Here is a 57,671-nt window from a genome sequence, read left to right on the forward strand (position 1 = left end):
AGGGTCGGCACCAAATGTTTGATCATGTGGTTGTCTTACCAGAAAATAATTATCTGGCATCACTAATTGTTCAAACAAACACGCTATTGGATTCTCAAACCACAAACACACACCCATCACCGAACCACACAAACACGCGGCACGTTCACTGGGGGTATCAGCTTCTTGTTGCCCTGCTGGGAAACCAACCAAACATCTGAGTGTTTGTCCTGGTCACACCCTGTGTACAACGTTTCGTTTCGAACCGTTATCGCCGGGGCAACGAGATATAACTCTAGACCAGTTCGGGATGTGCGTGCAACTCGAAACCGGATTCTTGCTTGTGACAACGGTCACCTGCGCGCTGTCAGATCTGTCATGGACGACTCCTAGACTGGCCCGATGACTCAGAGACAGCAACGCAGACGACTCGGCGGCAACGACTTCGATATGGAAGATGCCCTCGTCGATGAGGCCGCCACCACCGTGACCGAGGGAGCCAAACGACTCAACCGCAAGTGGCCGGAACTCGTCATCACCGGCTTGTTCGGTGGCGTTGACATCGGGCTGGGCATTCTTGCGATGATTCTCGTCAAACAGGCCACGGATTCCGACATCCTCGCCGGCATGGCATTCGGCATCGGACTTCTCGCGCTCAAGCTCGCGCATTCGGAGCTCTTCACCGAAGAGTTCCTCCTGCCGATCAACGCTGTCATCGCCGGGCAGGCCAGTTGGTTTCAGGTGGTCCGTCTGTGGCTGGTCACCTTGGTCACCAACCTCTTGGGCGGCCTGGCCTTCGCCTGGCTGATCGTGCTCGGCCTTCCCGACTACCATTCGACTCTGGCCGATATGGCGATCGGCTACACCGACCAGTCCTCACCGATCGTCATGATCGCCCTCGCGCTGCTGGCCGGGGCCACCATCACACTGGCGACCCGGATGCAGCAGGGAACCACGAACGACGTCGTCAAGGCTATCGTGTGCATAAGCACCGGCCTGCTGGTCATCGGGGTCGGGATGCTTCACGGTGCGATCAACGCGATCGTCATCTTCGCTGCCATGCTGGCGGGTGCCGACATTTCGATTCCCGAATTTCTGCAGTGGTTCTGGATCGTCATCGTCTTCAACATCCTCGGCGGCCTCATCGTCATCACCTTGCCCCGGGTGATTCGTACGCACCGCGTACTGACTGCAGTGAGGCGAGGAGAGATCTCACTCGAAGAGCTCCAAGAGCAGATCGCGTAGAACCCAGCATCATCTCCCAGCCCCGACTGCGCCTCGGACCCTGCGGTAGCCGGGCGTCAGCCGGTTGCTGAGCGTCAGACTCGGACTCGCTATGCGGCCAGGGGCGAACACGCCATTGGCGCAATGCAAACCATTAACCGACCAGAGTTGAAGAGCGGCGCCGCTTAGCCCACCACTAGTTCTCGGGTGAGAAAGTTGCTTTAGGGCCCGCAGTCTCCCTGACGAAGCGGATGAGTGTAACGAAGGTGACGGCCGCGGCCAGCATGAGATAGAAGCTCGGGGCCTGCTTGTAACCGGTGGTCACTGTCAACCAAGCGGCAATATACGGCGCCGTTCCCCCGAGGAGGCTGACGGCAACGTTGTAGGGAATCGCCATCGCTCCAGTACGGATTCGAGCGGGGAACATCTCCGCCATGATTGCGTTGATCGCACCATCATAGGCGGCCACCGGCAAAGCGAGGAGCACCATCGCTGCGATCGCCAATGGCGCATTCTCCAGTGTCATCAGCGTGATTGCCGGCCAAGCCAAAACGAAGAGTCCGACTGCTCCAGCCCCGAGCACTGGCTTTCGACCGATCTTGTCGGAGATGATGCCGGAGAGCGGAATAAGCACCATCACGACAGCCATGGCGATCGTCGAAGCAAGGAAAGACTCCGTCATAGTGAACCCAAGGGTGTCTTCCATATAGGAGACCATGAACGTCTGAAGGGTCCAATGTGCTACTCCCTTGAGCACCACGAGTCCTGCCAGCACCAGCATCGCTACACGCGCCTTCTGGAAGGTCTCACGGAGCGGGGACACCGAGAGTTCCTCATCTGACTGCATCTGGCGGAACACCGGGCTGTCATCCAGCTGGGACCGAAGATAGAGCGCAATCAAGCCCAGCGGAAGCGCAACTAAGAATGGGATTCGCCAAGCCCATTCACTGACTGCTTCATCGCCGAGGCCCAATGTCAGACCCAGCGCGAGACCCGCAGAAGCGACGAATGCCACAAACCCCGTGGCAGCGCTGAGACTTGTATAGAAGCCACGCTTATCACGCGGCGCATACTCATAGAGGAGACCGACCGCACTCGACGTCTCACCACCCGCACCAAATCCCTGCAACAGTCGAATGGCAATGAGCAGAAGAGGTGCAAGCACACCGATTGTCTCGTAGCTCGGGAGGATGCCGATCGCAGCCGTTGACAGTGAGGTTAGCGCAACCGTGATGACCAGTACACGGTTGCGTCCGATCCGGTCCGCCATGGGGCCGAAAACAAGACCACCGACGGGTCGAATGACGAAGCCGACGGCAAAGACCGCGAAGGTCGATAGCAGTGCAGACACTGGGTCTGTTGAATCGAAGAGGTGTTTCGACAGACTCGCCGACATCGTGCCGTATACGCCGATATCGAACCACTCGACAAAGTTTCCAACCGTGGCCGCCATAACCACGCGGCGGGCCGGTGTCTGCTCGGATCTATTTGATGTAACGGTGTTCTGCATTCTCATTTCACTCCATTGTGATGGGGGGGACTTGCGGTGTTCAGCGATGTTGCGGCTGCGGACTGAGATAACCCGAGGCAACGCTGATCGTGTCTGCAGCTTCAATGATGATTCGCGCCAGTTCAGCCTCCCTCTCAGTGAGGTTGATTGCCGACAAGGCTCCCGAAAGGGAGATGGCTGCCACGACTTGTCCGGTGAAGTCCCGAATCGGCGCTGCAATGCACGCCCTGCCGAGCGCAAGTTCATTGATCTCGGTACAGTAGCCCCGTTCGGAAGACCGCTGAAGCTCGACCTCGAGATCGGAGTGGCTGACGATCGTATTGGTCGTGTAGGCAGGTAGATCTTCAGATCCAAGAAGTGCCTCACGCTCGCTGGCGGAGAGATCAAGCATCAGCGCCTTGCCCATACCTGTCGCGTGCAAAGGATTTGTCTGACCGAGGAGGGTGTATGACTTCGGGGCCATTGGCCCTTCGACATTCTGCAAATAGCGAAGAACGGTTCCCTGACGCACGGCAACGTTCGCGCCCAAGCCGAGTTCCCACGCCAGCCGCTGAGTCACCGCTCGCGAATTGCGATAGATCGGCTCATTGTTCAACGCCACCCCGCCCAACGAGATGATCTGCTGACCAAGTTCGTAACGCTGAGATTTGGAATCCTTACGGAGGAACCCCGATTCCTCCAGGGTAGCCAGCAAACGCGAGGCGGTCGACACTCCGAGGCCGAGGCCTGAGGCGACGTCCGAGACACGCAGTGACGGGCTATTGCTGGTGAACAAGGTGAGGACCGAGAGCGCTCTATCGACGCTCTGGTTAGTTGATCGTTCGGCATTCATATAGCCATTATGGAATCTATTTGCATATTATGCAAGTGCACTGCAGTATTGAAGCATGACTTCCACAGAAAGCATCGATAATGCGTATTGAGCACATCGAGACCTACGTCCTCAAGCTTCCTTCACCGCGGGCTTATCTTGGCGTCCACGATGACGGATGGGATCCTCGTGGCTCGGCGGAGTACACGGTGAGACCCCCTTGGCGTAGCCTCTATTCCGGAAAATTTGAAACCACGCTGGTCTCGGTTCACACCGACGATGGCATCGTTGGTTGGGGCGAGGCATTAGCCCCTGTAGCGCCAGAAGTGCCAGCCGCCATCATCGACAGGCTTCTCGCGCCGCAGCTCATCGGCCAAGATCCCACTGCCGTGAGACCGCTATGGGAAAAGTTGCGTGGTCTGATGCGTGAACGTGGACACCTCGTCGGGCATCAAGCGGATGCACTGGCTGCGCTCGATACTGCTCTGTGGGATACTGCGGGCCAGGCGCTCGGAAGCTCAGTCAGCGATTTGCTCGGGGGCCGACACCGCGACACCGTCCCTGCCTATATCTCAGGGCTACCGGTCCCCACCGATCACGAGCGGGCGCAGCTGGCAGAGCAGTGGGTCGATCGCGGTGCCACACGAATCAAGCTTGCTCTGGGTAAGGGCGTGGATGCGGACCTTGCCACTTTCGACGCTGTAGCCGAGGCCGCTCCAACGGTCGGATTGGCAATCGATGCGCACTGGGCTTATTCGCTCCCAGATGCCCTTCGACTAGGTGCAGAACTAGATGCCCGCGGCGCGCTATTTCTGGAGGCGCCGCTCGCGCCGGAAGATATAGATGGTCACGCCGAATTGGTTCGTCGAGTAAGAACCCCGATCGCAGTCGGCGAAGCCATGCGCAATCGATACGAGTTCTCCGAATGGGCAGTGCGACGTTCGCTGGGCCTTGCACAGCCAGACGTCGCACGAACCGGAATCACGGAAGCCATCGACATCGCGACCGTTTTAAGCGCTCACCATATTCCGACAGCGTGCCACCATTCGGTTGGACTCGGAGTCGCGTTGGCTGCCGGAATCCATGTCAGCGCCGCACTGCCTCACAGCCCGTTCTTTGAGTACCAGCCAGACACCGTCGGCGTCGCGCAGTCTCTCTTACGCACACCCATGGCAATCGGACCCGCCGGCTTTCAAGTGCCGACAGGCCCCGGTCTGGGAATCGACATCGATATTGACACTGTTCGCCATCTTGCTCAGGAGGCATAAACATGAAGCTTCACGGTCTGCTTCCAATTCTCGCCACCCCCTTCTCTCCCAACGAAGAGGTGGATCTGGATTCGCTTCGTCGCCTTATCGACTTCCAAGTCACATCGGGAGCTGATGGGTTCGCCGTTTTCGGAATGGCCAGCGAGGGCTTCGCACTGACGACCCAAGAGCGCGAGAGCATTCTCCGCACCGCTCGCAAGGAGGTCGGCGATGGCTTCACCATCATCGCTGGCATCAACGCGACAAGCACGACAACCGCCATCGAAGCTGGGCTCCAAGCACGCGAATGGGGAGCGGACGCGCTTATGGTGCTCCCCCCATATCTCGCAAAGCCCGCCGAGGATCAGCTTGTCGAGTTCTTCGTCGACGTCGCGCAGAACACTGAGACCCCGATCATGGTGCAGGACGCGCCGGGACCATCTTCGGTGACGATTCCAGCCGATCGAATCGCAGAGATGTCCGAATGCTCAGGGATATCCGCGGTCAAGGTTGAGGCCCCGCCGACAGCAGAGAAGGTCAAGGTTGTCGTCTCCAAAGTCGCTCAGGGCTTCCCTGTGCTCGGTGGGCTCAACGCAAGAGAGCTCATCTCAGAGTTCCGAAACGGTGCCTGCGGGACAATGCCAGCCTGCGAAATCACTGACCTGTTCAGACCAATCGTATCGGCGTTGCTCGGCGCTGATACCACCGTCGATGTGAACGAAGAGGTCCGCCGCATTCAACCCCTCCTTGACATCGGAGTCACACCAGGCGACGCGTGGGCGATTCACAAGCAGGTCCTCGTGAGGAGAGGTCTCATCGATCACGACACTGTTCGATTCCCTGCACGTAAGCCTTCCGCCTCGACACTCGTTCGGCTCGATTCGGCATTGTCCGGGCTTGGCTGGTAAGAATCGCCTTGGGCCGGCAGACGGATCAATCACAAGTGCGTCGATCAATGCCCTAGTCGAATTCGACGACCAGATTCTCGCTGACCAGGAACCGCGCTCCCATTGTCTCACCCAGCACCATCGTGCCGACCAAACGTTTGCCCGGCCCCGCGGTAGCCGGGCATCAGCTGGTTGCTGTCGACGATCGTCTTGCCCAGCGGCATGAGGGAGACGGGGATCAGTTTGATGTTCGCCCAGCCCAAGGGGATTCCGATGATGGAGACGAAGAGCGGGATCGAGGTGACCACGTGTCCGATGGCCAGCCAGATGCCGGCGACGATCACCCAGATGATGTTGCCCAGGGTCGTGGCGACTCCTGCGGGCCTGGCCTCGATGACCTCCCGGCCGAAGGGCCAGAGTGCATAGTTGCCGATCCGGAAGGAGGCGATGCCCCACGGAATGGTGACGATGAGGATGCAGCAGATGATGCCGGCCAGGTAGTAGCCGAGCGCGAGCCACAGGCCGCTGAAGATGAACCAGATGATGTTGAGCAGTGTTCGCATAGTCTCCTCGTTTCGACAGGTCTCTGGATTCAGTCTGTGCCATCACGCTCGCCCGCGCCATGAAGATAGCCGGATACTTCTCGATGGCCATCCACCAGATACAAGCGAAACCCTTGTCATCCGCGATGACAAGGGTTTTGCTTGTAGGGCCGAGCCGCTGCTCGGGACCAGACTCAGCCGACGATGTCGACGGCTCCCAGGGTCTTCTTACCCCGGCGCAGGAGGATCACTCCCCCGGCTTCGGTGGGGAGCACCTCGGCGGGGGTGATGGTCTGATCCTCAGCACCGACCTTGACGTTATTGACGTACGCTCCGCCGTCCTTGATGGCACGGCGGGCCTCGCCCTTGGACTTGACGATGCCCGAGGTCACGAAGGCATCGGCCACGGGCAGGCCTTCGGAGAGCTGGGCGGCGCTGATCTCTCCACGCGGCAGCTCCGAGGTCGCCGCACCCAAGGTGGAGGCGTCGAGCGCTGCCAGCTCTCCCCCGCCGAACAGCGCGGAGGCCGCGGCAATGGCCTGCTCGTAGGCATTGCGGCCGTGGACGAGGGTGGTGACATCCTCGGCGAGGGCCTTCTGGGCGATGCGGGTGTGCGGGGCCGCGGTGAACTCGGCCTCGATCGCGTCGATCTCCTCGAGCGAGCGCAGCGAGAAGACCTTGAGGTACTTGACCACGTCACGGTCATCGGCGTTGAGCCAAAACTGGCTGAAGGCGTACGGGCTGGTCATCGACGAGTCGAGCCAGACCGTGCCGGACTCGGTCTTGCCGAACTTCGTGCCGTCGGCCTTCGTGATCAGCGGTGTGGCCAGGGCATGGACGCTGTGCTGCTCGACGCGGCGGATGAGATCGACGCCCGAGGTGAGGTTGCCCCACTGGTCGGAGCCGCCGGTCTGCAGGGAGCAGCCGTAGCGGCGATGCAGCTCGAGGTAGTCGTTGCCCTGGAGCACCTGGTAGGAGAACTCGGTGAAGGAGATTCCGGCCTCGCTGTTCAGGCGGGCGGACACGGACTCCTTGGCGAGCATCCGGTTGACCGGGAAGTGCTTGCCGACGTCGCGGAGGAAATCGATGGCCGACATCTGGGACGTCCAGTCGAGGTTGTTGACGATCTGCGCGGCGTGGGGGCCGTCGAAGTCGAGGAACTTCTCGACCTGGATGCGGATCTTGTTCACCCATTCCTCGACGACCTCGCGGGGGTTGAGCGTCCGCTCCCCCGACATCCGCGGGTCACCGATGAGACCGGTCGCGCCGCCGACAAGGGCCAGCGGGTTGTGCCCGGCCTGCTGGAGTCGGGCGGCGGTGAGCAGCTGGACGAGGTTGCCCATGTGCAGGCTCGGCGCGGTGGGATCGAAACCGACGTAATAGGTCAGCGACTCCTCGGCCAGGGCTTTCTGCAGGGCAGCCTCGTCGGTCGAAACCGCTACGAGGCCGCGGGCCTTGAGTTCACTGAAGATGTCGGTCACTTCGGTCCTTTCGAATCTGTGTGGTGCCGGTGCGGCACCGACGGGGTCAATTCTACGGGGTGCGAGGAAGCGGTAGGCCCATGACCCGGAACATCTGAAAATATCCGGGATCCACTACGCGCAACAAGTGCAACACTGGATTAGCAAGTGTTGCAGGCGTTACAATTGGAATGCCAAGGAGGTTGCCATGACCGCACAAGCGCACGAGCCGACAGCGTCACCAGAGTTGGAGTTGCACGGCTTGACTCAAGCACAGGCGCAGGAAGCTATCAACGCCTACGCCAAGCACACCAAGCTCCGCATTGAAACGCGCACACAGTTGCGAGACACGGTGGACCACGCATATATCGACGATATCCCGCTGATTTCAGAGGCAACTCAGAAGCAGGCCAAGCGAACCGCCAAGGCACGTGTCCGCCTGATCCAGGATGAAGGCGCTGCGAGCTACAAAGACCTCGCCGGTATGCGCAGAACCAGCGAGGGAGGCGCACGATCCTGGGTCAATCGCCTCCGCCGGGACAATCTGATATTCAGCGTCGACGCCACCGGCCGATCCCTAGTCCCTCTAGTTCAATTGTCTCCCGATGGGCAGCTCGATCGGCTCATCAGCGAGCATCTGGTCAAACCACTCCTGTCGGCCGGGATGGAACCCTGGTCTCTATGGTCGTGGCTCACCAGTCCCGCTGGACTCCTCAGCGGCGAAATTCCCGCCGAGGCGGTACACACTGATCTGGAACGAGTGCGCCGCGCCGTCGAGCGTCGTGCAGCCGACCTGGCTTTCCCCGCTGGCGCATGAGTGCGAGAATCGGCCCCGAAGACCTCGACTGCCCCGCTCCCGCCAAGTGCCCTGTTGCCAAAGAACTCTTAGTCGAGAGCGCCCTCTCCGGAGTGCTGCCGACGCACACGGTCACGGTGGGCACCTCCTGGCATCGGGTATACAGCTCGAGATTCGGGCATACAGAACCCAATCCCGGATATGGTGATGCGCGCTTCTCCCCATTCGACGCCGCCGCCTCAGACTCTCGAGTGCCTACCTTCTATTTGGCGGAGACACCGCATGCAGTTCTCCTCGAAACAGTTTTGCGCGATGTCGGCGATTGGGACGTCCGTGAGGTGTCAGAAGACCAGTTCTACGGCCAGCTCCATTGCGAACTTGTCACGACCGAGGCCATTCGAGTTGTGGACTTGCGCGACCCACAGCTGAAGACGTTGGGTATCGCCCGATCTGCAATCGCATCGTCTCAACAAGAGCATTACCCTTGCACGCGGGCAGTGGCGAAGGCGATCCACACATCAGCACTGAACCTCGCCGGGATCGTATGGAACTCACGCCAGGCAGAGATGACCGGAGATCCGAACGCCGAGGCCATGGTTCTGTTCGCCGATCGACTGATCCACGGTCGTGATGCTTTGACCCTTTCTCAGAAACTGACTGCGGCCGGCGCCATTGGTGAAGGCGCCGGCCGAGTCGAGTTGGATCAGTTGCTCGAAGAGCTCTCTATCGCTGTGATCTCGCCGCTGAATTGAGCCCGCAGATTTGAGGGGCAATCTTCACACACTCCGCGGGTAGCTGCACCTACGCACCTGAGAGCTCATAGGGCACGCGGAAGCGCACATTGTTGCGAGCCACTCAGCGGTATCGGCAGCCAGAGCGATTCCTTGCGGGGCCGATAGGAAATACTTCGTGAAAAACTCCCGAGCGACGTCGAAATCGGCGTCTCGGCTCCGATGTCACACTGGAAGGGCCGAGAGGCGGTCCTCGACGAAAGGCAGAACAATGAAGTACGTCATTCTCATTCACTCGAACCCGCAGCCTTGGGGTCATCCCACTGGCGACTATGTAGCAGAAGTCCAAGAACTGCCGAAGGAGCAGAAGGACAAGATGAACTCCGACTTCGAAAACCTCCTCGGTGAGCTCCAAGAGAACGGCGAGCTGCTGGGCGGAGAAGCCCTCGGCGACCCGGCCACGTCGATGCTCTACCGCTGGAGTGCGGGCGAACCGACCTCGAGCGATGGCCCGTACGCGGAGACGAAGGAACACCTCGCGGGGTTCTTCTCGATCGATGTCGAGTCGCAGGAGCGGGCCGAAGCGATCGCCGCCCGATTCTCCGGCCCGGGAGAGACAGTGGAACTGCGGCCGATCATGGTGTTCGGAGATGACGGCAACGTATGACAGATCCCACCAGCGAGGACGTGTTGCGGCTAGAGACGCCGCACGTCCTCGCTGCCTTGGTGCGCCGATTCGGTGACTTCGCCTCCTGCGAAGACGCCGTGCAGGAGGCACTGCTTGATGCCTCTCAGCAATGGCCTATGGATGGAATCCCCGACAGGCCAAGGGGTTGGCTGCTGCGGGTGGCGTCGCGCCGCCTCGTTGACTCATGGCGGCAGGATGGGTCCCGGCGTGAACGTGAACATCGCTTCGTCGAGGAAACCGCCCGGTCCGGAGTCGCCGAGGTTCCCAATTCAGCACTCGTAGACCAGGATGCCTCATTGGAGGTCCTCGCTCTGTGCTGCCATCCGGCTCTCACCACCGAATCACAGGTGACCTTGGCTCTGCGGGCGGTATTGGGCCTGAGCACGAAGCAGATCGCCGCTGTCTTCCTCATCCCCGACGCTACCGCCGGGCAGAGGATCAGCCGGGCGAAGGCGACGATCGACGAACACCACCGACGCTTTCCCTCCCCAGCATCGATGGCCGACAGGCTGCCCGCCATTCTGCACGCGCTCTACCTGCTGTTCACGACCGGGCACAGTCTTCCCGAAGGCGACGACGTATCCGACAGCGCGATCTCGAGCGAAGCTCTGCGCCTTGCGCATCTGCTCCATGACGAGCTTCCGGCGGAGGGCGAGGTTGCAGGCCTGCTCGCGCTCCTTTTGCTCAGCAATGCCCGTCGACCGGCGAGGACTTCATCCGGCGGCGACCTGGTGCGACTCAAGGACCAGGACCGCAGGCTGTGGGATCACGCGGCGGTCGCGGAGGGCATCGCACTGCTTGAGCGTGCCCTGCCGGTCGGTCCGGTCGGCGCGTACCAGCTGCAAGCGGCCATTTCGGCAGTCCACGCCGAGGCGGACACGTGGGAGGAGACCGACTGGCCGCAGATCGCAGAGCTCTATTCCATGCTCTCGCGGGTCTCACCCTCACCGACAGTGACGATGAACTACGCCGTGGCTCTCAACGAGGTCGACGGGCCGAAGGTTGCCCTGCGCATGCTCGAGCCGCTCCTCGACGACAAGCGCATGAGCCGAAGCCATCGGCTGCACGCGGCCCGGGCCCCGATGCTCGAGAAGCTCGGCAACCGTGAAAAGGCGCTGGAGGCATACCGAACCGCGAGCAGGTTGTGCACCAACATTCCCGAGCAGCGCTATCTCAACGCTCAGATCGTGCGGCTGGGCAACGGGATCGCCCCGGACGATCGCTGACCGACGGCCCTCAGTCACACACTCCGGGCAGACCCCGCGAACTCCCGCAGTCGCGTCACTTCGGCTTTCGCGTTGGCGATCTGCGCCTCGACGGCCGACCGGGCTGTGCCGCCCTTGGCTGATCGGGAGTCGATCGATCCGAGGGTCGTGAGCACCTCGCGTACCTCGGGCGTGAGGTGCGAAGAGATCCCGGCGAAGTCCTCGTCGGTCAGATCCCACAGCTCGACGTCGCGGGACTCGGCCAGCTGCACGCATGCGCCAGAGAGCTCATGGGCGACCCGGAACGGCACGCCTTCGCGCACGAGCCATTCGGCGATGTCCGTGGCCAGCGCGAATCCGCGCGGAGCCAGATACGCCATCCGTTCGGTGTTGAACGTCAGCGTTGCGATCATCCCGGTGAACGCCGGCAGCAGCAGCTCGAGCGTGTCCGTGGCGTCGAAGACCGGCTCCTTGTCCTCCTGCAGGTCCCGGTTGTACGCCAGCGGCAGCGCCTTGAGCATCGAGAGCAGACCGGTGAGATCACCGATGAGGCGACCTGATTTGCCACGCGTGAGCTCGGCGATGTCGGGGTTCTTCTTCTGCGGCATGATCGACGACCCCGTCGAGTACGCATCGTGGAGGGTGACGAACGAGAACTCCTTCGTCGCCCACGCGATGACCTCCTCGGACAGGCGCGAGAGGTTGATGCCGATCATCGCCGTGATGAACTGGTACTCGGCGAAGACGTCGCGGCTCGCAGTTCCGTCGATCGAGTTCTCCACCGAATCGGCGAACCCGAGATCCGCGGCCACGGCTTGCGGATCGAGGCCGAGCGACGACCCGGCCAAGGCTCCCGAACCGTAGGCGGAGACCCCGGCCCGCGAATCGAAGTCAACGAACCGGTCGACGTCGCGCAGCAGCGGCCACGCGTGGGCGAGCAGATGGTGGGCCAGCAGCACGGGCTGTGCGTGCTGGAGGTGCGTGCGCCCGGGCATCGGTGCCTCGGGATGCTCCTCGGCCTGCGCGATGAGCACCTCGACGGTGTCGAGGACGAGTCCGGCGACCTCCCGGGCATGATCGCGCAGGTACATCCGTCCCATCGTCGCGATCTGGTCGTTCCGTGACCGTCCGGCGCGCAGCTTTCCGCCGAGCTCGGGTCCGGCGATCTCGATGAGTCCGCGCTCGAGCGAGGAGTGCACGTCCTCATCGGATTCCGCGGCCACATACTCGCCGGTCTCGACGCGGCGCAGCAGCTCATTGAGGGCATCGGTCATCCCGGCCAACTCGTCCTCGCTGAGCAGTCCCGCGTGGTGGAGGACCTTCGCGTGGGCCTTCGAGCCGGCGATGTCGTACTTCGCCAGGCGCCAGTCGAAGTCCGTGGACTTGCTCAGCGCGGCCAGGGCATCGGCCGGTCCGTCGGAGAATCGTCCGCCCCACAGGCTCAGTCGTTCGCTCACAGATCGTCCTTTCGTCACCGCGTCGCTCCCGCGCCGCCGGTCCATGCTTCATCGTTCGTTGTCATTGTTGCAGGTCTTCACCCGCGCCGAGGTGGCCGTTTATCCCTCGGCCAACCCGCCGGCCGCGTATTCGAGGAAGGTCTCCGCCACGGCCGCTCCTCCAACTGCGGCATCGGCGATGACGAGCACCGTGTCATCGCCGGCGAGGGTTCCGAAGATCCCGACCATCGAGGACCGGTCGATCGCCGAGGCCAGGTACTGGGCGGCCCCCGGCGGGGTGCGCAGCACGACCGTGTTGTCCTGGGAGACCGCGGAGACGAGCAGCTCCTCGAGGATCCGCGGCAGCTTCGCGTCGAGGGACTCCCCCGTCGACTGCTGCAGGGACCGGTCCCCGCCCTCACCGGGGACCGCGTACACGGATCCCGCGGTGGATCGGATCTTCACGGCCCCCACCTCGGCGAGGTCGCGCGAGAGGGTCGCCTGGGTGACGGTGATGCCCTGCGTTGCCAGCGCCTCGGCGAGTTCGATCTGGGACCGCACGGACTGGCGGGTGATGAGATCGATGATCTTCTGCTGCCGGGCGGTCTTCGTCAGCGGTGCGCTGTTCGCCCCGGAATTCGCTTCGGTCATCGTCGCTCCAGGAGGAAGGTCATGAGCGCCTTCTGCGCGTGGAGGCGGTTCTCGGCCTCGTCGAAGACCACCGAGGCGGGGCCGTCGATGACTTCGGCCGTGACCTCTTTGCCGCGGTAGGCGGGCAGGCAGTGGAGGAAGATTGCGTCGTTTCCGAGGTTCATGAGTTCCTGGTTGACCTGGAACTTCGTGAACGGAGAGGCCTCGTCGTCGCGTCCGGCGGAGTCCTGCCCCATGGACACCCAGGTGTCGGTGACGAGGACGTCGGCACCGGTGGCGGCGGCCAAGGGGTCGTCGGTGACGGTGAGCGATCCGCCGGTTTGGGCGGCAAGGGCTTCGGCTTCGGCGACGATCGCGGAGGCAGGCTGGAAGCCTTCGGGGGCGGCGATGCGCACGTGCATTCCGGCTGTGACTCCGCCGAGGGCATAGGAGTTGGCCATATTGTTCGCCCCGTCGCCGTAGTACGTCATGGTCTGGCCCTTGACGTCGCCGCGGTGTTCGCGGATGGTGAGCAGGTCGGCCAGGATCTGGCAGGGGTGGAAGTCATCGGACAGGGAGTTGATGACGGGCACGGAGGAGTGCCCGGCCATCTCTTCGAGGCCTGACTGGGCGTAGGTGCGCCAGATGATCGTCGAGACCATCCGGGACATCACCTGCGCAGTGTCGGCGATGGATTCCTTGTGCCCGAGCTGTGCCTCACCGGGGTTGATGATGAGCGGCTGCCCGCCGAGCGCGGCGATGCCGGCGGCGAACGAGACCCGAGTGCGTGTCGAGGTCTTGTCGAAGATGACGGCGGCGGTCTGCGGGCCGGCCAGCGGGGTCCGCGAGTACGGGGCGGCCTTGAGTTCGACGGCGATGTCGAGGACCTCGGCCTGTTCGGCCGGACTGAGGTCGGTGTCCTTGAGGAAATGGCGAGTCATGGTGGGTCCTTTGGAAAGCGTGAGTGGGGATCAGCCGGCGATGAGGCCGGGCAGGGCCGCGACGAACGGGGCCAGTTCCTCTTCCGTGATGGTCAGCGGCGGGGCCAGCCGCAGGCGGCCGGGGGCGACCGGGTTGATGATGAACCCGGCGTCGAGTGCGCGGGCCGCGACGGCCTTCGAATCCGGGATCTCGCCTGCGGCACTCGGCAGCAGTTCGATGCCGATGAGCAGGCCCTGACCGGTGATCTCGCCGATGCCGTCGATGGCCGTAAGTTTCGGTGTCAGCCAGTCACTGACGTCGAGAGCATGGTCGAGCAGCCCGTCCTTCTCGATCGTCTCGAGCACTGCGAGCCCGGCCGCGCAGGCGATCGGGTTGCCGCCGAAGGTCGTGCCGTGCTGGCCGGCTTCGAGCAGCTTCGTGTTAGCGTCACCGACGGTGATGGTGGCACCGATCGGCATGCCGCCGCCAAGTCCCTTCGCCGAGGTGATGATGTCCGGGACGACGCCTTCGCCGATCGACCAGTCCTGGTGGGCGAACCAGTATCCGGTGCGAGCGATGCCCGACTGCACTTCGTCGAGGACGAGCAGCGCCCCGACCTTCGTCGTCAGCTCGCGGGCGGCCTTGAGATAGCCTTCCGGGTGCTTGCGCACGCCGACTTCGCCTTGGATGGGTTCGATGAACACGGCGGCGGTGTTCTCATTGATGGCGGCTTCGAGTGCCTCGACATCCCCGTAGGGCACGTGCACGACGCCAGGGACACCGGGGGCGAAGGGCTCACGGTAGGCTTCCTTCGCCGTCAGCGCCAGTGATCCCATGGTGCGGCCGTGGAAGGCACCCTCAACGGCGATGATGAAGGGACGTCCCCCTCCCCCGGCGCGGCGGGCCATTTTGAAGGCCGCTTCGTTGGCTTCGGTGCCGGAGTTCGAAAAGAACACGGCGGATCCTGCGGGCAAGTCGAGGACCTCGTGGAGTTTCTCGGCCAGGCCGATCTGGGCCGGCGAGGTGAAGAAGTTCGAGATGTGGCCGAGCGTCGAGGCCTGCTCGGTGATGGCGCTAACCCACGCCGGGTGGCAGTGGCCCAGGGCGTTGACGGCGATGCCGGCGAGCAGATCAAGATACTGCTTGCCTGCCGCATCCCACACATAGGAGCCCTCACCGCGGACAAGGTCGAGCTGCGGGGACCCGAACACCGGAGACAGGACACGGGAGAAATCGTCCCTCCACGTCTCTGCCTGATCGGAAGCCTGCCCGGTCGAAGCCTGGTCGGTCGTCTCAGTCATGAACGTCCTCCGTTGCTGTCGTTGCTAGCGTTCAAACCATCCGTCGGGGCCGCCTCGGCGGGGTTCGCCTGGTGGCCGTCGCCCAGCGGTGCGGGTTCGACGATGGCGTCTTCGACCATGGTGCCGATGCCCTCCGAGGTGAAGACCTCGAGGAGGAGGGAATGTGCCATTCGGCCGTCGATGATGTGGGCCTGCTTGACCCCGTGCTCGATCGCCTCGAGTGCCGCGGTCATCTTCGGGATCATTCCCGAATCGAGCGAGGGCAGGAGTTCGCGCAGCTTGTCCGGGTCGATGCGGGAGATGAGCGAGGACGTGTCCGGCCAGTTCGCGTAGAGGCCGGGCACATCGGTGAGCATGATGAGTTTGTGTGCTTTGAGCGCTTTCGCCACCGCCGAGGCGGCCAGGTCCGCATTGATGTTGAGCGGCTTCCCCGCCTCTCCCCCGATCTCGGAGGCGATGGAGCAGATGACGGGCACTCGGCCGGCGTCGAGGAGTTCGGTGAGCACGGTCGTGTTGACCTGGGCGATCTCGCCCACCCGGCCGAGGTCGATGACTTCGCCGTCCGCCTCGGCGGTGGTTTTGTGGGCGAGGAGGAGGTCCGCGTCTTCACCGGACAGGCCGATCGCGGCATCGCCGTTCTGGTTGATCCGGGACACAATGTCGCGGTTGACCTGGCCGGAGAGGACCATGCGGATGACTTCGGCGGCTTCCTCGGTGGTCACGCGCTGTCCCGCTTTGAACTCGGACTCGATGCCCAAGCGTTTCAGCATGGCCGATATCTGGGGGCCGCCGCCGTGGACGACGACGGGGCGGATGCCGGCGAAGCGGAGGAACGCGATGTCATCGGCGAAGGACTGCTGCAGCTCCGGGGAGACCATGGCGTTGCCGCCGTATTTGATGACGATCGTGGCGCCGGCGAAGGTCTTGATCCACGGCAGCGCCTCGGTGAGCGCCTCGGCCTTGACCTGGGCGGCGGCGAGCCGGGCGGCCGTGGATTTCGTGGACATGTCTAAGGGGCTGTTCATGAGGAGTACGCGCTGTTCTCTTCGACGTAGTCGTGGGTGAGGTCCGAGGTCCACACGGTGGCGGTGTCGTCTCCGGCGTGGAGATCGATGGTGACATCGACGGTGCGGTCGAACGTGACGTTCGCGGGGTCTTCGTCGGGGCCGGAGGCCGTGCACACCTGGACGCCGTTGATGATCACGTCGATGGCGGTGGGATCAAAATCCGCCGAGGTGGTTCCTACCTGAGCGACGACGCGACCCCAATTCGGGTCCTCCCCGAAGATCGCGGCCTTGAACAGGGCCGATCGGGCCACGGAGCGGGAGACTTCGACGGCGTCGGCTTCGCTGGCGGCGCCGCGGGTGGTGATGGCGATGTCGTGGTGGGCGCCTTCGGCGTCGACATGGAGTTGGTGCATGAGGTCGAGGCAGAGTTCGCGCAGCAGGGTGGTGAACTCGTCGGCGTCGACGTCTGCGTCGTGGGCGCCGGAGGACATGAGGATGACGGTGTCGTTCGTCGACATGCAGCCGTCGGTGTCGAGGCGGTCGAAGGACTGGCTCGTCGAGGCACGCAGAGCCTGGTCGAGAGTCGCTTGGTCGAGTTTCGCATCGGTGGTGATGACTACGAGCATCGTCGCCAGGCCTGGGGCGAGCATGCCCGCACCCTTGGCCATCCCGCCGATCGTGTACCCACTGGAGCCGGTGCGGGTGGCGACCTTCGCCACGGTGTCGGTGGTCATGATCGCCTCGGCGGCGGACTGTCCAGCTTCGACGCTGGTGTCAGCGGCAGCGACGAGCGGTGCGAGGTTGCCCACGATGGAGTCGCGGAAGTCCTGACCGCCGACGCCGATGAGGCCTGTCGAGCACACGAGCACATCATCAGCCGGGGTATCGGTGCCGGATTCGGTGAGAAGTTCGGCGGTGGTCTGCGCGGTCAGGGTCGTCGTCTCGTACCCGAAGTCACCGGTGTAGCAGTTCGCTCCCCCGGAATTGAGGACGACGGCGCGGGCCTGCCCGTTCGCCGAGGCCTTCTGGGACCACAGGACGGGGTTGGCTTTGCACCGGTTGGACGTGTAGACGGCGGCGACGGCGGTGTCGGGGCCGTTGTTGACCACGAGTGAGAGGTCTTTGGTGCCAGACGGCTTGAGTCCGGCGGTGAGTCCGGCGGCGGTGAAGCCGAGTGGGGCGGTGACGCTCATGGGGCGACTCCTTCGAGGGGAAGGGCGGTGGTCTCGTCGAGACCGAGGGCCAGGTGGATGGATTGGATCGCTTGTCCGGCCGTGCCGCGGACGAGGTTGTCGAGTGCCACGACGACGAGGATCTTCTCGGCGCGTTCGTCGACGGTGAACTGGACCTGCGCGACGTTCGATCCGGTCGTCGCGGCGGTCTGCGGCCACTGGCCATCGCGCAGGACACGGACGAAGGGTTCGTCGGCATACGCTTGGGCGAAAGCTGCGGCGAGCTGGTCCTTGAGCGCGGCGGCGTCAAGGAGGCCTTCGGCGGTGCGCGGTGCAGCTTCACCCGCTTCGGCGGTGATGGTCGCGAGGATCCCGCGGGCCATGGGCACGAGTGTCGGGGTGAAGGAGATCCGCGTGGGGCCATCGGCTGCGTCGGCACCGAGGACTCCATTGAGGTTCTGTTCGATCTCGGGCACGTGCCGGTGAGTGCCGCCGGTGCCATACGGCGAGGCGTTGCCGAGGATCTCGGCGGCGGTGAGGTGCGGCTTGAGTGCCTTCCCGGCGCCGGAGACTCCATTCGCAAGGACGGCGTTGAGACCGGCAGGTGCGGCGAGCCCTGCCTGGACAATCGGTGCCAGCCCGAGGCTTACTGCGGTGACATTGCAGCCGGGCACGGCAATGCGCTTCGTGGATTTTAGAGCCTCGCGCTGCTTCGTTCCGTTGGCGGTCAGCAGTTCGGGCAGACCGTAGGTCCAGGTGCCCTGGTGTGCGGAGCCGTAGAACCTCTCCCACGCGGCTGCGTTGATGAGGCGGTGGTCGGCGGCGAGGTCGACGATGAGGGTGTCGGGGCTCGTCTGTTCGAGTTCGGCGGAGATCTGTCCGGACTGACCGTGTGGGAGCGCGAGGACGACGACATCGTGACCGGCGAGCACCTCGGCGGTGGACTCCTGGACCACGAGGTCAGAGAATCGGGGAAGATGGGGTTGATGTCGGCCGAGTTTCTCACCCGCGGTGGAATGTCCGCACACCGTGGTGACGTTCAAGTGGGGGTGAGTGCTCAGCAGCCGGAGGACCTCTCCCCCGGCGTATCCGGTGGCACCGGAGACGGCAACCGTAAGATCGTTCATATGTATAACCATACCAGGCAATTAATTTATATGCAGGAGGCGTCATGACCCAGGCAGTTCGTGCAATGCAGGCCGGTGGACCCGAGGTTCTCGAGTTCGGTGAGGTGGAGACCCCGAAGCCGGGCGCCGGTGAGGTGCTCGTCGATGTCGAGGCGGCGGGCGTGAACTTCATTGATACGTATCGTCGTTCGGGCGTGTATCCGATGGAGTACCCGCATATCGTCGGGTCCGAGGGCACGGGCCGTATCGCCGAGGTCGGCGAGGGCGTCGAATCCTGGCAGGTCGGAGACCGTGTGGCGTGGCATGAGGGCCCGGGTTCGTATGCGACGCAGGTCGTCGTCAACTCCGATTTCCTTCTGCGAGTGCCGGAGGGCGTGTCCGCGGAGGTGGCTGCGGCGATGCCGCTGCAGGGCCTGACGGCACAGTACCTGGCGACGAGTTCGCATGAGATCAAGCCGGGTCAGACGGCACTCGTGCACGCCGGTGCCGGTGGCGTGGGTCTGCTGCTGACCCAGATCATCAAACACTTGGGTGGCAATGTCATCTCGACGGTGAGCACGGAGGAGAAGGCAGAGCTGTCGCGCAAGGCCGGGGCGGATGACGTGTTCCTCTACGGTGAGGGTGTCGATATCACTGCGAAGGTCAAGGAGCTCACCGATGGTGAGGGCGTCGACGTCGCGTATGACGGTGTCGGTAAGACGACGTTCGATGCGTCGTTGGCGTCGATCAAGCCGTTGGGGTCGATGGTGCTCTTCGGTGGGGCGTCGGGCCAGGTGCCGCCGTTCGACATTCAGCGCTTGAACTCGTCGGGCGGAATCTTCCTGTCCCGTCCGTCGCTGGCGTGGTTCGTCCGCAATTCGGAGGAACTGGCGAAGCGTTCGGCGATGCTGTTCAACGGCATCGAACACGGCTGGCTCAACTTCCGCATCGGCGCCACGTTCCCGCTGGCCGATGCCGCGGATGCGCACCGGGCGCTGGAGGGACGTGAGACCACAGGCAAGGTTGTGCTGACTGTCTGATCCAGGCACACGGACTGATTGGGGTCGGGTTCTCCACTTCCGGAGGACCCGACCTCGTTCAGATTCGTCAGTTCAGCTCCCCAAGCTGTTTGCGTAGTTCGGCCCTGCGTTCAACTCGAACGAGTCGCTTCTGCTTCCAGTCTTCGACCGCTTTGAGAACTGTCGATTGAAACTCGTCGACAGCCAATGCAACATTGATGAATCGGACTTCTTGATTGTCGACACGCACCCCGCGGCACCGAGATCCATCTTCGTCCCGCAAGATCATCACGTGAGGTCTGTTCATTGCGGCACTCTGACTGCCCGACTGGTCGTCGGGATCCAAGTGAGATGAGTACCGCACCAAGAGATGGGCAACATTGTTGTTCTTACTCAGCAGCGATCCAATATCTCGAACGTATCGCGTGATTACTGCTTGCACTGCCGCTGAACAAACCGCACCGAGGTCGCGTCCAGGAATCGCTTCGGAAAGAGACTCAAGCCGCGCGAATTCTGATTTCGCGAATTCGGTGATTTGAGGTTCAAGCTCGGCTTCGGTTTCCCAAGCTTCAGCTCTCAATTCATTCAGCTGCTCAACTTCGTCGGCCAACTGCCGACATTCGTCTAAGGTTGACGCGTCGTTGTTTGAGTCGTGGCCGGCCCTCGCTTCATACCCTTCGTAGGCACGCAATCCGAATGACAGCATGCGCTCTTCGGCCTTCAGCCGTTTGAGTTTGCTGCTCAACTCAGCAGTCCGAGTGAACAGGGAATCGTCACTCATCTCTTGTCGTCACCGACCTTGTTTGGGAACACAGCCTCTCCATACGAGTACTCGCGTTCCTCAGAGACTGAGAAAATGTCATGCTCCAATGCGTGAGACCGCTCAGAAGACGAAGCTGCGCAAATGAGGTCACTCGCCACCTCGGCGATTTCGTTGATGAACTCGGTGACCGTTTGCACATCGTCAACGATTCTGATTTCGTCGTTCCCGACTCTCATGCCGTTGCACGGCGCCCCGATCCCATCCGACAGTCGAACCATACCCGAACCTGAAAGCGGCTCTGGGTCACCTTTAGACTGGTCTGGCAAGCCTAGTTAATCGGAGAACTCCAAAAGAAGTTCAACGGTGCAATTTTTTCGATCAACGTGCTCCTCGAATTGATTGGCGAATGAGTCGAGAACTGCAGTAACAGCGAACGCGCATTGTTCAGCCGGGCCACCAAGCACCGAGTCTTCCCGAAGTTCGGAGAGACTCTGAAATTCCTGGTCCGCGAACCGATGATACACATCACGCAACTTCTCAACTAGCGTTTCGCGGAATGCCTTCATTGAGGCGAGAGAAACGTGGCCCTCCGAAAGTATCCGAGTCAGTTTCATCAAGTTCAGTCGGCCAGAGGCTATGTCTAGCTCACCAAGTTTGTCGTCGTTCTCAACATGCTGCGGTTCCCGCCAAGGCGCGGCAGCGATTCGTTCGTCAAGCATGGCGATACCACGATGCAGCCTCGACACCTCGAAGAAACATTCGTTCTCATTCATCCCCACAGTGCTTCCCCTTTCCAGCGATCGCGTCAACAGATCACCGTTAGAAGGGAGGCTAGCGTCCGGCACTGACGTAGAAGATGTATTTATCTGGCTCCCACTTCGGCTTGGACAGTGGTTAGCCAGTCCCGCCAATCTACGACTGCACTAAACCTCTCGTCGGTTGCGGTCATATTCCAACTATCGTGTCTATGCTGGGGCCATGACTACTCCAGAAACATTGATCACCACGTACGAACGCTGGCAGAAGGCCGGTCGGCCAACTCAGATTCCTTCAAAGTGGAACCAGAAATCGTGGACGAATCAGCTTGGTCAATACGAAGATTTCTTCAGTAGACTTACGGGCGATCCCATCGATCGCAAACAGGCCGTCCGCCTCTCCCCCGTAGTCACGAATGAAGAAGAAGCGGTGCAAGTATTCTTGCTTGCAATGCTGTGGGGCTATGGACTCGTCGGTTATGGCCCTTTTAGAACACGCCGAATCTTGGACCGGCCAGAGGCCGCAGCCGAACTGTTTGAAGTCGCGCAGGTTGCGCAGAGTGATGGCGGACTCGCAGCGTTCAAACTGATTGCCGATTGCCGCAACGGAGGGGAGCGGTCTTTCCTCAAATGGCTCGGACCCGCATTCGGGACAAAGTACATCTATTTCCTCACGGCAAAGAACAATCCGCAGAAACCTGCACCAGTCATGGACGCAGTGGTCTACCGTTGGTTCCGAAAGCATGCTCCAGACCGCAAGCTCAGAGTCGATTTGTGGCATACCCCTAGCTATGAGCAGTTCCTCAGCAGTCTCGAGGAATGGGCTGCGGATATCACGCAGCAATTCGACCAGGAGATTCAGATCGATGACGTGGAGTACCTCATCTTTGCCGAGGGAAGTAGGTTCGAAGGCAATGACTGGTCCGAGTCCTGGGAAGCCGAACAGCGGGCAGCGTCTCCATCATTGCTATTCGACCAACTGAGAGCACTGGCTAGTTCCAATCACAGCGCTGGCAAAGTTCTCGACCTGATCACCAACCTTGAAGCTCTACTCCTCCCCCACGATGAACAAAGCGAGTTAGCTTAGCCCCGATACGCACTGGCCAGTTTTGGCTCCAGCTATTTCGTGCGATGCAGGCTGGTGGACCGGAGGTCCTTGAGTTCGGTGAGATCGAGACTCCGAAGCCGGGCCACGGTGAGGTGCTCGTGAACGTCGAAGCTGCGGGCGCGAACTTCATCGACATGTACCGTCTCTCGAGGTGTTTCGGAGGGCGTGTCCGCCAGGGTCGCTGCCGCAATGCCGCTGCTAAACCTGACGACGCAGTACCTGGCGACGAGCTCGCATGAGATCAAACTAGCCCAGACCTCGCTCGCCCATGGGGGTGTAGGTGGCGTGGACCTGCTGCTCACGCAGATCATCAAGCATTTGGGCGGCAAATTCATTTCGACCGTGGGCACGGACGAGAAGGCGGAGCTGTCACGCAAGGCCGGCGCCGATGACGTGTTCCTCTACGGCGAGGGCGTCGACATCACTGCCAAGGACAAGGAACTCACCGATGGCGAGGGCGTCGATGTGGCGTATGACGGCGTCGGCAAGGACACCTTCGATGCGTCGTTGGCGTCGATCAAGCCGCTGGGCTCAATGGTGCTCTTCGGTGGGGCACCGGGTCAGGTGCCGCCGTTCAACTTTCAGCGTCTGAACTCGTCGGGCGTCATCTTCCCGTCACGCCCGTCGCTCGCGTGGTTCGTCCACAATTCGGAGGAGCTGGCGAAGCGTTCGGCGATGCTCTTCAACGGCATCGAACACGGCTGGCTCAACTTCTGCATCGGCGCCACCTTCGCCCTGGCTGATGGCTCGGATTCTCATCGGGCGCTCAAGGGGCGCGGGACCACGGGCAATGGTTGTGCTTACGGTGTGATCCAACGGGAAATGCGGAGCCATTAGATCGTGAGACTACGAGTCGTTCGAAGCACCGACGACCAGCACCGCACCCTAACGCCGATTCTCACGGCAGTCCCAAACACGGCATTCAGCGGATATTCTATGTACTAGCATGTACGTCGTTGAACAGGTGGTCTAGCGTGGCGAGGTTGAACCTCAAGGCGATCGAAGAGCGGGTTGCCCGTCTTGGAGCGCGGGAATCCTACAATCGCGACCTAATCTTCGACTTGTTGTTAGCGTACGGCAAACCCAAAGGAAACATCACCAGACTACGGAACGGCTCGCTCAATGTCGCAGCGGACCCAGGCCGAGAGATCGCGCAGAAGGGCGTCGTCTACTTCCGTGAGGTTGCCGGCGAGCCTCTTGCCGAAATCGAGGAACTACGGAAGGCCGCGCACGCGGTCAGGTTCAACCCCCGGTTCGTCATCGTCACCGACTACGCCGAATTCATTGCCGTCGACATGAAGACTGGCGACAACCTGGCGATTCCGATCCACGATATCGACAAGCACTTCACCTTCTTCCTCCCGTGGGCTGGAATGGAGAAGGCACAATATGTCGCCGAAGCCCACGCGGATGTCAAAGCTGCGGAACGGATGGGGAAACTGTTTGACGAACTTCTGGCCGCCAACCCCGACCTGATGAGTCTCCCACACGGTCGGCATGCACTAAACGTCTTCTTCACAAGGCTGCTATTCTGCTTTTTCGCCGAAGACACTGGCATCTTCACGGACAATCAATTCACGAATGCAGTAGGCTCGCATACCCTAACTGACGGCTCTGACGTCAATGATTTCCTCTCCGACCTATTCACCGCACTAGACACAGAGAAGCGAGCCGACAAACCAACATACCTAGCTGACTTTCCGTATGTGAACGGACAGTTGTTTGCTGTGAAAGATGCCGAGATCGTCCCGGCATTCACGAAGGCGGCCCGCCAGCAGCTCATCGACCTGGGCACACTCATCTGGCAGGAGATCAACCCCGACATCTTCGGCTCCATGTTTCAGTCGATCGTCACACCAGGAACGCGCTCTGACCTAGGTCAACACTACACTTCGGTACCGAATATTCTCAAGACTATTGAGCCGCTATTCCTCAACGAGCTCAAGGAGCAACTGGATGCAGGATTCGACTCAGTCAGAAAACTCGAGACTCTGCTCGACCGGATCAGCGAGGTCAAGATCTTCGACCCAGCCTGCGGGTCGGGAAACTTCCTAGTCATCGCTTATAAGGAATTGCGCAAGCTTGAGCACGCAATCCTCGAGCGTCTCGCTGAGCTCGACAGCAAGCACCAGGTGCTCTTCGCGGAATCTAGAATCAACATCGAAAACTTCTACGGAATCGAGATCGACGACTTCGCAGTAGAGGTAGCGGTCCTGTCGTTATGGATCGCAAAGCACCAGATGAACACGGAGTTCAGAGAGAAGTTCAACGTATCAATTCCACTGATCCCGCTTCGGGAGGCGGGCCAGATCACAGCGGGAAACGCGAACAGAATCGAATGGAATTCGATCTGCACAAATGATCGCAAATCAGAAATTTACCTAATTGGCAATCCTCCATACTACGGAGCCAAAAAGCAGACTGCCGATCAGAAGGCTGATTATGCTTTCGCTTTTGCTGGTGCCCCGTACTCCAAGAACCTGAATTACGTCGCATTATGGTTTACGAAAGGTGCGGATTATATTAGAAACTCTCGAGCCCAACTGGCTTTCGTAACAACCGACTCAGTGGTCCAAGGCGAACACGTCGGCATGATGTTCCCCGCACTTTTCGCCAAGGGACTCGAGATCGGCTATGCCTACACTCCGTTTAAATGGGCGAATAACGCCAAGAGAAATGCTGGCGTCACGGTGGCCGTCATTAGTCTTCGAAATATTTCCAAGGCTTCTAAGTACCTCTATATAGATGGCCTTCGAGTGAATGCAGAAAACATCAATGGATACCTAGTAGACGCTAGCAACATAATAGTTAAAAAGTCCTCAAAGCCCCAGAATGACCTCCCCCCTATGAATTCGGGAAGTATGCCCATCGATGGTGGAAACCTCATACTCAACAGGGGGGAAGCGGACCGTCTAATGGCGGATGCCGTCGCCGCGGGTTTCGTTAAGAAGTTTGTTGGGACCAAGGAATTTGTGGACGGAATCGACCGTTTCGCACTCTGGATCTCTGATGAGGATGTGGCGGATGCACTCGGAGTCCCAGAGATTTCGCAACGTATTTCAAGGGTCCGGGATTTCCGCGAAAGTCGCGAACGTAAAGAGACGAAAAAGCTCGCTCAGACGCCGTGGCGATTCGGATTCAGGAGTTACTCACCAGAACCATTTATCCTGGTCCCGAAGTCCTCGTCTGAACGACGCGATTACCTGCCGATAGGCATGATGGATTCAGACACTTTGATATCCGATCTGGCATTCGCAATATATGGGGCGGAGCTTTGGTTGTTTTCCCTCATAACTTCCCGAACCCACATGGCTTGGGCGCGTTCGGTAGGAGGGAAATTCAAAGAAGACCCCCGGTATTCCAACACGCTGGTGTACAATACCTTCCCATTGCCAGCCATCTCAAACGAGATAAAGGAGCAGTTAACCATGGCTGCCTTTCGAATTCTCGACGTGCGAGAGTACCACAGTGAGAAGACGCTTGTGGAGCTCTATGACCCCGACAAGATGCCCGAAGACCTTCGCGCCGCTCACAATACTGTCGACGTTCTCGTGGACTCGATCTACTCTAAGAAGCCGTACGAAACAGACGAAGACCGACTCTCCGACTTGTTTGCCCTTTATGAAAAGAGGTCCGCCGAGGAAGAGACGAAAGAGCCTACGAAGAAAGGTCGGAAGTGAGCGCGAGCATGAACATTGTCGACGTATCGTATGCCCAGACAGGCTCCTCTGTGCACACGGACGAGCTTGGCATGCGGGAGATGCAACGCCGCGTCTTTGAAAAGCGGGGCGCCCAACACCTTCTGATTAAGGCACCGCCCGCCTCGGGAAAATCCCGCGCACTTATGTTTGTCGCCCTGGACAAACTATTTAACCAGGGTCGAAGAAGGGTGATTGTCGCCGTGCCCGAGCGGTCGATCGGCGAGTCGTTCTCCTCCACGAAGTTAACGGCAGACGGATTCTTCGCGGACTGGGAGATAAAGTCCGAGCACAACCTATGCACCCCGGGGTCGCCTGCGGGCAAGGTCGATGCGTTCATCGACTTCATGAATGGCCCCAATGCCATCTTGGTCTGCACCCACGCGACGTTACGGTTTGCGTTCGAGAGGCTAGCACCCGACGCACTCAACGGTGCTGTGCTCGCTATCGACGAGTTCCATCATGTCTCCGCCGACACCGAGAACAGCCGGCTGGGAGCACTGCTACGTGAAGTAATGACTGGTTCTGACGCGCACATCGTTGCGATGACCGGCTCATACTTCCGTGGTGATTCCATCCCCGTCCTCGCTGCTCAGGACGAAGCAAAGTTCACCGCAGTCACATTCAACTACTACGATCAACTCAATGGCTACCAGCATCTCAAGTCACTGGGCATCGGGCATCACTTCTACCAAGGTCGCTATACTGAGGCGATCCACGAGGTCCTAGACCTTAATAAGAAGACAATCCTCCACATCCCCAATGTCAATAGTGGCGAGTCAACGAAGGACAAGATCAACGAGGTCGGGGAGATTATCGATACAATCGGCGACTATCTCGACACCGAAGACGACACTGGAATAATCCAGATCCGCCGGAAAGACACCGGGCAGATACTACGTGTCGCGGACCTAGTCGATGACTCCGACCCGAAAAGGCGCGCAGACACACTTCACTACCTCGCGTCCATAGCGTCGAAAGACCGCGACGCAGCAGACATCATACTCGCCCTCGGCATGGCGAAAGAGGGGTTCGACTGGCCGTACGCTGAGCACGCCCTGACCGTCGGCTACCGAGCCTCCTTAACCGAGATCATCCAGATTATCGGTCGCGTGACCCGGGACAGCCCGGGCAAAGGTCATGCCCAGTTTACAAATCTCATCGCCGAGCCTGATGCAGAACAGGGTGAAGTGACGGTGTCAGTGAACAACATACTCAAGGCAATTACCGCATCGCTACTCATGGAACAAGTTCTTGCACCGAACCTCGACTTCATGACCAAACGAGGCAGCGACGACATCGCTCCACCCGGCACGATCAAGATCCAGGGCTTCAAAGAGCCCTCAACTGAGCGGGTCAAGCAGATTGTCGAGACCGATCTCAACGACCTCAAGGCGAACATCCTGCAGGACGAGGCCTTTGCCCGCGCCGCCGTTGGACACGTAGACCCGGAGACGACGAACAAAGTCCTCATTCCGAAGATCATCCGTGACCGCTATCCCGACCTGGACGAGGTCCAGGTCGAAGAGTTGCGCCAGCAGGTGGTTGTGGATTCCGTAATCAAGAACGGTGAAATCCGCGAGCACGGGGACAAGAGGTTCGTGAAGATGCCCGAAAAGTTCGTCAACATCGACGAAATGAGCATCAACCTCATAGACTCCGTGAATCCATTCCAACGCGCGTTCGAAGTCCTATCGAAATCAGTGACACCTTCGGTTCTTCGAACTATCGAAGGCGCAATCGCCGCGACCCGGGTGGACATCAGCGAGGAGGAAGCCGTTGCAGTTTGGCCGAAGGTCCAACAGTGGGCCAAGGTCAATGGCCGTCGGCCTGACCGCAGATCTAGCGACCCCAAAGAGAAACACTTCGGAGAGGTGCTGCTATTCCTTCAACGCCTCAAGCAACAGCGACAGGCCCAGCAACGCACTGAGGAGAAGGAAGGTGACGAATGAGCAAGCAGGACAACACGGCATCTACGTCCGTGATCGAAGATGCTCTTGCAGCACTGTTCGACTCCGACACCGACGGTCTGCTCGATGCTCCGGAGAAGACGGCCAAGGTCACCTCCAGCGACCGACTAGAACGATCTTTCCTCGAGATTGTAGAGTTTCGCCGCGAGCATGGGCGAATCCCAAGCTCGGCGACTCGCGAGATAGCTGAGCGAAAGCTCGGAGCCAGGCTCGATGGGATCCTTGCCAACGAAGAAAAGGTCGAAGCGCTGAAGCACCTCGACGAGTTCGATCTACTCGCGGAACCCGAGCCACCCGCATCGCTAGACGACCTGCTCAACGGAGACGAGCTCGACCTGCTCGAAGACGAGTCAGGAATTCTGGATGTGTCGACATTGCCTGCGCGGAAGAGTCCTGCCGAAGAATTCCACACAGCAAAGCGAAAGAAAGCGGAGGATTTCGAAAACTTCGAGCACTTGTTCAAAGCAAAGCACCGTGAACTCGCTGAAGGTGCTGTGAAGCTGGCTCCGTTCCCGGGACAACAGTATATCGTCGAGGGCTCGTTCTTCGTGTTGAGTGGGGTGATGCTATTTATTGCTGAGGTTGGTGAGCCTGAGTACAAAAAGACCACAGTGAGGGAGAACCGGCGCGAGCGTCTACGCGTGGTCTTCGAAAACGGCACCGAGTCATCCATGTATCGGCAATCACTGGGTATCCGAATGGGCGAGAAAGACGGCCAGGCCGTCGTGCCGACCTCGGTCGAATCGGAATTTGCCGATGACGTCCAGACTGGGTATGTGTATGTACTGCGCTCCCTCAGTGACGATCCTCAAATCGCTGACTTCCCGGACCTTCACAAGATCGGCTTCTCCCGCGGCCCAGTCGAAAAGCGTATTGCGCGAGCCGAGCACGAGCCGACATACTTGATGGCCCCTGTTGAGATTATCGCCAGCTACCGGACGTACAACCTTAAGACCTCAGCGCTCGAGCACCTATTGCACAAAGTCTTCGCCGCGTCTCGACTGCGAGTCAGTCAGGTCGCTAAGGACGGTCGGGTGTACGAGCCGTCCGAGTGGTTTAGCGTGCCGCTGCCTGTAATCAACCAAGCAATCGAACTGATTGGTTCCGGTGAGATCGTCAACTACTCATACGATGCCGCATCTCAACGACTTGTGGAGCGCAGCTGACAGTTGCCACCTGCCTAGTCACACAATGTATTGCAGGAATTATCCTCGGATCGTGCATCGTTTGAGTAGCTTCCTCGATCGATCACACTAGCTTACGGTGAGCTGGCCGTGGACGAAGATCGTGCAGGCCCCTGGAATCCCTTTTTAACTGGAGTCTACAACTTTCCGACCCGAATAATCACCATATTCATAGAATTTGATTTTCGCCGCAGACCTTAGCCGTCTTTCAGCAAACGCTGCCACAAATGACCGAGCGCCAAATCTGTCATAAACTTTCTGAAAATATTGATTCTTGCGGTCAGAAATCAATTGCAAACACATGAATTCAGATACGGAATGCATGTTAGTCATGCAAAATGCTCGTATGCCAATCTTTCTTCCCTGCTAATGTTTAATCAACCTAAGCTTCCGTCAGGATGGACGAGACTATTTGAAAGGTTACGCGGCAGTGAAGATGGGTATCGACAGTAGTAGCAACCGTGCCTTGGGTAGACGCTTGAACAGCTGACGACCACGATCGCGACGAAGTTGTCCATAATGATTTCATGACTGCCACGTTCAATACTCGCAATGACTCATCGCCACACGTCTTCGTCACTCGAGGTGATCTCACACACGTTGCCTGCGATGCGTGGATGGTGCCGACTGATCGCACGATATCCCTGCGCCCCTATTGGACCAAGGACAATCCTGCCTTGGTCGAGGCGATCACTTGTTTCTCCGATGAGAGGTTCTCAGCTGGAAAGACACATGCGTCAGCGGTTGAGCGGTGGACTGGGGCCGGGCCGATTCCGGTGTTCACCGCAGTGCCCTTCTTCGGCTTCGATGATGCATCAGAGTTCGCCGCCATCATCGATAGCTTCGCCGAGGCAGCCGCCCGTGCCGTCGCAGAATCCGGCAAGGGTGCGCCGCGCGCCTTCCCCTTGCTGGCAATGCCGGTCATCGGGTCGGGCGGCGGCGGTGGGGCCGAAGTGCTCGGTGATCTCATCCGCGTCGTCCTCGAAGCCGCCGAATGCGCTGCGGCGCGCCACCTCGTCGATATTGTCATCGTCGTCCGCAGTGCAGCACAGATGGGGCTGGCACAACGAATCCGTCGCGAAAACTCCCACAATCGGTGGAACGAACTGCCCGCTGACCTCAAACAGACGGCCAACGAACTCGCAGCAGATTGCGTCTCAGGAAATGTCGTTCCGTTCCTGGGAGCTGGAATCAGCATCTCTGCCGGCGCCCCCTCGTGGCCGGCACTCGTCTCCCAGCTGACAACCGAAGTCGCCGATCAGCTGACTGACGCAGAAAAGTCGTCATTGGCGGCAAAGGGGCCCCTCGACCAAGCAGAGATTCTCAAAAACCTCTATCCCACCCCGGAGGCGTTCAACAAAGCCGTCGCCGAACTGGTCAACAAGACGGCCTATGGATTGGCACCCACCCTCATCGCCAACCTGCCCCTCGACCAAGCCATCACGCTCAACTACGACGAGCTGTTCGAAATCGCCAGCAATGATTCTGGCCACAAGTGTGCCGTCATTCCCGGAGATGAGAACTCAGAGGCCAGTCGTTGGCTGCTGAAGATGCACGGCCAAGTATCCGACGCCTCCACCATCGTGCTCACACGCAGCGACTACCTCGGCTTCGACGCCAACCGCAACGTTCTTGCGGCCCTCGTCAAGGCAAGTCTCGTGACCAAGCGGCTCGTCTTCATTGGATTCGGCCTCGGCGATGACCACTTCCATCAGATCCTCCATGATGTCCGTGAGGTCTCCCCCGAATCGATCGCACACAGAGCGATCGCACTGACACTCACGGACGATTCGCTGGAACAGAAAGCGTGGAAGAACAAGATCACCCTGCAACCGATGTCACCACACGGCACCGCTACAGCCACGGCCGGTAGAGTCCTCGAGATCTTCCTCGACTATCTGCTCATGCTCTCCACCGACAGCCGCGAATACCTCCTCGATCCCGCATTTGACACTCAGCTGACTGTCCCCGAACGCCGGCTCAAAGAGTTGGTGTCTGCCATCTACGAGCTCAAACACGAGTCGGACGACCCCACTGTTGCGGCAGCGGCCGCTGCCATCGGCCGATTCGGCCCCAACAGCTGACACCAGGCCGCCGCAACGACGCTTACGTCCGGCGGAATAGTCGCGCCGGCTTTCCGACCGTGCCCGTTTCCATCCGGTCGGTTTCGACCAGCTCGCGCTTCATCGCACGCCTGAAAGTGTCCTTGTGCGCGGTCGTCGGGTCGATCGCCACGTGGGTGCGATGCAGATCGAGAATAGTGAAGCACTCCCCCAGCAAGCACGACGGGTCGGGATGGTCGGCGTACTCGCGACGTAAGGCGGCGACCGCCTCGGCGACGATGAGGTCATGGTCGAAATCCAGACCGACGGCCTCGTCGATCGGGATGACTCCGATATCGATCAGCTGGTGCTCCGGAAGGGCGATCATGTGTGCCACGGAGAGCACCCGTCCACGGTTGTCTCTATCGATAGCATCAAAGGTCCGCAGCTGCCGTGGAACAACTCCGAGCAATCCCACGCGCTGATGTAGGGATCGTTCGACCGCCTCGGCGAGGAGTTCTCCCTCGTGAAGGAACGTGCCTGGCAGACGTTTCGACCCGTCCCGGTCGACGACTGCGACACACAGCGTCTCATCTCTCACCGTCAACAATGCCGTATCGACGGCGACCGATGGCCGCGGGTAGTCGCTCAAACGTTTGCCACGCTCATCAGTCCAACCGGTCATGTTTACATTAAAGCAGACCTGCGCTAACCTGTCATCAGTTAGCGCATTTCTGCTTTAACTAGGGCAGTCCGCTCTCGGATGAGACGGACCACGGACGAAGGGCACCACCACCATGACCAAGCCAGGACACTTGGATCGCGCCGCCGGCGTGATGGTCGGCCTCGCATGCGGCGATGCGCTCGGAGCTTCGTACGAATTCGGCGGTCCGTACCCGGCGGACATGCCTGTAGAGATGAAGGGCGGCGGAGCCTTCGGGTGGGAACCAGGCGAGTGGACGGACGACACAGCAATGGCGGTTCCGCTGCTCGAGCTCATTGAGACCGGCGAACGCCCTCGCGATCTCAACCTTCGGCTGGCAGTCAATGGTTGGCTGGAGTGGATGGAGGACGCGAAAGACGTCGGCAATCAGACGTCTGCAGTCCTTGGAGAAGTCAAGCTCGCTGCGCGCGGAGACGTCTATACGATGCACCACGCTGCGCTTTCGGCGGCGCATGAGTTCCAGCAGAGGTTCCACGATGCCGCTGGCAATGGATCTCTCATGCGCACGGCGCCCTACGGTCTGGTCGGCCAAGATCTCGAATACGTGGCGAAGACAGCAGCAGGTCAGAGCGAGCTCACGCACCCACACCCAGATGCCATGGCCGCGTGTGCGATCTGGTCGGCAGCGATCGCTCACGCGGTGGATACAGGTGAACTCGATATCCGCAAGGGCCTTGAGGCCAGCGCTGTCGAGGTGCTTGAAGAGAACAGCCGAAAGCTGTGGTTGAGTCGGATCGAAGAAGCCGAGGCCCGTACGCCCGAGCACTTTACGAAGAACGGGTGGGTTGTCCAAGCGTTCCAGGGCGCATGGTCAGCAATCGTTCACAGCGGCGACCGTTCCGACGACGATCCTCACCACGTGAGGCGCGCGCTCGAAATTGCTGTCCGCGGAGGCGGGGACACCGACACCGTCGCGGCCATTGCAGGCGGTCTCATCGGAGGCGCTTACGGATTGAGCGCGATTCCTCTGGAGTGGAAGCGCCGCATCCACGGCTGGCCGGGCTGGAGAGCCGACGAGCTCGTCGAACATGCTGTCAACGCCACGCGCGTGTGGAAAGAGTACGAGGAGAACTTCGACAACACCTGGCCGTCGACCGATTACTGCGACTACTCGGATTGGCGAGGGATCGACACCTGTGTCGCCCACCCGCACGACCAGGGCGTCTACCTCGGCGGCATCGCCGCGCTCGACAGGCTGCCTTCGGATGTCGACGCGGTGATCTCGCTGTGCCGAATCGGCCGCCGACAGGTCCCCGACACAGTCGATCGACAGGACCACGTCGCCGTATGGCTCGTTGACTCATCATCGCCGACGGATAACCAGTACGTTGATTTCACCCTCACCGAAGCGGCCGACATGGTTGCGCGCATGCGGCGGGAGGGTAAGACGGTCCTGCTGCACTGCGTGCAGGCACACAGCCGAACGCCGACTGTGGGGGCACTCTATGCGGCGCGCCACCTCGGCGTGCCCATCGATGATGCGCTACGCGAGGTCAGTGCCGTCTTGCCGATGGCGAATCCCAACCCCGCTTTTGTCTCGGCCCTCCGCCGTATCACCAGTGAAGGACAGAACGCATGAACGAAGAGTCCGTCTACGACGGCGATGACATTGACGGTGCCGATGAAGAGGACTTCGTCATCACCAATCTGGATTCCGTTCACGACCTGAACGACGCCTTTCGGCCTAACGAAATCTATCTGGCACGTGGGCCGTTCAAGGTCCACTCCCCCGGAACGCAGAAGTGGACGTGGGGTTATCGTCTCGAACAGGTGGGTCGCCATCTGATCTTTCAGGACGGATCCGAGCTGGGCCGGACGGTGATGACCGACAGCATGAGTGTGCGTGCCAGCGATGATGGGTCGATCATCTGGTTCTTCGGATTCGAAGACGACAGCCTGACAGTCCTCACTCTGTCGACGGCCACGATCGAGGACTACAGGGCAACCGCGCCGAAGGACGTGGCCATCGGCACCTTCGAGGACGGAGCAAGGGTGGTTATGGCGGAGCTCGAGAGCAAACGGAGGGCACATTTCGGCCTGGATTTCGAGTCAGTGCTGACCAGTCGCATTGGAGTGGTGTTCCAGGACTGCGGAGCCGAACCGCTGGTTGGACTCTTCTTCTTCGACCATTTCGGAGGCATTCATTCCCGCATCGATGGCAAATGGGAAAAGTGCTACTTTCCCGAGCCCGGTCCGGACAGCGACGACAGGGAAGACCTGTTGCTCTCTCCGATTCTCAAATCAGGCATAGCCGCATTCGATGCTCTGTCGCCAGACGAGGGGGCCGTAGCGCTGGATAGACTGAGCCCGTTCATCTACCCGAAGCTCGACATCGATGATCCTGACTATTGGATCGAGATGTTCGATGATTGGGAGATCGTTGATTAATCCGCATCGGAACCTTCGACGCGCCATCTTGTAGGAAGTGGGACGTAATGAACTTGAGTGAACGGTTGATCAACCTGCAGTCGTGGTGGGTCGCATCCGAGCTGCTCCGTCGACACACTGAACTTGAACTCGTCGAGACACACCCTGGTGGTGGTCTATACGACTGCCTGACGATCATTGGCGAGCGGGGCATGAACGAGCTGCACATAGACCTCAATCGAGTCGGACGAATGCACGTGCATACACCGATGGCTTCGAGGTTCGATCGAACTCGATGGGGTATAGAACATCCTGTTGAGTGGTCGACGGAGCGCGACCAGACAGACCGACGGCTCATCCCTCGATTCCTCGAGGACGCGGTCGGATTGGCGGCCCCAACCCAGACGCCCGTCACGACGCCGAAGTCTCTCGCGTTTCGGGTGATCTACCAACTGCTACTCTTCGCCCTCAACGAAGAGGCCGAGTGGGAGGCACGGAACGCGCAATTGGATTCCGGCGATATGATGTCGGATTCCGAACGGCCATACTTCGACAACATCGAATCTGCACAGGATGCTCTTCAACGAGGCAGGTCTCACAGCGGTCAGGCAATCTCCCGATACGACTTCTGGGGAATGTTGCGCGACGACCGGTGCCTGGGTCTCATCCAGACGGATGGAACTCTGCATCTCCCCGGCCGCGACCCGGTGTCCCTAATATCGGTATACAACGCGAACAAGCGTGACATTCTGCCGACCGCGATGGAGGTCAGGCGTCTCCTCACCCCGTAGGCACCTGCGCAACGGGCAGGCGAACCTCGGCAATGGCACAAAGCAACGGCAGATATATGAGAATCTGCTCGAGGGACGCTACCGACCGTCGCGTGCAATGCCTTGGTCGAGATCAAGCCTGAACACGCATCCACCGATCAACTACTGCCTCCGCAAGGAGCCATCTAGGCGCAGGATAGCCTTCCGTGGCGCAAACTAGCCAAGAAAACTAATCCACACGCCGTGAATTAAGCGCTCGAGTCAAAAACACCTATTTCATACCGAACTTCGAGAAGCACAACTGCACGCTACATCACCCTAAATCAATAGACATCTAATCATCCACCGAGACGATGCTATCCGGCTGAGTTGCCTTTTCCAATTCAATGGACTTCTCCGCCACATCAGCAAGAATGGCTAACCACATACCCATATTGCTTTCCCAATATGCGGTCCGCTGACGAACAGAGCTCTCCACACCTTTATGCGTGTTGGACTTAAAGACCGCTCCGCGGTTGCCTTTAGATAACTTGTGCAGCTGGTACGCGGCCCTCTGGGTGAGCTGCTTATCCGAGTACTTCCAGGTGCACCCGTCAGGAGGAACAGGAGCCTTGACCTTAGTAGAGACGGGATCCACTCGCTTAATGTTTTTAGGATACAATTTTCCGATGCCCGTAAGTTCGAGTGCAACCCCTTTGCTCAAATGCAAACGCAATCTGGAGCTCGTCTTCCCACTCCCCGCATCACTGCCACCCCTCTTACCCGTTGGAAGCGATACGCCAATAATGCCACTCTGAGAAATCGCCTCATTATCGCAAACAACATTGTACCCACGTATAGCCCCCATATTTATCGCCCGATCATCCGCAGTCTTTAAGCCGCAAAGTTCTTTAATCGTTTTTATTAAGAAATTGCTTACCGCGGGTTCGGTTTTTTGATTAGAACCAGACACAGGCTGGACAGCGTCCTGCCTGACATTACACTCGGCAGCATCCAATGAATTTTGCCGCCAGCCTGTCCAAGGCGAATCCTCTCGCGGTACATCGCTCGAAGCGTTTCCAGATGTCGCGCGGGTTCCACGATGCCATTCTTGACCACCGACAATGTATCTCATGTGGTCAACCACGTAGAATGGCTGATCATCTGAATCTATGGTCAAGCGGGTATGCAGGGATATCGCAATTGGCTCAGCAGGCGACTGTTCGCTGACTTGAGCGACATCCTGGTCAGCCGAAGCCAGACTCATGTTCACGTGCATTTGTCCGTTGAGTACCATGATCGGCATTATTCGCTGCCAAGTTGCCTCCTGCTCTTCCCCTGGCCCCCCTGCAACTTGGGCCTTGAACGGAATAAACCACGCACCAGGCGGGATAATCGTTTCACGGTCCTGAATATTCATTCTCTGATCGTTCTCAGGGCTCGAAGTTACGAATTTGTCATCGTCCTCTGAAACCTCAGAAACCGATATATCGAGTCGCGTCACCACCAATCCACTGTCATTTTGAACGACCACTCCGTGCCAATATTCCGCGTCGCTGTCGTTCAAGTCATGCGATGTCTCACCCACCCAAGCCACGACTTTCCCCGCGCGCTCAATTTGCGAACGCGACTCCAGATCTTCGAACTGCTTATTGGCGCGTTGCCCTTCCTCATACGCCACCTTCAATGTCGCAAAGAGCGCCGCCGCAGTAAGCAATGGCCCCAATAATCCACCGAGGGTATCGCCAATCTCCCCCGTGCCCTGACCGTCCGCTGGCCCAATGGCTGGAAATCGGTCAAAGAGGCCCCAGTCTAAAGGCGAAATACCAAACAGCACTTTCGCGGCGTATGCAAGTGCATACAACGAAAGTATGCCTAGCACTATTCCGACCGGCCACTGAACAAATCGAATGAATATGGAAATCTTTGACTTAGGCTGCATATGCTTCACGGACATTTTATAATATTTCTTTCTAGAATCACGCGCGCTTCTATTTTCAGCAAACGACTGGCCGCGGAATGGTTAGGGTTATTTCACTATTTCAAACACAACGGAGACTAGAATCGAATTTCCCCATATTTACCGACATGTGCAGAGACCGGTCCATCACAATTCCGGATATGGAATTCGGTGTAGTACGACAGTTCCAAGGGGTAGTGCCGCGCACAGTAGACGCTGGTCGTCAGTTCGGCGGCGTTGTCGCCGTGTGTGCCCCACTCGATGAAGTGGGTCGGAGAAGCGACGCACACGCTGCGATTCCACTGGCACCCACGCGGTCGGTCTCCGTCTTCGTGGACTTCGGGAAGGCCGACCCCGCTGTCATAGCGTGTTCCAACCGATGTCATCTTTCCTCCTCGATGAGTACCTGCAGATCGCCTTCCGCTTGATTAATCCCCTCGGCGATCTCGGCATCTGTGAGAGTGAACCTTTCGTCGAGGAAACGCCCCCACTCGCTCTCCCAAGCCCGTAGTTGTCGGCTGGCCCTGTCCCGCACCTCGGTGACCAGCACGTCGATTCCGACCTGAGCGCCGTCCTCATCATGGTGAACTTCGATGTTGGCACCAGGCCACGGCAACGGCAGAGCGACGTCCGAGTCAAGCACCCGGATCACTAGCCAGTCATCGCTCCCGCTCACCAAAGGAGAGTCATCCCGAGTGAGGTCTCCCGCCGCCGTCAGCTGATTCCACGACAGTGCATAATCCGCTTCGAGATGCTCCCGCTGCGCACCCAACATCCGGATATGCACGAACGGACTGTACTTCTTGTCGCCGAAGGCGTGCTCCATCCAGTCCTGCGAAATGTAGCTGGTGGAGAACGGAATAGGAGCCCACCCGTCGACCTCATCGTCGTTGAACCGGCGAAGCATCGTCTGGTCGGCGATCTTTTCCGCCTCGAAAGCGTTGCGAACCTGCCAGACTTCAGCCTTCACCAGCGTCGTGGACAGTGCGTCCTCTAGCCACTTCGACGCCTCAGCCGCCGACGAGAAGCTCTCGACCGCCACCTCGTCCCTCCCGTAGGCCACAATGTTGTGTTCCATCCGGGAGAAGGCACTCTTCAGATCCTGACCCGACCACGGCGACTTGTGCTCGGATTCGCGCCCCTTCGCATCTTCGATCGCGATCGCGTCATACCAATCAGCCACCGGTGCCCGTCCACCGATCCGCTTTGAATAAGGGTGTTTGACTGGACGTTGCTGCCCATCGACCGCCACGTCACACGCAGCCAACTGGGATCCCGGCAATTGTTCGTCACGTTCGGCCGCCTGCTCGGCGTCGTTGGCCAGCGTAATGGTGAACTCACCCTGGTCACCCTGCTTGGTCCGAGCGCTGACACGCCATCCCTGCACGGTCGGTGTACCGATGGGTTGAAACTGCTCAGGTCGAACGGCAGTGCCGTATATCGGTCGATGATCTTTCGGCAGATAGTCGCTGATTGTCACGAGTGCCTCTCTTGGAATGGATTCCGGCTTCAATGTCGATGAGTTCTAAGTGCCTGTCGGCAGTGCTCAGCGCGTCGCCTAGCGCCGCAGTCGAACTTCAAGTACTTCGGATTTCAACGGGAGGTGAATCAGCACCCGTGTCGGGGCGGCTCCATGCGCAGTCTCAATCGCGTGAGAATAGGTGGCCAATTGGCCCAGATAGTTGTTGGTAACGTGTCCGATCGAGTCGGTACCGGGGTACGACTTGTGATCGACGAGGATGTGCTCACCGCCAGGCAACACGATGCGAGCGTCAATCCACCCTTCCATGACCTGCCCTTCATCATTGCGCCACGCGATTGGGGACTCGGTAACCACCTCGGCGCCGGGGAACGTCTCCTCGATCCACGTGCACCACCTGTCACCGAGCTCAATGAGCAAGTCCGTTGAAAGGATCCTCGTGGAATCCCAACGCGCCAGTATTCGATCAGCCGCGGACTGTTTGGCCCCGGCCGGCAGGAAGGCCAGCGGAAGACCGAGGTAGGCGTGGATAGCGTCCCCGACGCGATCCCACTCCTGTCCACCGTGTGCCACCAGCGGATCGCCGAGAGACGCGATGATACTCACGTCCGCGTCGATGCCCTCAGAGGGCACACTGCTCGCTGTGAATCTCGCAGGCAGAATCGGCACACCTGCGGCTGGTGCCCGGCGTGGGATGTCTGTTTGAGCCAAGAACGATCGTGGTTCGACTCGGCTCTCCCCCGCACCGACTGTCGCCCCGTCGATCGGGAATGCGCTGATCCGCATCGCCAGTTCATGTTGCGCAGGTGATCCGCCACCTCGGCTCGAGCGGAGATCAGCGATCCGAACAACGCCGGCTTCCTCGACCGCTGGCGATGACGCATCACTCAGCGTCGGGACATCCCATTCGAGGAGGCGTTCGTCGACCGACATGCTGAGTACGTTGTTCTTGCCCGTGGGGTCACCGAACGCCACGATGCTATGGCATTCAGCTCGGGTCAGTGCAACATAGAGCAGCCGTTCAGTCTCCCGCTTCTCGGCTGTCCCAGCACTCCGCACCGAATCCAGGCCGGCGAGGCGATCTTTCAACGGTCCGTAGTCCTTGATCACGCCGGGCAGGTACCGCAGCGACCGGTTAGCCAGCGGCTGCCTGGCATCGAACACCGGAGCCTTCTCCACGGTGATCTCCCGGTGGCCGAAGTCTTTAGCGACTGGGACTCCAACGATGACGACCGGCCATTGCAAACCCTTCGATTGGTGCATGGTCGTCACCAGCACAGCGTCATGTGCAGTCGTCTGCTCATAGGATCCAGCTGCCTCGGTGAGGTGATGGAGCAGTCCCGCAGGAGTGATCGGCGAGCGTGTCTGCTGCGTGGAGTCCTCGTACTCCGCAGCGATCTGGCACAACGCGTCCAACGTGGCCAACCTTGTCTCCGGGTGCGTCCAAGCCTTGATGCGCTGCGGAAGGTCGAGAGCATCGATGACAGCCAACACCAGCTCCGCTGCCGAGAACCGAGCTGCATTGACCTCGGCCTCGGCAAGTGACGCCAGTGTGGGGTCGTTCCACCAAGTCCGGTAGTGCTGATGCCGGGCGGTCTTGTCGTGGATCCGCGCCGTCTCCTCGAACCACGAATGGTGGCTGCCGTGGTCAGGAATGAGCGTGACTAGTTCAGTCAGTGCCACAGCATCATCGCGGTCGACGACCGCGGCCAGCCCCGACGCGACGAACTGCCCTTCCCTCGTGGCCAGCAGATCGGTGGTCGACCCAATCGCTCGAATACCCCGTGCCTTCAGCGATGCGACCACCGAGTCAACCTGGGAGTTGGTGGGCACGAGAATGGCGATATCGCTGTTCGTCAGCTCTCCTCCGGGCAATTGAGGCGAGCGCCCGAGGAGGTCGACGACTCCTTCTGCAATGGCTTTGGCCATCCGGGAGTTCGCTTGTTGAGTCTTGCCTTTGTCAGTGTTCGGTACCCAGAGTTCACGGCTGCCGACATTGCGCAGGTGCTCACGCTGTGGTGGAATGCGCAACACGACCTCGTTCTCGTCCTGATCGGAGAACACAGAGCTGAAGAGTGTGTTCGACAGTTCGAGAGGTGGTTCGGTTGATCGCCATGACGCGCCGAGGTTCTCCGAAGTGGCCGTTCCCAGATCTGTCGATCCTGAGATCAGCGCGGCGAAGACATCATTCATCAGTTCCGGGTCGGCTCCGCGGAACCCGTAGATCGCCTGTTTGCGGTCCCCCACCCAGATGACCTCGTCGACGAGGTCGGCGAGCTCCATGAAGATCGCCAACTGGATCGGTGACGAGTCCTGGAATTCGTCGACGGCGAGCAACCGGTATCGGGAGGCCACAGAGGCTCGTACACGGTCGCTCGATCGAAGCAGGTCGAGTGCACGGACTTCCTGGTCAACGAAGTCCATGACACCGAGGCGGTTCTTATGGTCTTCGTAGGCGCTGAGAGACGCAATCGCAGTATCGATGACGAGATCTGTCAGAACGGCAATGTCTGTGTGGAATGCGCTGTTGGACAGCAGTTGGTCGCTGACGAGTGATGCACTGGAACTCTCGAGCACTGTTTTCGGCACGACTCCAGGTGCCTTCCCACTCTGCGCGGCTGAGTAGGACGCCTTGGCTACTCTCACCCATGTCGACCATGGGGTACGCGCGAATGGATCGGCATCTTCAGCGTGAGTGTCAAGATCCCGGAGGAAATGGTCGAGCGTGACGATGCTGCCTTCAACGTTGTCCGCACTCGTCCTCGTCATTTTCGGCACACCGTCCGGCAGGTCCTCTCCATCCCGGAAACGGTGCACTGACTCTCGCAAGAGGTCGATGTCGCTGGCGAGGCAATCTCTCCACATCTGACGGTTATCGGCTTGCTTCGACGGCAGAGCAGAAAGGAAGAGCTCGACAGAGTCCCGCGCAGAAGCGCGCAGTTCAGCCTCGCCGAGGTGGTTCGATCGTGCCGCCTCGGCGATGTCCGTGACGAGATCCGACCAGGCGACCGGTCCGCTGCCGTACGGGTTTGCGTCTTCCGGTCTGCCGTTGTGTCCGGTTCGGACGAGGAGATCTCGGTGTTCGATTTCGGCATTCGCGACGACTTCGTCGACAGCGGTGGCGAAGATGATTTTCTGTTCGTTCTCATCGAGCACGCGCAGTTCAGGCGAGTAACCGGCATCGATTGCGTATTCGGAGACGAGTCGGCCCGACATCGAGTTGATAGTTCCGATAAGTGCTGTGCCGATTTCCTCGGCTGCGGTGATGTTCCCATCGTCGAGGAGTCTCTTCTGTGTCTTCTCGATGAGGTCGGCGGCGGCCCGAACGGTGAACGTCGTGGCGATGACCTCGCTGGCACGCAGAAGGGGCACACCGGCGGAGTCCTTCTGCGATAGCCGTTCGGAGAGAACCTCGGTCAGTCGATAGGTCTTGCCTGATCCCGCCGAGGCGGTGATGACGTGGACGCTCATGATTGGTCTCCCCCAATGCCGTAGATGAGGTTGAAGTCGCTGAAGCTCTGGCTCTTGTTGACGAAGAGGCGTCCCTCAGCCAGTTCCTCTTTCTTGAACTCGGTGACGGCTTTGTCGACCTCTTTGCCGGCTTCTCCCGGCTTGGCCTCGAGCGCTGCGTGAATATCAGCGACCGGAGAGTCGAATCGTCCGGCAGCGATGTTCGAGAGTGCGTGTTCGATCGATTCTTCGATGGTCGTCCACAGCCCTGCGGGGTCTCCTCCGAGTCCGTCGCCGTCGTCATAGAGCGGATCTGCGCCCCCGGACGAGAGCGGATCGAGTGCGGGATCGGCAGATACGAACCGGCCCTGCTTGAGCAAGAAATAGGCTGTCAGCGGGCGAGTTTGGGAGCTGGATTCCGTGGTTCGTGAGTACACGCTCAGCTGAACGGCTTCACCGTCGTGGATCAGTTTCTGGTATCGCTTAGCCGAGTTCGCCCATTTGAGATCGATGATCACCGGCCGACCGTCGACGAACGCCCCCTCGAGGTCCCTCTGTCCGCGAAGCTGAATTGAACGAGGCGCACCATCTACGGTCAAGGTCCAGTCGAAGGTGAAGTCCGCCTCGGCGCCGGTGATAGTGAACCCACGGTCGTGGGCCGCAGTGAAAAGCTGGGTGATCGATGAAACCGCGGTCGAGCGGATCGCATTCATTCGGGCGAGCTGCCCTGGCAGGAGCAACTCTGAGGCGAACCGTGGGACAAGGTGATTGAACGTGGAAGCGATCTTCGCCGCTGAAATTTCTGCCCCGTTGATGACATCTGCAGATCGCACCAGATGTTCGACGACAGCGTGGACGAGTGTCCCGATCATGCGGTTGTCGGTGGGGACGTCGAAGGTGTAGCCGCGCTTGAGCCCCATGGCTCGCGACAGAACCCATTCTTGTGGGTCGCTGAGCAGCTGGTCCATCTGTGTGTACGACAACGTTTCCGGCAGGAGGTGGGCGAACCCTCCTTCGAGGGATCTTGAAACCAATGGCGGTGCCGTACTTTGTTCGCGTGCAACTGTCGAGGTCGGAATGGCCACATCGTGCAGAAGCCACGTTTCTCGGTCGAAGAGTTCTGCGATGGGCCGGGTCACCGTCGCATCGTTGAGAACCGAGTCCACCGAGGTTGAGCTGAACCGATCGGGATGGGCTGCTGCGATGACCTCGCTCAGTCTGGAAAGCGTCGAGTGAAGGGCGACCGGTTCGCCTCGACGGGTCTCGGGGCAGAAACACACTAGGTTTGACGCGGTACGGAGTCCTTCGAGCTCAGCTGTCTGGCGGAGTCGTTCACGACTGGCCGCAGTCGCGATGTCGGCTCCCGCGTGCCCGAGGGCATCGACCTCGGCTGGGTCCCAGGTCTCGTCTGCGGCTGTGTCGCTTCGGCGGGAGGACCACCAGATGATCGTGTCAGTTCCGGTGGGCACCTCGGAGGGTCCGGCGACAACAGTCCACTTGGCGGCCTGTGCGGGGACAGACGCTTGCGCCGAGGTGGGAGCGCAGGACTCGACGATGTCGAAGAGTTCTCGGGTGCGCAGTGATTCTGTTCCGAGCTTGCCGAGGGCAGCGCGGAGTGAGTCGAGGTGTCCGGCTGCCTCGACGATAAAGGTGTCGGTGGTTGTTTGGGTGTCTGCTGTTGGCGCGCCTTCGCTCTTAGGTGGTTGATGGGCGCTCAGTCGGCGCAGACGCGTGCTCAACCAGTCGAGCGCAGGCGTGAGCGAACTGATGGCGAGCTCGTCATCGCGGATGAGGGGTGGCGACACCCGCAGGAGCTCGTCGAGTGTCTTCGCCGTGTTCCAGGCAGCGGTCGACGTCTCGGGAGAGCTGAGTGCCCGATCTTCGATTGTTCGCAGTGCTGTCATCCAGGCAGACGCGTGGTCGGCGGAGATACCTGGTTCTTGTGCCAGCGCATTGAGCAGAGCCGTAGAGACTGCATGTGGGACAAGCTTCTTCTCGTGTGAGTCCCCGCCATTGGAACTAAACGAAAGTCGGAGGAAATCCGCGACCCGACGTATGTCGGTCGGGAACAACACTGCGCTGAGGAATACCGGGAGGACTTGAGCAGACGGTGAAGTCGAGTTCGAACTGGGGATGCCGAGAGTGGGTGTCTCTCGTCGTGCCAGCTGCGGGTCTAGCACCGAAGTCGAATCTCCCGCGATGATGCAAAGGCGATCACGGTTGGGCAAGTGAGCGAGATAGCGTGCGGCCGCTTCGGCGGTCGACCATTCGTCTCGTCCACGAACAATGGCGAGATCTGGGGTTGACGAGTTCGTCACCGATTCGGTCACAGCGATTCCGGCGGACTCTGCCGCATTGAAGATGTCCTGCCACACCCGTGGAAGCGCGTCCCGCTGATCGCGGAGCTCGAGAGACGAGATGCCTAGCGGCCATTCGGCACCGTGAAGTCGGAGAATTTCGAGAACTTCGCGAAGATCGTCGGCGCGGCCCGCTGCCAACGTCGCGTCAGTGTCATGCGAGGGCCCGAGCACGACAGACCCTTCTACCTTGGACAAGGCTTCGAGTCGTGGATGAGCGGAATAGTCCACATCATCGAGGTTCGGATCCCATCCGGCTTCGATAGCGTCGTCGCGCAACGCAAGTAAGTGCTGAGCTGTTTGCCAGGGGTCGCTGAGGAAGGACTGCCGATACCAGGGGTGATCGGCGCGCTCCAGCAACGCCCGATACTGTGCGATTCGGATAGATCGGTCGACGGTGGGACGGGGCGTCCCCAGTCGGGTCTGCAGAATTCCGAGCATGCCAAGTGGACCAGTGACCACGGTGGTACCGGTGTCATCTGTCGTCCACGGAGCGCGGTCAAGGTTCCATCCGAAAACAATGCGCATGCCGGTCCTTCCCAGAGCAACTAAGCAGAGATTATTCTGAAATGACCGTTTCTCCAAATGCCCTCCAGAGGTTCTCTGACTTCCGGCATAGTACGGTTTGGGCAAGATGGAACACTCGTGTCAGTGGCGACATCTACTGTGGTTTCACAGCACTCAGAAAAGGAGCCAACGATGAATGTTCGTTCTGTTACGCAGCCACCTGTTCGAACGCTGATCAGCCAGGCCCACATCATCGATGATCCGAGTTCCGCCCTGGCCACTGCCGCTGATCTCGGCAGCGCGGCCGAACCGGTCTATAGCTCCGATCGATCACCGGAGAAATTTGATCATTTCGTTAACATCGTTGCGTCTCGACCAAGCATCGAGGTCAACCCTCACCTCTGGTCGTGGCAGGCCGAAGCACTTGATGCTTGGCACCAGTCACGATGTCGAGGCGTAGTCGAAGCTGTGACCGGTGCCGGCAAGACGATGATTGGTATCACGGCAGCGTTCGAAGCATTCCGACAAGGGATCAAAGTGTTGGTCCTTGTACCGACCGCCGAACTTCAGACGCAATGGCAGCAACGGCTGATGGAGACGCTTCCCCAGGCTGATGTTGGGACGCTTGGGAATGGGCGGAAAGACTCTCTCAGCTCGTGCGACATTCTCGTGGCCATCATCAATTCGGCTACTCGAGGCGATCTGCTGAAAGAGCATTCCAAAGGTCTGCTCATCGCCGACGAATGCCACCGTTATGCGGCGCAGTCATTTTCGAAAGCCTTGCAATCTGACTTCCGCTACCGCCTTGGCCTGACTGCGACCTACCAAAGGCCAGACAAAGCGAATACAAAAGTGCTCGATCCCTATTTCGGCGTGGTCGTTTTCCAAATGTGGTACGACCGCGCACTGTTGGACGGCGTCATCGCAGAGTTCGACATTGCGTTCGTCGGGGTTTCATTGACCAACTCGGAGCGCGGCGACTACCAGACGGCAAGTTCTGCCATCAGCAAGTTCGGAATGTCCTTGAAGAACAAGTTGAATCTTCAGGACGTTTCCTTCGATCAGTTCATGCTGACAATCCAGTCTCTGGCCAAACGCAAGAATGATCCCTCCCCCGTCGTGTTCATGGCGCGGAAGTATCTGGAAGCGGTCGTGAAGCGGCAGCAGGTGCTCACCAACGCCAAGAACAAGATGAAGGTGCTTGAGGGCATTGCGCCCGTCATCGCTGAGTCACGAGGGACTTTGGTGTTTTCACAGACTGTAGATTCGTCGACTCAGGCGGCTCGCTTGCTACAGCGCTCACGTATCGAGACCAAGTCAGTCTCTTCGAGCTCGAAGCCGCACGAGCGGCGCGGAGCGATGCAGCTGTTCGCCAATGGTTTGGCAAAGGTGCTTTGTGCTCCACGCATTCTCGACGAAGGCATCGACGTCCCCGATTCGGACCTGGCTGTCGTACTCTCCGGCAGTAAGCAGCCCCGACAGACGATTCAGCGTCTCGGGCGAATAATTCGTCGTAAGGCTGATGGACGTCACGGGCGGTTCGTCGTCCTCTATGCCATCAACACTATTGAGGACGAAACTCCTAATCGTGACCAGCAATTCGGAGCAGTCGTTCCTTCTGCACGACGAGTCGCGGACTTCAATGAAACGCAGATCCGCGAGCTGAGGAAGTTCCTGCGGGCTCCCGCGCCAGATATGCGGGACGCTCTCGGCCCTTCGCTCCCCAGAACTGAAGAGACGGAGGGCGAAGCCTCTACGTGGGAGACTGCGGTGAGCGTCGATGATTCTCCGCCCACTGTCGGAGAACCAAACTCAGTCAATGCGCCTGAAACGCCCAACGTCATCCCACAGCCGTTTGTCCTTCTCAAGGAAGTGGATGACGAGGGTGAACTGCCCGAGGTGCTTCGCAAAGTACCCGATCCCGACGACCTCGTTGGCCTCTACCTGAAGCAGATCAGCCAGTTCCCTTTACTAAGTGCAGAAGAAGAGGTTGAGGTTGCACAGCGAATCGAGGCGGGCATGTACGCCGATTACCTCCTGGGGCTCGGCCGGTATTCAACGCGACGAGAACGTCATGACCTCGAATGGGTTCGAACGGATGGGCGGGCAGCACTTGACCAGATGGTCTCTTCAAATCTGAGATTAGTGGTTTCGATCGCAAAGCGATACGCCGGTCGCAAGCTCTCGTTGCTGGATCTGATTCAAGAAGGCAATCTCGGTCTAGTCAGAGCAGCACAGAAATTCGACTATTCGCAAGGCACAAAATTCTCGACATACGCAACGTGGTGGATTCGGCAAGGCATTGACCGAGGGATTGGAGACTTCGCCAACACGATCCGCATTCCTATCCACGTTGTCGAAAAGTTCCCGGATTTCTGGAACTGCATGAAAGATGAAGAATCACGGGCCGCTTGCACGCACGATCACTCCAAGGCCGAAGCAGCTCTGCGGATGCAGCCAGCATCACTGGATGCATACCTCGACCTCCAGTGGGACGGACACTATGCCGAGAGCCTGCAGTCATTCGACGACCGCATTGCCGACCCCAAGGTATTCACTGTTGATCCTGAGCACTCCGTCTTAGCGAAAGAACACACCACCATGGTAAATGCCTTGCTCGGGCTATTATCCGAACGAGACGCTGAAGTCGTCAGATGCCGCTTTGGATGGATTGACGGCGAACCTCAAACGCTTGAAGAGATCGGCAAAAAGTTCGATGTGACTCGCGAACGCATTCGTCAAATAGTCAATAATTCGGTCGCATTGATCAGAGCCAACCTCGGAGTTTGGGCACAAGCACGTTCGCAGGTTTCGCCTGAGCCTGCGCCATAAGCGCTTGCAAGCTGTTGACGTTCACAACAGTAGGGGTCACTAGAGAGGCCCAGAGAATGTTCTCAGTCCGCCGCCTCGAGTGGAGCCAAATTCTGGAACTCGGCACGTACATCCATCAGCCTGCGCCCGTCACTCACCGCCCAGAAATACCACCCGTTAGTGGCCTTCTTCCGCAGCGCATATCCGGCAGCCGACGGAGTGCCAAACTTCTTTCCATCAAGCTCGATCGACCCGTCTGACGTCAACGTTGCGTTCTTGCCGCGAAAATCACGGTGAGTAGCTGTAAGTACCTCGCCTGGTTTCAGGTTGCCCGCCTCTATGAGGTGCTTTAGTTCGATCCAGTCCCCTGCCTTTGTCTGCGGGTCAACCACTTGCCCCAGGTGGCCCTCCGGAACTGGCCACACTGCAAGTAGGATATCGATCAACTCTTCTGTCCTCTGATCGATCAACGCTTCGTCCCAGTCATGACCTTCAGTCCTGCTGACCACTCTTCCCGTCAGGCTGATGGTGTTGTGGTTCAGCAACGCTGCACGCTTTGCAGACCACGGCCCGTTTGACACTTTCGAGTTGAGCGACTGTGTGAGCAGAGTCAGGTTGCCCAGACGATGGACTCTTACCTGCCGTTCTTCCTCGTCTTCAGCTGACTCCACCGGCCAATTTTCCTGCCAAGCTCGGGGAAGAATGTGTTCGATCGGGTAGTTCTTTCTCTCAATCTGCGGTTGTCTTGTCTCTTGCCGGAGCCGATCTTCAGCGGCTTCAAGGAACATCCTGAGCCGGCGACGAGGGAATCTTGTGTACGCGGATTCTGTACTCAAACTGTTTCGCACTTCGTCATCACCCGGCCAGTAAGTACTTGTAACGTTGAGGCGAGTCAGGTGGCCAATGATTCGATCGTGCAGATCCTCGTCCGGAGCATCCTCATTGGCGGCGATAATATCAGCGACGATGCGTCCAAGGTCACTGTTCGACAGCCGAAGAATCTGCCGGCGATACAACCAGCTTTCTGCCGCTTGAACAATTCGGCCAAGTTCCTCGTCAGACAGAGTTCGGCCTGGAGCGTGCAACCAGATGACCAGGGGTTTCAAGGCTTCGACTCCGCTTGCGTCCATTCGGTAGAAAGCCATTGACGCCGGTCGGAGACTCCCGCCTTCGCTCTTCGCATGCAACGTCCAGTCCTCGTATTGAACTGCCTGAGCCTTGATGTCCGCCAAGAGGTCCTGCATCACTCTGCCGGACTCCTGCTCGACCCAAGACTTGAATCGAGAGAAGGTGGATTGCGGACCGATGTCCTCTCCAGTAGCCGCCACTAGCCACTGATTGAGAAAGAGCGAACTGCGGCTGACCAAATTCCTACCGACGCTGACCTGCTTCATCCAGAACTTAGATTCAAAAGGCCAGTCCTCGTGATAAGCGCGCTTTGTGTCTGCGCCTTCTTGATCAAGTCGCTGAAATACGAAGTTCCTGATCAGGTCTGCCGCAGTCAGTGGCGTGCCGCGAGCATTCAGCGTTTCGAAGATCTCTTGAGAGTTTTCTGCAGCATCTAATTCGATGGACACAAATTGCAGCCCGTCTAACAAGACGCTGGTCAGCTCTTCAGCCCTGTCTTGAAAACCACGGGACTCTGGTTCCCCGAGCCACCGCTCTATGACTGTGGTGAAGTACCGATGGGCGGCAACGATTTGGGAGTCTTGGTTCTGCAGGGCTGAATAGTCAACTGGCGGTTCCGCGGTCATGACTTCGCTAAACGGCAGTCCGTCCTTGTTTAGATGCTGCAATTTGAGTCGGCTTGTGCCCGCCTCAACATAACGTTCTGAATTATGTGTCAAGTCATCCAGCTGTCCCGCCAATCTCAGTTCATCAGCGTTCTCGAGCAACGCGCAGACTGCATCAGCCATAATCTGCAATGTGGTCAGCCTTTGTTGGCCGTCGATGACGTTCCAGGCAATCAGCCTCCGGCTCTGCACCTCTTGGGCCTGGAGGACTACTGCGCCAAAGAAGTGCGTGGCCTCGCGGTGCGGCTCCGCGATTCGGATCTCTGCAACGCGTCGGATGTCGTTCCACAACGGTTCCCACTGTTCTGTTTCCTGCCAGACATACGGCCGTTGGAACAAAGGAATGATGAAGTGCTGAGGAAGGTTGAACAACTGCATCGGCGTCCGTTTGAATGTCTCCATTTTCCCAAGATACCCGACAGGAAATTCGAACGGTTCAACAGCATGATCTGATTGAGTCCGGCACAGAACAACGGGGTGGATCAGCCCAGATAAAACTAGCTGGCCCACCCCGTTGATCACTCATACCTCACTCCTCTACGCGCTCAACTTTCCCAACGAGGAACACGTACGACAGCACGCCGACGATCGTGACTGCAGCCATGTAGACGAACGCCGGAGCGAAGTCGATGTCGGTGACGAGGAAGCCTATGACGATCGGGGTGGCGATCGACGCGAGGTTGCCGATGAAGTTGAACATGCCTCCGGTCAGGCCCAAGAGTCGCTCAGGTGCCAGAGAAGAGACTAGCGACCACGTGATCGAAGCGAAGCCGTTGCCGAAGAACGCGATCGACATGAACACGATGACCCACGCCGAGGAATCCGTGTAGTTCGCGCCGAGCATGAACACGGTCATCGCCAGGCCGATGATGATCGGCAGCTTCCGAGCCATCCCCAGCGACAGTCCCCGCTTGACCATGAGGTCAGAGACCGCGCCGGAGAGCAGAACACCGACCAGAGCCGCAATAAACGGCAACGATGCCATGAAACCCGACTCGATGTAGTCCATACCGCGATAGTCGACGAGGTAAGTCGGGAACCAAGTAAGGAAGAACCACAGCGTCGACGTCAGACAGAACTGGCCGAGGTAGATGCCCCACAGCTTCCGCCTTGTCAACACGACCTTGACGTCGGACCATTTGAGCTTCGGTTTCGCTTCCTTCTTCACGCCGGTTTCGACGTCAACGAGTCCACCGCCCGAAGCGATGAGGTCGATTTCGGCCTGGTTGACGCCAGCCTTGTCGCGGGGCTCCCGGTAGACGAACCACCAGATCCCGGCCCAAATGATGCCGACGACACCGGTGAGGATGAACACCCAATGCCAAGTCAGCACTGTCTGCAGCCACGACAACACCGGGGTCAGCAGCGCGAGCCCGATGAACTGACCGGACGTGTAGAAAGCGATGACGCGGCCGCGTTCACGCTCTGGGAACCATGCGGTCGCGACCTTGTTGTTGATGGGGTAGGCGGGTGCTTCGAACCCGCCGACCATGAGTCGCAGGATGATGAGCGCGATGAAGCCGCCGGACATTCCCATGAACAAAGTGGCCAGCGACCACAGCACGAGGCAGGAGGCGTAGAGGACTCGCGGTCGGACTCGGTCGACGAGCCACCCACCGGGCAGCTGCATCGCAGCGTAGGTCCATCCGAATGCCGAGAGCAGCAGACCCTGCTGGCCCGTGGTGAGATCGAATTCCTGAGACAGTGCCGGCATCGCAATGGACAGGTTTGCCCGGTCCATGTAGTTGATGACGACGGTAACGAAGAGCAGAACCGCGATGATGTAGCGGATTCGGGTCGGTTTGGTGACCGTGAGGTTGTCGAGCTTCGTCATTCGTCTCTCCTCACCATTCCGCGAACGAGCCGTCGGTGTGACGCCAGATCGGATTGCGCCACCGGTGTCCTTCGGCCGCGCGTTCGATGACGTAGTCCTCATTGACCTCGATGCCCAGACCCGGCCCGGATGGGATCGCGATCATGCCGTTCTCGTAGTTGAACACGGAGGCGTCAGTGACATAGTCGAGCAGGTCGTTGCTCGTGTTGTAGTGGATGCCCAGGCTCTGTTCCTGGATGAACGCGTTGTAGCTGCCGGCGTCGACCTGCAGGCAGGCGGCGAGCGCGATCGGCCCCAACGGGCAATGCAAGGCAAGCGCGACATCGTAGGCCTCGGCCATCATCGCAATCTTCCGCGTCTCGGTTATGCCACCAGCGTGGGAGACATCAGGCTGGATGATGTCCACGGCACCGGACGCAATCACCTCCCGGAAGTCCCACCGTGAGAACAGCCGCTCCCCCAGAGCGATCGGCGTCGGTGTATTCGCCATGACGTCGCGCAGTGATCCGAAGTGCTCGGACAGCACTGGTTCTTCGATGAAGAGAAGCCGGTACGGTTCGAGCTCTTTGATGAGGACCTTCGCCATCGGTTTGTGCACGCGACCGTGGAAATCGATGCCGATGCCGAAGTCAGCACCCGTGGCCTCACGGACCGCCTGGACATTTTGGATGACCCGGTCGACCTTGGTGTAGGAATCGATGAACTGCAGCTCCTCGGTCGCGTTCATCTTCACGGCAGTGAAGCCGCGGTTCTTCGTCTCGAGTGCAGCCGCCGCCGTATCGCCGGGACGGTCACCGCCGATCCACGAATAGGTGCGGATCCGATCGCGGACCTTTCCGCCGAGCAACTGATGAACCGGCTGGCCAAGCACTTTACCCTTGATGTCCCACAGCGCCTGATCGATGCCGGAAATCGCACTCATGAGAATCGGCCCGCCACGGTAGAAGCCACCGCGGTACATGATCGTCCACAAGTCTTCGATGTTCGCGGGGTCCTTACCGATGAGCAGGTCGGATAGCTCATCGACGGCGGCGGCCACGGTGGCGGCCTTGCCCTCGATGATCGGCTCACCCCAACCGACGATCCCCTCGTCGGTTTCGATCTTGAGGAAGAGCCACCTCGGCGGCACGGTAAACGTCGTCATCGACGTGATCTTCATTGTTCTTGCCTTTCGTTCGGTGATCGTCGTTGATGTCAGAAGGATTGAGCCCACGCCGAGGCGATCGCCTGGGCCCGGGTGCGGACGTCGTCGGGGCGGTCGCCTCGGCGATAGAGGGAAGAACCAAGGCCGAGGCCGGCTGCGCCAGCCTTTCGCCAGTCGGCTGCGTTGTCGGCACCGACTCCCCCGACGGGGAAGAGTTCGGTGCCGCTGGGAAGAACTTCGCGCCAAGCTTTCATTCCGATGATCCCCACCGCCGAGGATGGGAAGAGCTTGACGTTCGTAGCGCCGGCTTTGACTCCGGCGAACGCTTCGGTCGGGGTCGCTGCACCTGGGTATGGGGTGAGTCCAAGCTCGAGTGCGGTCGTGATGACGTCGCGATCGGTGTCGGGGGCGACGATGATGCGGGCCCCGGCCTGTTGGCACTCGTGGACCTGGTCGGCGGTGAGCACCGTGCCGGCGCCGATCTCCAGTGTGTCTCCGAACTTCTCGACCAGCGCTGTAATCGAGGCGAGTGGGTCGGGCGAGTTGAGTGGCACCTCGATGGCGGAGAAACCTGCGTCGACGATGCCTTCGGCGATGTCGAGGACTTCGTCGGAGCGGACCCCGCGGAGGATGGCGATGAGGCCGGCGGGAACTGAGTCAGGCATGGGAGTTCTCCTTAATCGGCACGAGGCCGGAGAGTTCAGCGATGCGGAAGAGTCCGGTGGCGGCCGCGCGTGGATCCGCGACGACAGTTTCCCGGCCCAGTCGGTTGAGTGCGCGTGAGTAGCGTTGGGTGAGGTTCGTCGATCCGCAAACGATGACCTGTGCGGAAGATTCGGTGTTCAGTGTCAGCTGGCTGGCCACCTCGGCCCCGATGAGCATTCCTGATAGGTAGTCATTGACCTCATCGGCGAGCAGGCGCCCGTCGAGGGCCCAGGTACGAGCGGAGAAGAGCGACGAAGTGAGGGCGGCGGGGTCGTCAGAACCGACCTGCACTCCCGAGTCGAAGACTTCGTGGTGGAAGTCATCGGTGGGTTCGGCCAGGCGGGCGAGGATCGACGAGGTGCTCAACAAGCCGAAGATTTCTCCGCTCATCGAGGTGGAGAAGTCGGTGACGCGAGTTCCTTCGCTGGTCACCCACTTGGTGTGAGTCCCAGGAAGGACCACCGTCCGCTGTTCTGTGCATTCGGGAGTGAGCAGTCCGAGCAGCTGGGTCTCTTCACCGCGGATGACATCCGGGGCGCTGGCCTCGCTCGCGGTCTTCTGCAAGCCGGGGACGATGCGGAGGTCGCCTGTGTCGAGTTCGACCGTTGTGAGGTGCTTGCCGAGGTCTCCCAAATCGGTCGGCAGTTCCAGGTAGCCCGCCTTGGCGATTCCTTGGGTTGAACCGATCATGCCGCTGGCCAGGACCGGGAGTTGACCGAAGTCTGCGAGCCAGTCACCGATCGTGGATTGCGCGATGCGGGAGAAGTCGCTGCGCGGGTCGGTGGAGTCCGGGCCGACGGCCATGATCCCGTCCGGTCCGTTGCGTTCGGCGAGGATTTCTCCGCCGTTGCCGATGAGGAACGCTCGCAGTGAGCTTGTCCCCCAGTCGAGGCCGATCATCTGCGGGGCCTCGGGTGGTGCCAGTTGTGCCATAGAAGTCACTATGGGGGAGTCGTTCCACCTTGTGCCACCGGTGTCCCTATATGTGGGATTAGTGACATACTGGTGGAATGACCGAGAACCTTGCCACACGTTCGAGTGAACCCATCCCCCAGGGCACGCAGACCCTGGCGAGAGGACTGCAGGTCATCAGCGCCGTGGCACATGGCTCGACGACTTTGAAAGCCGTAGTCGATACGACGGGTCTCGGCAGGTCGAGTGCGCACCGCATGATTCAGCTGTTGGTGCAGATGGGCTATCTGCGTCATGGGTCGCCTGGGGAATTTCGGCTGGGACCCACTCTCATCGAGTTTGGCTTCACCGCGCTCAACCAGGACCCACTGCCGGTGGTCGCCAGGGAGAATCTGGAGGCACTGGCCGAACGGACGCAGGACACCATTCATCTCTCGGTCGAAGATGGGGAGTCGGTGCTCTACCTCCACAAGATTCCGGGCACGCGCGGGGCGGAGATGCGATCACGCATCGGACACCGGATGCCAATGACACGCACGGGAGTCGGGAAGGCGCTGCTGCTGGGGCAAGACGATAGGTGGGAGCGGCTGTTTACTGCGGAGAATCCTGAGGCAGAGTCAGCGGCGATGGAATCGTTCGTCAAACGTATGCACGGCTATACGCGCGATGGTGCATCGTTCGACCTGGAAGAGAATGAACCAGGCATTCGGTGCGTGGCTGCACCAATCCGGGACGGCAGCGGGGAGATCGTCGCAGGCATCTCGCTGTCGGCAACGCGTCCGTTCATGCCGAAAGATCGGATGCAGGCGCTGGTTCCGGTGATGAAGTCTGCTGCACGGGAGATATCGGTGAAGTTGGGGTTCAAGTAGCCCTACGCCGGGCGCTTGCATTCCGACGAAGCTACTTGAACCTAATTCAGACCACCAAGCATATAACGCTACAAGCAATTAAATCGAACGGCTCATCCCCACCTCTGAATTAAGAGACGCACGCACTAATCAACTCATCCTGAAGAGCTGTTTGGCCAGCGAAGATCTAGGAATCACGGTCCCGTCAAACTCGAACTCGAAGAGGTGCATGCCTGTCTCTTCGGCCCACTGGATCGCTTGAGCCGAGTACCCTCCCAGCGAGAAAAATAATGCCAACACATCACGATGCGCTGCTATGCCATAAAGCCGTTGAAGCTGCTCGCGAGATGATCGCCTCCCCTCAAGCTTGACCTGCGCAATTGCTTCCGTTGACTCAACGTCGATCCCGCCGTCAGCTCCCAAGCCAGTGGGGACGACGTTCGTGAACCCAGTTGCTTCCATAACTTCTGCTGCATAAATTTCGGCATCGCGAGGAGTCTTAATCAATCGTGGCGACGGAAGCCTCAGCGAACTACCAACATCCGCACCGCCATCTATTTGCATTGGTTCAAATATCTGACGACTACCAGGCATTCTCGTGCCTGGTATCGCAGCATTCAAAATCTCTTCAAACCTGGCGTCTCTGTCTTGCCACTCGCGTAAGTGAGAATCGCCGATCAGGCTACTTCTCCTAATTAAATAATCATAGTCCTGCTCAAGTTCTACCCAGGATTCATAGCTCACCCCAGGGATTCGCAAATTGCAAAATGCCCTATCTAATTGGTTAAAGAAATGGATGGACTCCGCCAAAGATGCACCAGGGAGCTTCCGGTAAGTCGCTGAATTATAGTCAGTGCAATCATTAGTGTTCAGTATATCCAGCATAATTTCAGGCCCCCGGCGCCCTTCGGTTACCAGCGCCACTACTAGCGCAACTACTCGCGTACCAAAGGTAATCAAACAATCGCTGACCACCTGATAATGCGTGGTGGATCCAGACGGACGAAACTGCGGCAACTGGCCGGGACCGCTTGGCGCTTTAATGTGTCCCTCCAGCAACAAGGTCGGCCAGCTCACTATCGAATTGGCTTCGTACTTCTGAAGGAGATCCGATTCCACATCTGAAAACTGGGAATTATCTACGGTGGGCTCGACAAACGCCAACGGCCTAGCTAAAAGTGCACCGCTGAGTGGATCGAGGTCATCCACGTATGCAATTAAATTAAGAGTAGTTTGGATGTCAAACATAAAGCTTTCGGCTTTACGCTCTTTTGAGCCGGCGTCGGGGAACGCCATTACAAACTGGTTGTGCTGATCGATCAGGGCACAGATTGAGGTGTCCCAAGGAAAGACTGGGATCTCCAGGTAGCTATGAATCGCTTCTCGTTGCGCCTTGGTTGGGCGAGACCGCCTGAACAGGTCAGTTTCATCAGATTCTGGCGTCTTGAACCAATCCGATATTGCCATCATTGCTCACTTTCGGTCTCCACCACTGTTGTCTCCCAATGATAGAGGTCAGAGCACAGGCCCATTCGTATTCTGTCAACATGTCAGACAACAATTCCCATGAGCTGTCACCCAAGTCGAGTCTCAGTCAAATTCGCATCCGCCGACACCGGGCCAGGCCTGCCGCTCACTAAATCAACACCAGCAAAAACTCGTCCGGAAGCAGCTGTTCCCCGATTGGCCCATTATATTGGATGTCTTGCCCCGCCTCCTGGTCGCTTTCTAACTGAGCCCAACACCAAGAAACTCCCGCATCACCGGAAGCTCCCGCCGAGACTGCGACAGTCCCATCCGGTGAGCAGCTGCGAGCCGCGAGAGATCACGAGTGCTGTTGTCGACTGGCATACGCTCAGGAGCGAAGACGTGGGCCTTCCCCTCCGCTTCGAGTTCGAAGATGCGTTCACGGGTCTCGTTGTAGCGCTTCCAACGAGTCAGCAGCGCATCGGCTAAGGCCGGATGCTTTCTGAAGATGCCGCGAAAGACTGCAGGGAATCTCTGCGGTTCTTTCTTGTAACCACGTTCCTGCGTGAGCACGATGACGAACTTCTCGAAGCCCTCGCGCTGAGCCTGGCTCAACGCGATTCCGCCGTCCTCCCCCATCGCACCATCGACGTACACGCGCCCATCAAGATGTACTGGTGGCATAACAATCGGCATCGTCGATGACGCCTGCACCCGGATCATCAGATCGTCGATGTTCGGGGTGTCCTTCTTCGACCACACCGCCTCGTCACCGGTCTCGGCATCGAACGCGATGACCCGCATGTCGCCGGTGCTTGCCTCGTAGGTATCCCAGTCGAATGGCAGTGCTTCGTCGGGTGCACCTGCTCGCTGGTAGATGTACTCGCCGTGGAACATGCCTTTGCCGCGAGCGAAGTAGCGCCACCCGCCGAATTCTTCTTCCTTGGCGAACTCAACGAACGATCGACGCACTCTCCATTTGTCCTCGGACAGGTAGTTCACTGCGGTGGACGCTCCGGCACTGATGCCAGCGACCCAATCGAACGACAGACCTTCGTTGAGCAAGACAACGGCCATGGCGCTGGTGAGTGAAGCTCGCATCCCACCGCCTTCGAAGATGAGTGCGGTATCGCTGATTCGCGTCGCCTCCACTGGCTCCGTCACTTGGCCTACCCGAGCCCTTCCCATGTCATCCTCTGCCTGAGCGCTGGTGCAAGCACCAACGCCGCAATCACACTACCAGCAAGTAACATCCAGGCGCCGAAGTACGTGAAGAGTTTGAGCTCAGGAGCCAGCGCCGGCCCGAAGTCCGCGGCCATGAGGATCACTCCGCCGAGGATGAGCGCAGTCGAGACGATCACCTGAATGAAC

General features: G+C 59.5%; 46 protein-coding genes (1 of these 46 running past the window's edge). 19 read left to right on the forward strand and 27 right to left on the reverse strand.

All coding sequences use genetic code 11. The features are described from left to right. Positions 1-192: hypothetical protein (locus CV023_RS18335; RefSeq protein WP_230748515.1), on the reverse strand; the 192-nt coding region annotated here is incomplete at its 3' end. Between the two features lie 189 nt (positions 193-381). On the opposite strand from CV023_RS18335, the gene CV023_RS18340 reads away from it, so the two are divergent. Then, a complete protein-coding gene (locus tag CV023_RS18340) occupies positions 382-1,224 on the forward strand; it encodes a formate/nitrite transporter family protein (RefSeq protein WP_230748516.1) in 843 nt (280 codons plus the stop codon). Positions 1,225-1,399: 175 nt separating this feature from the next. Here CV023_RS18340 and CV023_RS18345 read toward each other — a convergent pair whose 3' ends face one another. Together CV023_RS18345 and CV023_RS18350 are read right to left on the reverse strand one after the other, a co-directional pair. Then, on the reverse strand, positions 1,400-2,719 hold the full coding sequence (locus CV023_RS18345) for an MFS transporter (protein WP_230748517.1): 1,320 nt from the start codon (positions 2,717-2,719) through the stop codon (positions 1,400-1,402). Between the two features lie 34 nt (positions 2,720-2,753). Then, on the reverse strand, positions 2,754-3,545 hold the full coding sequence (locus tag CV023_RS18350; protein WP_230748518.1) for an IclR family transcriptional regulator: 792 nt from the start codon (positions 3,543-3,545) through the stop codon (positions 2,754-2,756). Between the two features lie 80 nt (positions 3,546-3,625). Between CV023_RS18350 and CV023_RS18355 the strand changes: the two genes are divergently transcribed. Both CV023_RS18355 and CV023_RS18360 read left to right on the forward strand, forming a co-directional pair. Then, complete coding sequence (locus tag CV023_RS18355) at positions 3,626-4,792, forward strand: mandelate racemase/muconate lactonizing enzyme family protein (RefSeq protein WP_230748519.1); 1,167 nt, start codon at positions 3,626-3,628, stop codon at positions 4,790-4,792. 2 nt (positions 4,793-4,794) lie between these two features. Continuing rightward, complete coding sequence (locus CV023_RS18360; protein ID WP_230748520.1) at positions 4,795-5,679, forward strand: dihydrodipicolinate synthase family protein; 885 nt, start codon at positions 4,795-4,797, stop codon at positions 5,677-5,679. A 107-nt stretch (positions 5,680-5,786) separates the two neighbouring features. Here the strand turns inward: CV023_RS18360 and CV023_RS18365 are convergent, their stop codons facing one another. Next, the gene (locus tag CV023_RS18365; protein ID WP_230748521.1) at positions 5,787-6,221 is read right to left on the reverse strand and encodes a YccF domain-containing protein; all 435 of its coding nucleotides are present in this window, start codon (positions 6,219-6,221) and stop codon (positions 5,787-5,789) included. Between the two features lie 173 nt (positions 6,222-6,394). Next, entirely contained in the window at positions 6,395-7,681 is a 1,287-nt protein-coding gene (gene tyrS, locus CV023_RS18370) for a tyrosine--tRNA ligase (RefSeq protein ID WP_230748522.1), read from the reverse strand. A gap of 187 nt (positions 7,682-7,868) precedes the next feature. Here tyrS and CV023_RS18375 point away from each other — a divergent pair, with 187 nt between their 5' ends. The 4 genes from CV023_RS18375 to CV023_RS18390 all read left to right on the forward strand — a co-directional run bounded on the left by CV023_RS18375 (position 7,869) and on the right by CV023_RS18390 (position 11,101). Beyond that, positions 7,869-8,477, forward strand: coding sequence for a hypothetical protein (locus CV023_RS18375; protein ID WP_230748523.1), 609 nt, complete (start codon positions 7,869-7,871; stop codon positions 8,475-8,477). Beyond that, a complete protein-coding gene (locus CV023_RS18380) occupies positions 8,474-9,208 on the forward strand; it encodes an RES family NAD+ phosphorylase (protein WP_230748524.1) in 735 nt (244 codons plus the stop codon). Before CV023_RS18375 ends, CV023_RS18380 begins: the two co-directional genes overlap by 4 nt. 250 nt (positions 9,209-9,458) lie before the next feature. After that, positions 9,459-9,854 (forward strand): YciI family protein, encoded by a 396-nt coding sequence (locus CV023_RS18385; RefSeq protein ID WP_230748525.1) that lies wholly within the window; start codon positions 9,459-9,461, stop codon positions 9,852-9,854. Then, positions 9,851-11,101, forward strand: a complete 1,251-nt coding sequence (locus CV023_RS18390) for an RNA polymerase sigma factor (RefSeq protein ID WP_230748526.1) — start codon at positions 9,851-9,853, stop codon at positions 11,099-11,101. Before CV023_RS18385 ends, CV023_RS18390 begins: the two co-directional genes overlap by 4 nt. Before the next feature lie 14 nt (positions 11,102-11,115). On the opposite strand, the gene argH is transcribed toward CV023_RS18390, so the two are convergent. From argH to argC, 7 genes are read right to left on the reverse strand one after another with little or no spacing between them, the layout of a single operon-like run. Then, complete coding sequence (gene argH, locus CV023_RS18395; protein ID WP_284934626.1) at positions 11,116-12,582, reverse strand: argininosuccinate lyase; 1,467 nt, start codon at positions 12,580-12,582, stop codon at positions 11,116-11,118. A 54-nt stretch (positions 12,583-12,636) separates the two neighbouring features. Continuing rightward, positions 12,637-13,167 carry an arginine repressor gene (locus CV023_RS18400; RefSeq protein ID WP_230748528.1) on the reverse strand — a complete coding sequence of 177 codons (531 nt, stop codon included), beginning with the start codon at positions 13,165-13,167 and terminating at the stop codon, positions 12,637-12,639. Beyond that, complete coding sequence (gene argF, locus CV023_RS18405; RefSeq protein ID WP_230748529.1) at positions 13,164-14,087, reverse strand: ornithine carbamoyltransferase; 924 nt, start codon at positions 14,085-14,087, stop codon at positions 13,164-13,166. Before argF ends, CV023_RS18400 begins: the two co-directional genes overlap by 4 nt. Before the next feature lie 30 nt (positions 14,088-14,117). Continuing rightward, on the reverse strand, positions 14,118-15,368 hold the full coding sequence (locus CV023_RS18410; RefSeq protein ID WP_230748530.1) for an acetylornithine transaminase: 1,251 nt from the start codon (positions 15,366-15,368) through the stop codon (positions 14,118-14,120). Then, positions 15,365-16,375, reverse strand: a complete 1,011-nt coding sequence (gene argB / locus CV023_RS18415; protein WP_230748531.1) for an acetylglutamate kinase — start codon at positions 16,373-16,375, stop codon at positions 15,365-15,367. The genes CV023_RS18410 and argB overlap by 4 nt, the downstream gene beginning before the upstream one ends. 14 nt (positions 16,376-16,389) lie before the next feature. Next, positions 16,390-17,568 carry a bifunctional glutamate N-acetyltransferase/amino-acid acetyltransferase ArgJ gene (gene argJ / locus CV023_RS18420; protein WP_230748532.1) on the reverse strand — a complete coding sequence of 393 codons (1,179 nt, stop codon included), beginning with the start codon at positions 17,566-17,568 and terminating at the stop codon, positions 16,390-16,392. Continuing rightward, on the reverse strand, positions 17,565-18,674 hold the full coding sequence (gene argC / locus CV023_RS18425) for an N-acetyl-gamma-glutamyl-phosphate reductase (protein WP_230748533.1): 1,110 nt from the start codon (positions 18,672-18,674) through the stop codon (positions 17,565-17,567). Before argC ends, argJ begins: the two co-directional genes overlap by 4 nt. A gap of 44 nt (positions 18,675-18,718) precedes the next feature. On the opposite strand from argC, the gene CV023_RS18430 reads away from it, so the two are divergent. Beyond that, complete coding sequence (locus tag CV023_RS18430; RefSeq protein WP_230748534.1) at positions 18,719-19,693, forward strand: quinone oxidoreductase family protein; 975 nt, start codon at positions 18,719-18,721, stop codon at positions 19,691-19,693. Between the two features lie 67 nt (positions 19,694-19,760). Here the strand turns inward: CV023_RS18430 and CV023_RS18435 are convergent, their stop codons facing one another. Both CV023_RS18435 and CV023_RS18440 read right to left on the reverse strand, forming a co-directional pair. Continuing rightward, positions 19,761-20,453 carry a hypothetical protein gene (locus CV023_RS18435; RefSeq protein WP_230748535.1) on the reverse strand — a complete coding sequence of 231 codons (693 nt, stop codon included), beginning with the start codon at positions 20,451-20,453 and terminating at the stop codon, positions 19,761-19,763. Positions 20,454-20,767: 314 nt separating this feature from the next. Further along, the gene (locus CV023_RS18440) at positions 20,768-21,208 is read right to left on the reverse strand and encodes a hypothetical protein (RefSeq protein WP_230748536.1); all 441 of its coding nucleotides are present in this window, start codon (positions 21,206-21,208) and stop codon (positions 20,768-20,770) included. Between the two features lie 205 nt (positions 21,209-21,413). Here CV023_RS18440 and CV023_RS18445 point away from each other — a divergent pair, with 205 nt between their 5' ends. The 6 genes from CV023_RS18445 (at position 21,414) to CV023_RS18470 (ending at position 31,234) form a co-directional block, all read left to right on the forward strand. After that, positions 21,414-22,277, forward strand: a complete 864-nt coding sequence (locus CV023_RS18445; RefSeq protein WP_230748537.1) for an 8-oxoguanine DNA glycosylase OGG fold protein — start codon at positions 21,414-21,416, stop codon at positions 22,275-22,277. A gap of 186 nt (positions 22,278-22,463) precedes the next feature. Next, positions 22,464-23,135 (forward strand): zinc-binding dehydrogenase, encoded by a 672-nt coding sequence (locus CV023_RS18450; RefSeq protein ID WP_330166670.1) that lies wholly within the window; start codon positions 22,464-22,466, stop codon positions 23,133-23,135. A 137-nt stretch (positions 23,136-23,272) separates the two neighbouring features. Then, complete coding sequence (locus CV023_RS18455) at positions 23,273-25,978, forward strand: class I SAM-dependent DNA methyltransferase (protein ID WP_230748538.1); 2,706 nt, start codon at positions 23,273-23,275, stop codon at positions 25,976-25,978. An 8-nt stretch (positions 25,979-25,986) separates the two neighbouring features. Next, a complete protein-coding gene (locus CV023_RS18460; protein WP_230748539.1) occupies positions 25,987-27,948 on the forward strand; it encodes a DEAD/DEAH box helicase in 1,962 nt (653 codons plus the stop codon). Beyond that, positions 27,945-29,132: a GIY-YIG nuclease family protein gene (locus tag CV023_RS18465; protein WP_230748540.1), complete on the forward strand. Its 1,188-nt coding sequence runs from the start codon at positions 27,945-27,947 to the stop codon at positions 29,130-29,132. The genes CV023_RS18460 and CV023_RS18465 overlap by 4 nt, the downstream gene beginning before the upstream one ends. Positions 29,133-29,767: 635 nt before the next feature. Beyond that, positions 29,768-31,234: an SIR2 family protein gene (locus CV023_RS18470; protein WP_230748541.1), complete on the forward strand. Its 1,467-nt coding sequence runs from the start codon at positions 29,768-29,770 to the stop codon at positions 31,232-31,234. A gap of 22 nt (positions 31,235-31,256) precedes the next feature. Here CV023_RS18470 and CV023_RS18475 read toward each other — a convergent pair whose 3' ends face one another. Beyond that, positions 31,257-31,877, reverse strand: coding sequence for an NUDIX hydrolase (locus CV023_RS18475; protein ID WP_230748542.1), 621 nt, complete (start codon positions 31,875-31,877; stop codon positions 31,257-31,259). A gap of 112 nt (positions 31,878-31,989) precedes the next feature. Here CV023_RS18475 and CV023_RS18480 point away from each other — a divergent pair, with 112 nt between their 5' ends. From CV023_RS18480 to CV023_RS18490, 3 genes are all read left to right on the forward strand, one after another. Next, positions 31,990-33,495 carry an ADP-ribosylglycohydrolase family protein gene (locus tag CV023_RS18480; protein ID WP_230748543.1) on the forward strand — a complete coding sequence of 502 codons (1,506 nt, stop codon included), beginning with the start codon at positions 31,990-31,992 and terminating at the stop codon, positions 33,493-33,495. Further along, positions 33,492-34,304 carry a hypothetical protein gene (locus CV023_RS18485; protein ID WP_230748544.1) on the forward strand — a complete coding sequence of 271 codons (813 nt, stop codon included), beginning with the start codon at positions 33,492-33,494 and terminating at the stop codon, positions 34,302-34,304. Before CV023_RS18480 ends, CV023_RS18485 begins: the two co-directional genes overlap by 4 nt. Positions 34,305-34,369: 65 nt before the next feature. Beyond that, complete coding sequence (locus CV023_RS18490; RefSeq protein WP_230748545.1) at positions 34,370-35,074, forward strand: TY-Chap2 family putative peptide chaperone; 705 nt, start codon at positions 34,370-34,372, stop codon at positions 35,072-35,074. 313 nt (positions 35,075-35,387) lie between these two features. On the opposite strand, the gene CV023_RS18495 is transcribed toward CV023_RS18490, so the two are convergent. From CV023_RS18495 to CV023_RS18510, 4 genes are all read right to left on the reverse strand, one after another. After that, entirely contained in the window at positions 35,388-36,983 is a 1,596-nt protein-coding gene (locus CV023_RS18495; protein ID WP_230748546.1) for a hypothetical protein, read from the reverse strand. 391 nt (positions 36,984-37,374) lie between these two features. Next, positions 37,375-38,472: a hypothetical protein gene (locus CV023_RS18500; RefSeq protein WP_230748547.1), complete on the reverse strand. Its 1,098-nt coding sequence runs from the start codon at positions 38,470-38,472 to the stop codon at positions 37,375-37,377. 78 nt (positions 38,473-38,550) lie between these two features. After that, positions 38,551-41,943, reverse strand: a complete 3,393-nt coding sequence (locus CV023_RS18505) for a UvrD-helicase domain-containing protein (protein ID WP_230748548.1) — start codon at positions 41,941-41,943, stop codon at positions 38,551-38,553. After that, entirely contained in the window at positions 41,940-43,826 is a 1,887-nt protein-coding gene (locus CV023_RS18510) for a PD-(D/E)XK nuclease family protein (protein ID WP_230748549.1), read from the reverse strand. The genes CV023_RS18505 and CV023_RS18510 overlap by 4 nt, the downstream gene beginning before the upstream one ends. Positions 43,827-44,978: 1,152 nt before the next feature. Here CV023_RS18510 and CV023_RS18515 point away from each other — a divergent pair. Next, positions 44,979-47,618: a sigma-70 family RNA polymerase sigma factor gene (locus CV023_RS18515; protein WP_230748550.1), complete on the forward strand. Its 2,640-nt coding sequence runs from the start codon at positions 44,979-44,981 to the stop codon at positions 47,616-47,618. Between the two features lie 62 nt (positions 47,619-47,680). Here the strand turns inward: CV023_RS18515 and CV023_RS18520 are convergent, their stop codons facing one another. From CV023_RS18520 to CV023_RS18540, 5 genes are all read right to left on the reverse strand, one after another. Continuing rightward, complete coding sequence (locus CV023_RS18520) at positions 47,681-49,792, reverse strand: GmrSD restriction endonuclease domain-containing protein (protein ID WP_230748551.1); 2,112 nt, start codon at positions 49,790-49,792, stop codon at positions 47,681-47,683. Between the two features lie 127 nt (positions 49,793-49,919). Continuing rightward, positions 49,920-51,224 carry an MFS transporter gene (locus CV023_RS18525; RefSeq protein ID WP_230748552.1) on the reverse strand — a complete coding sequence of 435 codons (1,305 nt, stop codon included), beginning with the start codon at positions 51,222-51,224 and terminating at the stop codon, positions 49,920-49,922. Between the two features lie 10 nt (positions 51,225-51,234). Then, complete coding sequence (dgoD, locus tag CV023_RS18530; protein ID WP_230748553.1) at positions 51,235-52,383, reverse strand: galactonate dehydratase; 1,149 nt, start codon at positions 52,381-52,383, stop codon at positions 51,235-51,237. Positions 52,384-52,418: 35 nt separating this feature from the next. Continuing rightward, the gene (locus CV023_RS18535; RefSeq protein ID WP_230748554.1) at positions 52,419-53,033 is read right to left on the reverse strand and encodes a 2-dehydro-3-deoxy-6-phosphogalactonate aldolase; all 615 of its coding nucleotides are present in this window, start codon (positions 53,031-53,033) and stop codon (positions 52,419-52,421) included. Beyond that, the gene (locus tag CV023_RS18540) at positions 53,026-54,006 is read right to left on the reverse strand and encodes a 2-dehydro-3-deoxygalactonokinase (RefSeq protein ID WP_230748555.1); all 981 of its coding nucleotides are present in this window, start codon (positions 54,004-54,006) and stop codon (positions 53,026-53,028) included. Before CV023_RS18540 ends, CV023_RS18535 begins: the two co-directional genes overlap by 8 nt. Before the next feature lie 77 nt (positions 54,007-54,083). On the opposite strand from CV023_RS18540, the gene CV023_RS18545 reads away from it, so the two are divergent. Next, complete coding sequence (locus CV023_RS18545) at positions 54,084-54,854, forward strand: IclR family transcriptional regulator (RefSeq protein WP_230748556.1); 771 nt, start codon at positions 54,084-54,086, stop codon at positions 54,852-54,854. A gap of 129 nt (positions 54,855-54,983) precedes the next feature. Here the strand turns inward: CV023_RS18545 and CV023_RS18550 are convergent, their stop codons facing one another. From CV023_RS18550 to CV023_RS18560, 3 genes are all read right to left on the reverse strand, one after another. Next, positions 54,984-56,303 carry a restriction endonuclease gene (locus tag CV023_RS18550; RefSeq protein ID WP_230748557.1) on the reverse strand — a complete coding sequence of 440 codons (1,320 nt, stop codon included), beginning with the start codon at positions 56,301-56,303 and terminating at the stop codon, positions 54,984-54,986. Between the two features lie 258 nt (positions 56,304-56,561). Beyond that, a complete protein-coding gene (locus CV023_RS18555) occupies positions 56,562-57,488 on the reverse strand; it encodes a patatin-like phospholipase family protein (RefSeq protein WP_230748558.1) in 927 nt (308 codons plus the stop codon). After that, positions 57,470-57,671 carry the 3' end of an ABC1 kinase family protein gene (locus CV023_RS18560; RefSeq protein ID WP_230748559.1) on the reverse strand. 1,814 nt of this gene lie beyond the right edge of the window, so only the last 202 of its 2,016 coding nucleotides appear in the window; its start codon lies off the right edge, out of view; its stop codon occupies positions 57,470-57,472. The genes CV023_RS18555 and CV023_RS18560 overlap by 19 nt, the downstream gene beginning before the upstream one ends.

Origin of the sequence: Brevibacterium sp. CCUG 69071 (assembly GCF_021023135.1) — a bacterium.
In the GTDB taxonomy this organism is placed as follows: Bacteria; Actinomycetota; Actinomycetes; order Actinomycetales; family Brevibacteriaceae; genus Brevibacterium.

Bases quoted from the DNA above. Each gene is read 5' to 3' on its own strand.
- CV023_RS18340 (WP_230748516.1), top strand. From the start codon at position 382: ATGACTCAGAGACAGCAACGCAGACGACTCGGCGGCAACGACTTCGAT.
- CV023_RS18345 (WP_230748517.1), bottom strand. From the start codon at position 2,719: ATGAGAATGCAGAACACCGTTACATCAAATAGATCCGAGCAGACACCG.
- CV023_RS18350 (WP_230748518.1), bottom strand. From the start codon at position 3,545: ATGAATGCCGAACGATCAACTAACCAGAGCGTCGATAGAGCGCTCTCG.
- CV023_RS18355 (WP_230748519.1), top strand. From the start codon at position 3,626: ATGCGTATTGAGCACATCGAGACCTACGTCCTCAAGCTTCCTTCACCG.
- CV023_RS18360 (WP_230748520.1), top strand. From the start codon at position 4,795: ATGAAGCTTCACGGTCTGCTTCCAATTCTCGCCACCCCCTTCTCTCCC.
- CV023_RS18365 (WP_230748521.1), bottom strand. From the start codon at position 6,221: ATGCGAACACTGCTCAACATCATCTGGTTCATCTTCAGCGGCCTGTGG.
- CV023_RS18375 (WP_230748523.1), top strand. From the start codon at position 7,869: ATGACCGCACAAGCGCACGAGCCGACAGCGTCACCAGAGTTGGAGTTG.
- CV023_RS18380 (WP_230748524.1), top strand. From the start codon at position 8,474: ATGAGTGCGAGAATCGGCCCCGAAGACCTCGACTGCCCCGCTCCCGCC.
- CV023_RS18385 (WP_230748525.1), top strand. From the start codon at position 9,459: ATGAAGTACGTCATTCTCATTCACTCGAACCCGCAGCCTTGGGGTCAT.
- CV023_RS18390 (WP_230748526.1), top strand. From the start codon at position 9,851: ATGACAGATCCCACCAGCGAGGACGTGTTGCGGCTAGAGACGCCGCAC.
- argH (WP_284934626.1), bottom strand. From the start codon at position 12,582: ATGGACCGGCGGCGCGGGAGCGACGCGGTGACGAAAGGACGATCTGTG.
- CV023_RS18400 (WP_230748528.1), bottom strand. From the start codon at position 13,167: ATGACCGAAGCGAATTCCGGGGCGAACAGCGCACCGCTGACGAAGACC.
- argF (WP_230748529.1), bottom strand. From the start codon at position 14,087: ATGACTCGCCATTTCCTCAAGGACACCGACCTCAGTCCGGCCGAACAG.
- CV023_RS18410 (WP_230748530.1), bottom strand. From the start codon at position 15,368: ATGACTGAGACGACCGACCAGGCTTCGACCGGGCAGGCTTCCGATCAG.
- argB (WP_230748531.1), bottom strand. From the start codon at position 16,375: ATGTCCACGAAATCCACGGCCGCCCGGCTCGCCGCCGCCCAGGTCAAG.
- argJ (WP_230748532.1), bottom strand. From the start codon at position 17,568: ATGAGCGTCACCGCCCCACTCGGCTTCACCGCCGCCGGACTCACCGCC.
- argC (WP_230748533.1), bottom strand. From the start codon at position 18,674: ATGAACGATCTTACGGTTGCCGTCTCCGGTGCCACCGGATACGCCGGG.
- CV023_RS18430 (WP_230748534.1), top strand. From the start codon at position 18,719: ATGACCCAGGCAGTTCGTGCAATGCAGGCCGGTGGACCCGAGGTTCTC.
- CV023_RS18435 (WP_230748535.1), bottom strand. From the start codon at position 20,453: ATGAGTGACGATTCCCTGTTCACTCGGACTGCTGAGTTGAGCAGCAAA.
- CV023_RS18440 (WP_230748536.1), bottom strand. From the start codon at position 21,208: ATGAATGAGAACGAATGTTTCTTCGAGGTGTCGAGGCTGCATCGTGGT.
- CV023_RS18445 (WP_230748537.1), top strand. From the start codon at position 21,414: ATGACTACTCCAGAAACATTGATCACCACGTACGAACGCTGGCAGAAG.
- CV023_RS18460 (WP_230748539.1), top strand. From the start codon at position 25,987: ATGAACATTGTCGACGTATCGTATGCCCAGACAGGCTCCTCTGTGCAC.
- CV023_RS18465 (WP_230748540.1), top strand. From the start codon at position 27,945: ATGAGCAAGCAGGACAACACGGCATCTACGTCCGTGATCGAAGATGCT.
- CV023_RS18470 (WP_230748541.1), top strand. From the start codon at position 29,768: ATGGTGCCGACTGATCGCACGATATCCCTGCGCCCCTATTGGACCAAG.
- CV023_RS18475 (WP_230748542.1), bottom strand. From the start codon at position 31,877: ATGACCGGTTGGACTGATGAGCGTGGCAAACGTTTGAGCGACTACCCG.
- CV023_RS18480 (WP_230748543.1), top strand. From the start codon at position 31,990: ATGACCAAGCCAGGACACTTGGATCGCGCCGCCGGCGTGATGGTCGGC.
- CV023_RS18485 (WP_230748544.1), top strand. From the start codon at position 33,492: ATGAACGAAGAGTCCGTCTACGACGGCGATGACATTGACGGTGCCGAT.
- CV023_RS18505 (WP_230748548.1), bottom strand. From the start codon at position 41,943: ATGAGCGTCCACGTCATCACCGCCTCGGCGGGATCAGGCAAGACCTAT.
- CV023_RS18510 (WP_230748549.1), bottom strand. From the start codon at position 43,826: ATGACAGCACTGCGAACAATCGAAGATCGGGCACTCAGCTCTCCCGAG.
- CV023_RS18515 (WP_230748550.1), top strand. From the start codon at position 44,979: ATGAATGTTCGTTCTGTTACGCAGCCACCTGTTCGAACGCTGATCAGC.
- CV023_RS18520 (WP_230748551.1), bottom strand. From the start codon at position 49,792: ATGGAGACATTCAAACGGACGCCGATGCAGTTGTTCAACCTTCCTCAG.
- CV023_RS18525 (WP_230748552.1), bottom strand. From the start codon at position 51,224: ATGACGAAGCTCGACAACCTCACGGTCACCAAACCGACCCGAATCCGC.
- dgoD (WP_230748553.1), bottom strand. From the start codon at position 52,383: ATGAAGATCACGTCGATGACGACGTTTACCGTGCCGCCGAGGTGGCTC.
- CV023_RS18535 (WP_230748554.1), bottom strand. From the start codon at position 53,033: ATGCCTGACTCAGTTCCCGCCGGCCTCATCGCCATCCTCCGCGGGGTC.
- CV023_RS18540 (WP_230748555.1), bottom strand. From the start codon at position 54,006: ATGGCACAACTGGCACCACCCGAGGCCCCGCAGATGATCGGCCTCGAC.
- CV023_RS18545 (WP_230748556.1), top strand. From the start codon at position 54,084: ATGACCGAGAACCTTGCCACACGTTCGAGTGAACCCATCCCCCAGGGC.
- CV023_RS18550 (WP_230748557.1), bottom strand. From the start codon at position 56,303: ATGATGGCAATATCGGATTGGTTCAAGACGCCAGAATCTGATGAAACT.
- CV023_RS18555 (WP_230748558.1), bottom strand. From the start codon at position 57,488: ATGGGAAGGGCTCGGGTAGGCCAAGTGACGGAGCCAGTGGAGGCGACG.